At 72.2% G+C, this 56,434-nt stretch carries 51 protein-coding genes and 2 tRNA genes (1 of these 53 only partly in view); 21 read left to right on the plus strand and 32 right to left on the minus strand.

Features of this window, described 5'->3' with window-relative positions; translation table 11 throughout:
- Positions 1–2,039 carry the 3' portion of an ATP-dependent RNA helicase gene (locus tag HDA43_RS12675; RefSeq protein WP_179820100.1) on the plus strand. Its footprint begins 739 nt before the window's first position, so the window shows 2,039 of its 2,778 coding nt (coding positions 740–2,778); the start codon falls outside the window, past its left edge; the stop codon is at positions 2,037–2,039.
- Positions 2,040–2,211: 172 nt separating this feature from the next.
- On the opposite strand, the gene HDA43_RS12680 is transcribed toward HDA43_RS12675, so the two are convergent.
- Positions 2,212–2,793, minus strand: a complete 582-nt coding sequence (locus tag HDA43_RS12680) for a TetR/AcrR family transcriptional regulator (protein WP_312873214.1) — start codon at positions 2,791–2,793, stop codon at positions 2,212–2,214.
- A gap of 118 nt (positions 2,794–2,911) precedes the next feature.
- On the opposite strand from HDA43_RS12680, the gene HDA43_RS34970 reads away from it, so the two are divergent.
- The 5 genes from HDA43_RS34970 to HDA43_RS12705 all read left to right on the plus strand — a co-directional run bounded on the left by HDA43_RS34970 (position 2,912) and on the right by HDA43_RS12705 (position 7,450).
- Complete coding sequence (locus tag HDA43_RS34970) at positions 2,912–3,838, plus strand: NmrA/HSCARG family protein (RefSeq protein WP_179820102.1); 927 nt, start codon at positions 2,912–2,914, stop codon at positions 3,836–3,838.
- Complete coding sequence (locus HDA43_RS12690) at positions 3,835–4,716, plus strand: TIGR03620 family F420-dependent LLM class oxidoreductase (RefSeq protein WP_179817692.1); 882 nt, start codon at positions 3,835–3,837, stop codon at positions 4,714–4,716. The genes HDA43_RS34970 and HDA43_RS12690 overlap by 4 nt, the downstream gene beginning before the upstream one ends.
- A 175-nt stretch (positions 4,717–4,891) precedes the next feature.
- Positions 4,892–5,743 (plus strand): SPFH domain-containing protein, encoded by an 852-nt coding sequence (locus tag HDA43_RS12695; protein WP_179820104.1) that lies wholly within the window; start codon positions 4,892–4,894, stop codon positions 5,741–5,743.
- Positions 5,736–5,954 (plus strand): type II toxin-antitoxin system antitoxin, encoded by a 219-nt coding sequence (locus HDA43_RS12700; RefSeq protein WP_179820106.1) that lies wholly within the window; start codon positions 5,736–5,738, stop codon positions 5,952–5,954. Before HDA43_RS12695 ends, HDA43_RS12700 begins: the two co-directional genes overlap by 8 nt.
- Before the next feature lie 89 nt (positions 5,955–6,043).
- Complete coding sequence (locus HDA43_RS12705) at positions 6,044–7,450, plus strand: amidase (protein WP_179820108.1); 1,407 nt, start codon at positions 6,044–6,046, stop codon at positions 7,448–7,450.
- A gap of 48 nt (positions 7,451–7,498) precedes the next feature.
- Here HDA43_RS12705 and HDA43_RS12710 read toward each other — a convergent pair whose 3' ends face one another.
- The 3 genes from HDA43_RS12710 to deoC all read right to left on the minus strand — a co-directional run bounded on the left by HDA43_RS12710 (position 7,499) and on the right by deoC (position 10,939).
- On the minus strand, positions 7,499–8,389 hold the full coding sequence (locus tag HDA43_RS12710; RefSeq protein ID WP_179820110.1) for an aldehyde dehydrogenase family protein: 891 nt from the start codon (positions 8,387–8,389) through the stop codon (positions 7,499–7,501).
- A 182-nt stretch (positions 8,390–8,571) separates the two neighbouring features.
- Positions 8,572–9,999, minus strand: a complete 1,428-nt coding sequence (locus HDA43_RS12715) for an aldehyde dehydrogenase family protein (protein ID WP_312873217.1) — start codon at positions 9,997–9,999, stop codon at positions 8,572–8,574.
- 1 nt (position 10,000) lies between these two features.
- Entirely contained in the window at positions 10,001–10,939 is a 939-nt protein-coding gene (gene deoC, locus HDA43_RS12720) for a deoxyribose-phosphate aldolase (protein ID WP_179823162.1), read from the minus strand.
- A gap of 360 nt (positions 10,940–11,299) precedes the next feature.
- On the opposite strand from deoC, the gene HDA43_RS12725 reads away from it, so the two are divergent.
- The gene (locus HDA43_RS12725) at positions 11,300–11,461 is read left to right on the plus strand and encodes a hypothetical protein (protein WP_179820114.1); all 162 of its coding nucleotides are present in this window, start codon (positions 11,300–11,302) and stop codon (positions 11,459–11,461) included.
- A 121-nt stretch (positions 11,462–11,582) separates the two neighbouring features.
- On the plus strand, positions 11,583–14,477 hold the full coding sequence (locus HDA43_RS35925; RefSeq protein ID WP_179820116.1) for a helix-turn-helix transcriptional regulator: 2,895 nt from the start codon (positions 11,583–11,585) through the stop codon (positions 14,475–14,477).
- Between the two features lie 30 nt (positions 14,478–14,507).
- On the opposite strand, the gene HDA43_RS12735 is transcribed toward HDA43_RS35925, so the two are convergent.
- On the minus strand, positions 14,508–15,734 hold the full coding sequence (locus HDA43_RS12735; protein WP_179820118.1) for a cytochrome P450: 1,227 nt from the start codon (positions 15,732–15,734) through the stop codon (positions 14,508–14,510).
- Between the two features lie 310 nt (positions 15,735–16,044).
- Between HDA43_RS12735 and HDA43_RS12740 the strand changes: the two genes are divergently transcribed.
- Positions 16,045–19,620, plus strand: a complete 3,576-nt coding sequence (locus HDA43_RS12740) for a WD40 repeat domain-containing serine/threonine protein kinase (RefSeq protein ID WP_179820121.1) — start codon at positions 16,045–16,047, stop codon at positions 19,618–19,620.
- Positions 19,621–20,112: 492 nt separating this feature from the next.
- Here the strand turns inward: HDA43_RS12740 and HDA43_RS34985 are convergent, their stop codons facing one another.
- The 10 genes from HDA43_RS34985 to HDA43_RS12785 form a co-directional block, all read right to left on the minus strand.
- Complete coding sequence (locus tag HDA43_RS34985) at positions 20,113–20,277, minus strand: hypothetical protein (RefSeq protein ID WP_246423970.1); 165 nt, start codon at positions 20,275–20,277, stop codon at positions 20,113–20,115.
- Positions 20,274–20,750 (minus strand): helix-turn-helix domain-containing protein, encoded by a 477-nt coding sequence (locus HDA43_RS12745; protein WP_246423971.1) that lies wholly within the window; start codon positions 20,748–20,750, stop codon positions 20,274–20,276. Before HDA43_RS12745 ends, HDA43_RS34985 begins: the two co-directional genes overlap by 4 nt.
- 122 nt (positions 20,751–20,872) lie before the next feature.
- The gene (locus tag HDA43_RS12750) at positions 20,873–21,301 is read right to left on the minus strand and encodes a protein-tyrosine phosphatase family protein (protein ID WP_179820124.1); all 429 of its coding nucleotides are present in this window, start codon (positions 21,299–21,301) and stop codon (positions 20,873–20,875) included.
- 814 nt (positions 21,302–22,115) lie between these two features.
- Positions 22,116–22,685 carry a TMEM165/GDT1 family protein gene (locus tag HDA43_RS12755; RefSeq protein WP_179820126.1) on the minus strand — a complete coding sequence of 190 codons (570 nt, stop codon included), beginning with the start codon at positions 22,683–22,685 and terminating at the stop codon, positions 22,116–22,118.
- 363 nt (positions 22,686–23,048) lie between these two features.
- Positions 23,049–24,089, minus strand: coding sequence for a UDP-N-acetylmuramate dehydrogenase (locus tag HDA43_RS12760; RefSeq protein WP_179820129.1), 1,041 nt, complete (start codon positions 24,087–24,089; stop codon positions 23,049–23,051).
- A 41-nt stretch (positions 24,090–24,130) separates the two neighbouring features.
- Complete coding sequence (locus tag HDA43_RS12765; protein WP_179820131.1) at positions 24,131–25,432, minus strand: glycosyltransferase family A protein; 1,302 nt, start codon at positions 25,430–25,432, stop codon at positions 24,131–24,133.
- A gap of 207 nt (positions 25,433–25,639) precedes the next feature.
- Positions 25,640–26,068, minus strand: coding sequence for a MaoC family dehydratase (locus HDA43_RS12770; protein ID WP_179820134.1), 429 nt, complete (start codon positions 26,066–26,068; stop codon positions 25,640–25,642).
- Between the two features lies 1 nt (position 26,069).
- The gene (locus tag HDA43_RS12775; protein ID WP_179820136.1) at positions 26,070–26,516 is read right to left on the minus strand and encodes a MaoC family dehydratase N-terminal domain-containing protein; all 447 of its coding nucleotides are present in this window, start codon (positions 26,514–26,516) and stop codon (positions 26,070–26,072) included.
- A gap of 411 nt (positions 26,517–26,927) precedes the next feature.
- Positions 26,928–27,092 (minus strand): 50S ribosomal protein L33, encoded by a 165-nt coding sequence (gene rpmG, locus HDA43_RS12780; RefSeq protein ID WP_030921771.1) that lies wholly within the window; start codon positions 27,090–27,092, stop codon positions 26,928–26,930.
- A 73-nt stretch (positions 27,093–27,165) separates the two neighbouring features.
- Positions 27,166–27,239 (minus strand) — tRNA-Met (locus tag HDA43_RS12785).
- Between the two features lie 423 nt (positions 27,240–27,662).
- Here HDA43_RS12785 and HDA43_RS12790 point away from each other — a divergent pair.
- On the plus strand, positions 27,663–28,142 hold the full coding sequence (locus tag HDA43_RS12790; protein ID WP_179820139.1) for a nucleoside deaminase: 480 nt from the start codon (positions 27,663–27,665) through the stop codon (positions 28,140–28,142).
- 254 nt (positions 28,143–28,396) lie between these two features.
- On the opposite strand, the gene HDA43_RS12795 is transcribed toward HDA43_RS12790, so the two are convergent.
- Positions 28,397–28,472 (minus strand) — tRNA-Thr (locus HDA43_RS12795).
- Between the two features lie 212 nt (positions 28,473–28,684).
- Here HDA43_RS12795 and HDA43_RS12800 point away from each other — a divergent pair.
- Complete coding sequence (locus tag HDA43_RS12800; protein WP_179820141.1) at positions 28,685–29,323, plus strand: hemerythrin domain-containing protein; 639 nt, start codon at positions 28,685–28,687, stop codon at positions 29,321–29,323.
- Between the two features lie 55 nt (positions 29,324–29,378).
- Here HDA43_RS12800 and HDA43_RS12805 read toward each other — a convergent pair whose 3' ends face one another.
- Positions 29,379–32,750 (minus strand): ATP-binding protein, encoded by a 3,372-nt coding sequence (locus tag HDA43_RS12805; RefSeq protein WP_179820144.1) that lies wholly within the window; start codon positions 32,748–32,750, stop codon positions 29,379–29,381.
- A gap of 109 nt (positions 32,751–32,859) precedes the next feature.
- On the opposite strand from HDA43_RS12805, the gene HDA43_RS12810 reads away from it, so the two are divergent.
- Positions 32,860–33,171 (plus strand): hypothetical protein, encoded by a 312-nt coding sequence (locus HDA43_RS12810; RefSeq protein ID WP_179820146.1) that lies wholly within the window; start codon positions 32,860–32,862, stop codon positions 33,169–33,171.
- Between the two features lie 129 nt (positions 33,172–33,300).
- Here the strand turns inward: HDA43_RS12810 and HDA43_RS12815 are convergent, their stop codons facing one another.
- Entirely contained in the window at positions 33,301–33,888 is a 588-nt protein-coding gene (locus HDA43_RS12815) for a TetR/AcrR family transcriptional regulator (protein WP_179820148.1), read from the minus strand.
- A gap of 77 nt (positions 33,889–33,965) precedes the next feature.
- On the opposite strand from HDA43_RS12815, the gene HDA43_RS12820 reads away from it, so the two are divergent.
- From HDA43_RS12820 to HDA43_RS12835, 4 genes are all read left to right on the plus strand, one after another.
- Positions 33,966–34,949, plus strand: a complete 984-nt coding sequence (locus tag HDA43_RS12820; protein WP_179820150.1) for an efflux ABC transporter ATPase subunit, DrrA-related — start codon at positions 33,966–33,968, stop codon at positions 34,947–34,949.
- Positions 34,946–35,776: an ABC transporter permease gene (locus tag HDA43_RS12825; RefSeq protein ID WP_179820152.1), complete on the plus strand. Its 831-nt coding sequence runs from the start codon at positions 34,946–34,948 to the stop codon at positions 35,774–35,776. The genes HDA43_RS12820 and HDA43_RS12825 overlap by 4 nt, the downstream gene beginning before the upstream one ends.
- Before the next feature lie 78 nt (positions 35,777–35,854).
- Positions 35,855–36,391, plus strand: coding sequence for a tetratricopeptide repeat protein (locus tag HDA43_RS12830; protein ID WP_179820154.1), 537 nt, complete (start codon positions 35,855–35,857; stop codon positions 36,389–36,391).
- 261 nt (positions 36,392–36,652) lie between these two features.
- Positions 36,653–37,666 (plus strand): nuclear transport factor 2 family protein, encoded by a 1,014-nt coding sequence (locus HDA43_RS12835; RefSeq protein ID WP_179820157.1) that lies wholly within the window; start codon positions 36,653–36,655, stop codon positions 37,664–37,666.
- On the opposite strand, the gene HDA43_RS12840 is transcribed toward HDA43_RS12835, so the two are convergent.
- The gene (locus HDA43_RS12840) at positions 37,659–40,337 is read right to left on the minus strand and encodes an AAA family ATPase (RefSeq protein ID WP_179820159.1); all 2,679 of its coding nucleotides are present in this window, start codon (positions 40,335–40,337) and stop codon (positions 37,659–37,661) included. The genes HDA43_RS12835 and HDA43_RS12840 overlap by 8 nt on opposite strands.
- Positions 40,338–40,531: 194 nt before the next feature.
- Here HDA43_RS12840 and HDA43_RS12845 point away from each other — a divergent pair, with 194 nt between their 5' ends.
- On the plus strand, positions 40,532–40,951 hold the full coding sequence (locus HDA43_RS12845; protein ID WP_179820162.1) for a hypothetical protein: 420 nt from the start codon (positions 40,532–40,534) through the stop codon (positions 40,949–40,951).
- A gap of 215 nt (positions 40,952–41,166) precedes the next feature.
- Complete coding sequence (locus tag HDA43_RS12850) at positions 41,167–41,715, plus strand: DinB family protein (protein WP_179820164.1); 549 nt, start codon at positions 41,167–41,169, stop codon at positions 41,713–41,715.
- A gap of 26 nt (positions 41,716–41,741) precedes the next feature.
- Here the strand turns inward: HDA43_RS12850 and HDA43_RS12855 are convergent, their stop codons facing one another.
- The gene (locus tag HDA43_RS12855) at positions 41,742–42,215 is read right to left on the minus strand and encodes a MarR family winged helix-turn-helix transcriptional regulator (protein ID WP_312873220.1); all 474 of its coding nucleotides are present in this window, start codon (positions 42,213–42,215) and stop codon (positions 41,742–41,744) included.
- A 51-nt stretch (positions 42,216–42,266) separates the two neighbouring features.
- On the opposite strand from HDA43_RS12855, the gene HDA43_RS12860 reads away from it, so the two are divergent.
- A complete protein-coding gene (locus tag HDA43_RS12860; protein ID WP_179820167.1) occupies positions 42,267–43,091 on the plus strand; it encodes an alpha/beta fold hydrolase in 825 nt (274 codons plus the stop codon).
- Positions 43,092–43,139: 48 nt separating this feature from the next.
- On the opposite strand, the gene HDA43_RS12865 is transcribed toward HDA43_RS12860, so the two are convergent.
- The 8 genes from HDA43_RS12865 to HDA43_RS12900 form a co-directional block, all read right to left on the minus strand.
- Positions 43,140–43,895 carry an MBL fold metallo-hydrolase gene (locus HDA43_RS12865; protein ID WP_179820170.1) on the minus strand — a complete coding sequence of 252 codons (756 nt, stop codon included), beginning with the start codon at positions 43,893–43,895 and terminating at the stop codon, positions 43,140–43,142.
- A gap of 280 nt (positions 43,896–44,175) precedes the next feature.
- Positions 44,176–44,724, minus strand: coding sequence for a DUF8788 domain-containing protein (locus HDA43_RS12870; protein ID WP_179820172.1), 549 nt, complete (start codon positions 44,722–44,724; stop codon positions 44,176–44,178).
- Positions 44,721–45,134: a DUF8788 domain-containing protein gene (locus HDA43_RS12875; RefSeq protein WP_179820174.1), complete on the minus strand. Its 414-nt coding sequence runs from the start codon at positions 45,132–45,134 to the stop codon at positions 44,721–44,723. Before HDA43_RS12875 ends, HDA43_RS12870 begins: the two co-directional genes overlap by 4 nt.
- A gap of 84 nt (positions 45,135–45,218) precedes the next feature.
- Positions 45,219–46,001, minus strand: a complete 783-nt coding sequence (locus HDA43_RS12880) for a hypothetical protein (protein ID WP_179820176.1) — start codon at positions 45,999–46,001, stop codon at positions 45,219–45,221.
- Between the two features lie 25 nt (positions 46,002–46,026).
- Positions 46,027–46,527, minus strand: coding sequence for a DUF8788 domain-containing protein (locus HDA43_RS12885; protein WP_179820178.1), 501 nt, complete (start codon positions 46,525–46,527; stop codon positions 46,027–46,029).
- A 48-nt stretch (positions 46,528–46,575) separates the two neighbouring features.
- Entirely contained in the window at positions 46,576–48,117 is a 1,542-nt protein-coding gene (locus tag HDA43_RS12890; protein WP_179820181.1) for a phenylacetate--CoA ligase family protein, read from the minus strand.
- Positions 48,114–49,688 (minus strand): pyridoxal phosphate-dependent decarboxylase family protein, encoded by a 1,575-nt coding sequence (locus HDA43_RS12895; RefSeq protein WP_179820184.1) that lies wholly within the window; start codon positions 49,686–49,688, stop codon positions 48,114–48,116. The genes HDA43_RS12890 and HDA43_RS12895 overlap by 4 nt, the downstream gene beginning before the upstream one ends.
- A gap of 1,096 nt (positions 49,689–50,784) precedes the next feature.
- Complete coding sequence (locus HDA43_RS12900; protein WP_179820188.1) at positions 50,785–51,417, minus strand: TetR/AcrR family transcriptional regulator; 633 nt, start codon at positions 51,415–51,417, stop codon at positions 50,785–50,787.
- A gap of 70 nt (positions 51,418–51,487) precedes the next feature.
- Between HDA43_RS12900 and HDA43_RS12905 the strand changes: the two genes are divergently transcribed.
- Entirely contained in the window at positions 51,488–52,147 is a 660-nt protein-coding gene (locus tag HDA43_RS12905; protein WP_179820190.1) for a peroxiredoxin-like family protein, read from the plus strand.
- Here the strand turns inward: HDA43_RS12905 and HDA43_RS12910 are convergent.
- Complete coding sequence (locus tag HDA43_RS12910) at positions 52,099–53,085, minus strand: NAD(P)-dependent alcohol dehydrogenase (protein ID WP_179820192.1); 987 nt, start codon at positions 53,083–53,085, stop codon at positions 52,099–52,101. The two genes, HDA43_RS12905 and HDA43_RS12910, sit on opposite strands and share 49 nt — an antisense overlap.
- Positions 53,086–53,251: 166 nt before the next feature.
- Between HDA43_RS12910 and HDA43_RS12915 the strand changes: the two genes are divergently transcribed.
- Positions 53,252–53,923, plus strand: a complete 672-nt coding sequence (locus HDA43_RS12915) for a DUF2306 domain-containing protein (protein WP_179820195.1) — start codon at positions 53,252–53,254, stop codon at positions 53,921–53,923.
- Here the strand turns inward: HDA43_RS12915 and HDA43_RS12920 are convergent.
- The 3 genes from HDA43_RS12920 to HDA43_RS12930 form a co-directional block, all read right to left on the minus strand.
- Positions 53,920–54,576, minus strand: coding sequence for a response regulator (locus HDA43_RS12920; protein WP_179820197.1), 657 nt, complete (start codon positions 54,574–54,576; stop codon positions 53,920–53,922). The two genes, HDA43_RS12915 and HDA43_RS12920, sit on opposite strands and share 4 nt — an antisense overlap.
- On the minus strand, positions 54,573–55,619 hold the full coding sequence (locus HDA43_RS12925; protein WP_312873221.1) for a sensor histidine kinase: 1,047 nt from the start codon (positions 55,617–55,619) through the stop codon (positions 54,573–54,575). Before HDA43_RS12925 ends, HDA43_RS12920 begins: the two co-directional genes overlap by 4 nt.
- Positions 55,620–55,847: 228 nt before the next feature.
- Positions 55,848–56,168, minus strand: coding sequence for a GYD domain-containing protein (locus HDA43_RS12930; protein ID WP_179820201.1), 321 nt, complete (start codon positions 56,166–56,168; stop codon positions 55,848–55,850).
- Between the last annotated feature and the right edge of the window lie 266 nt (positions 56,169–56,434).

A 56,434-nucleotide genomic window follows, 5' to 3' on the forward strand; every position in this document is an offset into this window, starting at 1 on the left:
CGCCTCCCTCCGGCCCGGTGACGCCGCCGCGCGGCCTGCGGGTGGACCCGGCGTTCCTGTCCCACGTCGCCGCCGTCGTACGGCGCGCCCTGGCCGAACGGGAGGGGGACGTGCTGTGCTTCCTGCCGGGGGTCGGCGAGATCGGCAGGATCGCCGCGCTGCTCGGCGGTGGCACCGGGGGCGCGGAGATCCTCCAGGTCCACGGGCAGGCCCCGGCCCGCGTCCAGGATGCCGTGCTCTCCCCCGGCCGGGGGCGGCGGGTCGTGCTCGCCACCTCGGTCGCCGAGTCGAGCCTGACCGTGCCGGGTGTCCGGGTCGTGGTCGACTCGGGCCTGGCCCGCGAGCCCCGCACCGACCACGCCCGCGGCCTGGGCTCGCTCACCACGGTCCGCGCGTCCCGGGCCTCGGCGGTCCAGCGCGCCGGGCGGGCGGGCCGCGAGGCGCCGGGGACGGTGTACCGGTGCTGGTCGCAGGCCGAGCACGACCGCCTGCCCGAGTACGCGCGGCCCGAGATAGCCCTGGCCGACCTGACCGGCTTCGCCCTCCAGGCCGCCTGCTGGGGTGATCCCGAGGCCGCCGGGCTCGCCCTGCTCGACCCGCCCCCGCCGGCCGCGATGGACGCCGCCCGGCGGACCCTGCTCGCCCTGGGCGCCCTTGACGCCTCCGGCGGCCGGGTCACCGGTCGGGGCCGTCTGATGGCCGCCGCCGGGGTCCACCCCCGCCTGGCCCGTGCCCTGGTCGACGCGGGTCCCGGGGCCGCGGAGGTGGTGGCGCTGCTGTCGGAGCCGCTGCCCCGGGACGCCGGCGACGACCTGGCGGCGATCTGGCGGTCCGTCCGGCGGGGCGGCAACGGGCCCGGGGACGGCTTCCCGGCCCGCTGGCGCGGGGAGGCCGCCCGCCTGGCCCGCGCCGTCCCCAGGGAGGACGCCGGGCGCGACGGGCCCGCTCAGGGACCGGCGGGCCGCCCCGGGACCCGGCGCCCCGGACACGACGGCTCCCGGACCGGCGGCCCCGCGGCCGGCCGCTCCCGGACCGATGGAGCCGCGAGCGGCCGGTCCGGAACCGGCGGGCTCGGGTCCGACGACGCCGTGGCCGGACTGACGGTGGCGCTGGCCTACCCGGAGCGGGTGGCCCGGCGGCGCGGCGGGGCGTACCTGATGGCGTCGGGGACGGCCGCGGAGCCGTCCGCCGGGTCGCGGCTGGGCGACGCGGAGTGGCTGGCGATCGCGGTGGCCGACCGGCCGGTGGGGTCGGCGGCGGCGCGGATCAGGCAGGCCGTCGTGATCGACGAGGAGACCGCCCGGCTGGCCGCCGCATCCCTGTACGACGCCGCCGAGGAGGTCGCCTGGCGGGTCCCGCCGGGTGAGCGGCGCGGCGACGTCTCGGCGCGCCGGGTGGAGCGTCTGGGCGCCGTCGAGCTGTCGTCGGTCCCGTTGCGCGACGCCGACGTCCGGCCCGCCGTACTCGCGGGCCTGCGCGCCGAGGGGCTCTCGCTCCTGCGCTGGACGTCCGAGGCCGTCGCGCTGCGCGAACGCCTGGCCTTCTGCCGCCGCGCGCTCGGCGACCCCTGGCCCGCGACGGACGACGACGCCCTCGTCGAGGCGGCCGAGCGCTGGCTGGAGCCGGAACTGTCACGCGCCCGCCGTCGCGCCGACCTGGAGCGCCTCGACGTGGTCGCCGCGCTGCACCGCCTCGTCCCGTGGCACGCCCGGCTGGCGGAGGTCGCCCCCGAGCGGATCGAGGTGCCCAGCGGCTCGCGGATCAGGATCGACTACTCCGGCGACCGGCCGGTCCTGGCGGCCAAGCTGCAGGAGCTGTTCGGCTGGGACGAGGCCCCGCGGATCGCCGGGGTGCCGCTGGTGGTGCACCTGCTGTCCCCGGCGGGCCGGCCCGCGGCCGTCACCGCCGACCTGTCCACGTTCTGGCGCGAGGGCTACCGCGCGGTCCGGGCGGAGCTGCGGGGCCGCTATCCCCGGCACCCCTGGCCGGAGGACCCCCTGTCGGCGGTCGCCACCCGCCGCGCCAACCCGCGGCGCTGAGGAGTCGCGGGGCCGGTTCAAGAGTCCGGGGAAACGGTTCGGGGCCGTCCCGGAATCGTCTTTCGGAACACCGGGGCCGTGAGGGATTCCACGGACGGCGACCCGGTGGGACGCCTCGCCGGACGCGCGGTGCGCCGTTCTCGGCGCGATCACTCGTTCGCGGAGGCGGGATTCAGCGCGGGCGGACTCCGTCGATGGCGAGTGCCAGCAGGCGGTCGGCTTCGGCCGGGCCGTCGGGCTCCTGCTCGGTGGCCAGGGAGATGGCGCCGACGAGCTTCAGGAGATGGATGACGGCGATCCCGGGGCGCACCGCGTCCGCCGCTCGGGCGCGGACGAGGAGTCTCTCACCCGCATTGATGATCATGTCGTGACAGGTACGGCCGAGCGCCGGGTCGCCGCCGCCCCGCATCAGCGAAGCGCCCAGGCCCCGGTTGGCCGCGGCGTGGGTGCCGACGGCGCGAAGCCAGGTGAACAGCGCCTCTCCCGGGTCGGGGGCGGTGAGCAGGTCATCGGCCTTGGTGCAGAGCGTCTTCACCCGGTCTTCGAAGACCGCTTCCAGGAGTGCCCGCCGGGTGGGGAAGTGCCGGTGCAGGGTGGCCGAGCCGACTTCTGCGCGGCGGGCGATCTCCTCCAGGGACGCCTCGGCGCCGTGCTCGGCGATGAGGGTCCCGGCGGCGGCCACGATCCGGTCGAAGTTGCGGCGGGCGTCGGCACGCATCCGCTGCCGGGATGACACGACGGCGTCCTTGGACACGGCGGCTCCTGACGGCTTGCCAAGTGGGGTGGTCCCCCATATCGTAGCGAACGCTAACCGGAGGACCACCCCACTTATGCGAGTGGCTCCTCCTCCCCCGAGCTCAGAAGGAGAGACGGTGACTCCGAAGAACAGGACCGTCGTGGTGGTGGGAGCGACCGGCCTGCAGGGCGGGGCCGTGACGCACCACCTGCTCCGCGGCGGCTGGCAGGTGCGTGCGCTCACCCGTGACCCGAACGGGACACGGGCGCGAGCACTGGCGCGGGCCGGTGCGCAGGTGGTGCGGGCGCAGATGGAGGACGTCGCCTCCCTGACCGCGGCGGCCAAGGACGCCTGGGGTCTGTTCAGCGTCCAGCCCACGGTCGGCTCGCCCGGCACCCCACCGGACTTCACCACCGAGGACGAGGTCCGCTGGGGCGTGAACGTCGCCGAGGCCGCGCACGCCGCCGGCGTCGGACACCTGGTGTTCACCTCGGTCGCCGGCGCGGACCGCCATCTCAGCGAGAAGGTGCCGGTGAACCTGGTCGGCAAGTGGCGGATCGAGCAACACATCGCCCGCCTCGGCCTGCCCGCGACGATCCTGCGGCCGGTCTCGTTCATGGAGAACTTCACCGGCGGATACGCACTGCAGAACGGGAGCCTGTCCACCGGGATCGCACCGGACACGGCCCAGCAGCTCATGGCCGTCGACGACGTCGGCTTCATCACCGAGTCGGCGTTCCGCCACCCCGAGGAGTGGATCGGCCGGGCGGTCTCCCTGGCCGCCGACGAGCTCACGCCGGTCCAGGTCGCCGCGGCCATCGGCAAGGCGCTCGGGACGGCGCTGCCCTACGTCCAGATCCCGATCGGGGCGATCCGAGACCTGAGCGAGGACTTCGCCTACGCCAACGAATGGCTCAACGAACGCGGCTACCGCGCGGACATCGCGGCCACCCGGCGGATCCACCCCGCCGCGATGGACTTCTCCACCTGGCTGGAGCGCACCGGGGCCGCCCAGATCTCGGCGTTCCTGCACTCCGCGCCCACCACGGGCCAGGGCGCGTGAGCACCCGCACGCCCGGCCTCGGACGCATCGGGATCTGGGCGGGAGGGTTCGACTCGCTCCCCGCGACCGACGTCCGTCAGGCCGCGGCCGCGATCGAGGACCTCGGTTATGGCGCCCTGTGGATTCCCGAGACCACGGGACGTGAAGCCATCGCGCAGACTGCGATCCTGCTGGCGAGCACCCGGCGGATCACCGTGGCCTCCGGTATGACCGACATCTACGCACGAGACGCGGTCACGGCCGCCGCCGCACAGCGCACCCTGGAGGAGGCCTTTCCCGAACGGTTCCTACTCGGCCTGTGGGACAGCCATCCGAGCCTGGCCGAGGACGTCCGCGGCCACCGCTTCGGCCCTCCCCTGGCAACCATGCGCTCCTACCTCGACGCGCTCGACACCGCCCCGTTCGGGCCGCCCGCCACGACGGCCTCACCCCACCGCGTCCTGGCCGCACTGGATCCCGGCATGCTCGCCCTGGCCGCCGAACGCGCCTGGGGCGCGACCGTACTGGGCATGCCCGTCGAATACACCCGCGCAGCCCGCGAGATCCTCGGAGACGACCGCCTTCTGGCCGTCACCCAGCTCTGCGTGCTCGGCCACGACCGCGCGCACACCGCCGGACCGGCCCGCGCCACGGCCGCGGCCGCCCTGCCCAACCGCCGCGAGTTGCTGCGCGGACTCGGACACCCGTCCCCGGAGGCACTGAGCGACCGGCTCGTCGAGGCGATCGTGGCCCACGGCCGCGCCGAGGACGTCGCCCACCGCGTCCGGCAGCACCTCGACGCCGGAGCCGACCACGTCAGCCTCCACGTTCTGGCCGCCGAATCCCACGCTCCTCCCGCTCAGTGGTGGGAGGAGATCGCTGCGCACCTCCTCGCTTGATCCGGCACCGCCGACCCGCGGTGAACGAACCCCCCGTGGAACCGGCCTGCCGCCCGCCCTCGGCGGGACTCGGCCGGGGCGGCGGGGTACGGCCTGCGCTCCGGGAAGCGGGTTGCGTGCCGTCCCCCTTTTGACGCTATCGTGGTGATATCACTCCGATAGCAAAGGGGAGCACATGGAGCGACGCGCCTTCCACCTCAACGGGTTCGCCGTCCTGGCCGGGCTCGTGCTGCTCGGCGCCGTCCTGGCCGCGGTGGGCCTGGCGGCCGGGCCGGACGTCCTGGTCGCCGCCGCGATCGCCTGGGGCGTCATCGCGCTCGTCGTGGCCAGCGGTTTCACCGTGGTCAACCCGAACGACGGGATGGTGGTCCAGTTCCTCGGCCGCTACATCGGATCCCTGCGCGACGCCGGTTTCCAGTGGACCGCGCCGTTCACCAGCAGGCGGCGGATCACGCTGCGGGTGCGCAACTTCGAGACCACCAAGCTCAAGGTCAACGACGCCGACGGCAACCCGGTGGAGATCGCCGCCGTCGTCGTCTACCGGGTGACCGACACCGCCAAGGCCGCCTTCTCCGTGGACGACTACGAGCAGTACGTGGCGATCCAGTCGGAGGCCGCCGTCCGGCACCTGGCCACCAGCCACCCATACGACTCCCACGACGACAGCCGCACCAGCCTGCGTGACGGCACCGAGGTGGCCGCCGAGCTGACCACCGAGCTGAGTGAGCGCACCCACCTCGCCGGGGTGGAGGTGCTGGAGGCGCGCATCACCCACCTCGCCTACGCGCCGGAGATCGCCCAGGCCATGCTGGTCCGCCAGCAGGCCGCGCAGGTGGTCGCGGCGCGCACGCAGATCGTCGCCGGCGCGGTAGGAATGGTCCAGCTCGCGTTGAACCGGCTGGCCGAGGAGGATGTGGTGGAGCTCGACGAGGAGCGCAGGGCGCAGATGGTGTCCAACCTGCTGGTGGTCCTGTGCGGTGACCGCGCGACCCAGCCGGTGGTGAACACCGGCAGCCTGTATGGCTGAGCGCAAACGGATCCTGCTCAGGCTCGACCCGGCCGTCTACGAGGCGATCGCCAAGTGGGCGGCCGACGACCTGCGCAGCGTCAACGCCCAGCTGGAGTACGCCCTGCGCCTGGCCCTGCGCGGGGTGGGCCGCGACGTCAGGCGGGCGGGCCGTGAGGGCCCCGGCCGAAGCGAACAGAACGAGCGGGACGATTCGGACGAACGCCAGTAACCCCGGATGACACGGACGGTACCCAACAAGTCACCTGATTGAGACGTGGAACACTTCCGTCGGCGTGCCGTCCGTACCAGACTCGGGGCATGCCGTGGGTGGGGAAGTCCGCAGGTGAGATCGCGGAGGCCGTTCGACGTGGCAAGACCGGCGCTCCGGAGGTGGTCGAGGAGCACCTCCGGCTGATCGCCGAGCGCGACGGGCGCATCGGCGCGTTCCGCAAGGTGCGGGCCGAGCGGGCCATGGCCGAGGCGCGCGCCGTACAGGAGCGGCCCGACCTGGCCGAGCTGCCGCTGGCCGGGGTGCCGGTGGCGGTCAAGGACAACATCCCGGTCCGCGGCGAGGCGACGCGCAACGGGTCGGCGGCCTCCTCCAGCGAGGCCGCCGCCGCCGACCACCCGGTGGTCGCCCGGCTCAGGGCGGCGGGCGCGGTGGTCGTCGGCATCACCAACGTCCCGGAGCTGTGCCTGGTCGGGTTCTCCGACAGCACGTACGGCGTGGCACGCAACCCCTGGGACCCGCGGCGCACGCCGGGCGGCTCGTCGGGCGGCGCCGCCGCCGCGGTGGCCGCCGGGATGGTCCCGCTGGCCCACGGCAACGACGGCCTCGGCTCGTTGCGCATCCCCGCCGCCTGCTGCGGGCTCGTGACGATCAAACCCGGCACGGGCGTGGTCCCGCCGCCCGGACGCGACTGGCACGGGATGTCGGAGAACGGCCCGCTGGCCACGACCGTGGGCGACCTCGCGCTGGGCCTGGCGGTGATGGCCGGTGACATGTCCCTCGCGACTCCCGGCGACGGCGAGTACCTGGAGGCCGGCAGCGCCATCGACGACTACCCGGGCGGGCTGACCCCCTCGGAGCCGGTGCGGCTGCGGATCGCCACGGCGCCGGTGCCGCTGCCGCCGGGGTTCTCGGTGGACCCGGAGCTGCAGCGGGCCGTGGTCGAGGCGGGCCACACGCTCGCCGCCGTCGGGCACACCGTGGTGGAGCACGAGCCGAAGGTGCCGAGCTGGGTGGGGGCGGCCGCGATCATCGGCTGGTTCGCGTGCGCCCGTGAGGACGCCGAGGGGCTGGACCCGCGCCGGCTGGAGCGCCGCACCCGGGCGCTGGCCAAGGCCGGCCGGCTGCTCGCCCGGTTCGGGCTGGACGGCTCGGCGGGCCGGGACCGCTGGCGCGCCCACGGCGCCGACCAGTGGTTCGGCAACGCCGACGTGCTGATCACCCCGACGCTCGCCGCCGTCCCGCCGCCCGCCGACCGCTGGGGCGACCGCGGGCTGCTGGCCAACGTGCGGGCCAACGTCACGTACGCCCCGGTCACCGCGGCCTGGAACATGGCCGGCTGGCCCGCCATGAACGTCCCGTACGGCTGGCACTCCACGGGCATGCCCATCGGGGTTCAGCTCGTCGCGCCCCCGGGAGGCGAACCGCAGCTGCTGGCCCTGGCCGCCCAGCTGGAGACCGCCCACCCCTGGCTGCGCCACGCGCCGATGGACTGACCCGCCCGCCCGGCCCCGGGGCGGACCCCGGGGCCGGTGTGCGGCCCGTCAGATACCGGTGGGGTGCCAGACGGTCTTGGTCTCCAGGAAAGCCGTCAGGCGCCGGGTGCCCGGGTCGGCCGCCCAGTCGGCCGCCCAGTCGGCCGCCCGATCGGCGGGCGCGGGACGCAGGACCCGCTTGAGGTTCTCGGCCGCCGCCTCCTCGCACGCGACCGCGAGACCGGGGTCGGAGACGCCGGCGAGGTCGAGGGCGTTGACGTCCATGTGCCCGGCCAGCCAGGGCGCGATCTCCTTCACCGAGCCGGTGAGGATGTTGACCACGCCGCCCGGCAGGTCGGAGGTGGCGAGCACCTCGGCCAGGGTGACGGCCGGCAGCGGGGCCCGCTCACTGGCCACGACCACGCAGGTGTTGCCGGTGACGATCACCGGGGCGACCACCGAGACGAGGCCCAGCAGCGGGTCGTCGGGGGCGACGACCGCCACCACGCCGGTCGGCTCCGGCGAGGAGATGTTGAGGTACGGCCCGGCGACCGGGTTGGCCGCCCCCGCGACCGCGGCGATCTTGTCGGACCAGCCGGCGTACCAGACGAGCCGGTCCACGGCCGCGTCCACGACGTCCCCCGGGCTCTTGGTCCCGGCGTCGGCCAGCTCGGCGGCGAACTGCGCCCGGCGGCCCTCCAGCATCTCGGCGATCCGGTAGAGGATCTGCCCGCGGTTGTACGGCGTCGCCCCGGACCAGCCGCCGAACGCCTTGCGCGCGGCGGCCACCGCGTCGCGGGCGTCCTTGCGGGAAGCCCTGGAGGCGTTGGCCAGGAACTCGCCCTTGGAGGAGGTCACCGCGTAGGACCTTCCGCTCTCCGAACGCGGGAACGCCCCGCCGATGTACAGCTTGTACGTCTTGCGCACGGCCAGCCGTGCGGGCGACTCGGTCCTACTCATCTCCGCGCCCTCTCCGCGAGCTCTCCTGCTGTGCCAGCCTGGCCGGCACGAAGATCTGGCCGCACCGGCTCACCCCGCACCGGTGGGCGAACCAGCCGCGCAGCCCCGGACGGCCGACGCGGGCGAATCCGTGACCCCGCGTCGCCTGGTCGCGACGGACCCGGCGCCGTGTTCGATCGTTGTCACACATCGAGGTACGCCTCCAGTCCGTGCCTGCCGCCCTCCCGGCCGTAGCCGGACTCCTTGTAGCCGCCGAACGGGGAGGTCGGGTCGAACCGGTTGAAGGTGTTGGCCCACACGACGCCCGCGCGGAGCCGGTCGGCCATCCACAGGATGCGCGAGCCCTTCTCCGTCCACACGCCCGCCGACAGGCCGTAGGGGGTGTTGTTGGCCTTCTCCACCGCCTCGGCCGGGGTACGGAAGGTCAGCACGGACAGCACCGGGCCGAACACCTCCTCCCGGGCGATGCGGTGCGACTGCGCGACACCGGTGAAGATCGTCGGCGGGAACCAGAAGCCCCGCTCGGGCAGCGCGCACGCCGGGGACCAGCGCTCGGCGCCCTCCAGCTCCCCGTGGTCGGACAGCTCCCGGATCTTCGCGAGCTGGGCGGCGGAGTTGATCGCGCCGATGTCGGTGTTCTTGTCCAGCGGGTCGCCCAGGCGCAGCGTGGACAGGCGCCGCTTGAGCGCCTCCAGCAGTTCCTCGGCGATCGACTCCTGGACCAGCAGCCGGGAGCCCGCACAGCAGACGTGCCCCTGGTTGAAGAAGATGCCGTTGACGATGCCCTCGACCGCCTGGTCGAGCGCGGCGTCGTCGAAGACGATGTTCGCGGCCTTGCCGCCGAGCTCCAGGGTGACCTTCTTGTGCGTCCCGGCGACGGACCGGGCGATCAGCCGGCCGACCTCGGTGGAGCCGGTGAAGGCGACCTTGTCGACGTCCGGGTGGTTGACCAGCGCCGCGCCGGTCTCGCCCGCGCCGGTCACGATGTTGACCACGCCCGGCGGCAGGTCGGCCTGCCGGCAGATCTCGGCGAACAGCAGCGCGGTCAGCGGGGTGGTCTCGGCCGGCTTCAGCACGACCGTGTTGCCGCAGGCCAGCGCCGGGGCGATCTTCCACGCCAGCATCAGCAGCGGGAAGTTCCACGGGATGACCTGGCCGGCCACGCCCAGCGGCCGGGGGCTGGGACCGTACCCGGCGTAGGGGAGCTTGTCGGCCCAGCCGGCGTAGTAGAAGAAGTGCGCCGCGACCAGGGGGAGGTCCACGTCGCGCGACTCGCGGATCGGCTTGCCGTTGTCCAGCGACTCCAGCACGGCCAGCTCGCGGGAGCGCTCCTGGATGATGCGGGCGATCCGGAAGAGGTACTTGGCCCGCTCGGAGCCGGGCATCGCCGACCAGGTGCCGAACGCCTCGCGCGCGGCCCGGACGGCCCGGTCCACGTCGTCGGCGGACGCGGACGCCACCTCGGACAGGACCTCCTCGGAGGCGGGGTTGACCGTCTTGAACGACGTGCCGGTGCCGTCGGTGAACTCGCCGCCGATGAACAGCCCGTAGGACGGCTTGATGTCGACGACGTCGCGGGACTCGGGGGCCGGTGCGTATTCGAACATCACGTCAGTCCAGGGTGAAGTAGTCGGGGCCCGCGTACCGGCCGGTGGCCATCTTCTGGCGCTGCATCAGCAGGTCGTTGAGCACGGAGGAGGCGCCGAGGCGGAACAGGTCGGGGGCGAGCCAGCGGTCGCCCGCGACCTCGTTGACCAGGACGAGCATCTTGATCGCGTCCTTGGTGGTCCGGATGCCGCCCGCGGGCTTGACGCCGACGGCGCGGCCGGTGGCGGCCAGGAAGTCGCGGACCGCCTCCAGCATGACCATCGTCACCGGGAAGGTCGCGGCCGGCTGCACCTTGCCGGTGGAGGTCTTGATGAAGTCGCCGCCGGCCAGCATGGCCAGCCAGGACGCCCGCCGTACGTTGTCGTAGGTCGCGAGCTCGCCGGTCTCCAGGATCACCTTCAGGTGCGCCTCGCCACAGGCCTCCTTGATCGCGGTGATCTCCTCGAAGACCTTGACGTAGTCGCCGGAGAGGAACGCGCCGCGGTCGATCACCATGTCGATCTCGTCGGCGCCCGCCTCGACGGCCAGCCGGGTGTCGGCCACCTTGACGTCGAGGGAGGAACGCCCGCTGGGGAACGCCGTGGCGACGCTGGCCACCTTCACGCCCGACCCGGCGAGCGCGCCGACGGCCTGCGCCACCAGGTCGGGGTAGACGCACACCGCGGCCACCTTGGGGACGGCGGGGTCGGCCGGGTCGGGGTGGACCGCCTTGGCGCACATCGCGCGGACCTTGCCCGGCGTGTCGGCGCCTTCGAGGGTGGTCAGGTCCACCATGCGGATGGCCAGGTCGATGGCCTCCGCCTTGGCCGTCGTCTTGATGGAGCGGGTGCCGAGCATCGCGGCCCGCTGGTCGGCGCCGACACGGTCGACGCCGGGCAGGCCGTGGAGGAAGGTTCGCAACGCGACGTTGGACGAGGCCACGTCGGCGAACGAGGTAGTCACAGTTGACACCTCTACAGCATGCCGACTGGCGTGATTAGTTCCAAACCGGACACCGCCCAGGTCCGGGTCCGGGTTTCGGCAATGTTCGCCGAGGACGGCGGGGGCGCCTCCGCGCCCGGGACGGGAACGGGCCGAAACGGGCCGGAACGAGGGTGCGACGAGGGCGGAACGGGGTCGCCCGGCCACGGACCCCGGACGACCTAGGTACCCCCTAGGCATGCCCGGACCGGCCTAGGCATGCCCACGGCGCGGAAAGCCCCCGGAGATAAGGCATCCGCCCGATGTGGGGGTGGGGGCCTTAGGCCGAATCTTGAGAGTGCAAGGAAAAAGCACCTCTCGAAACGCCAGGAGGCGTCAGTCATGAACTCCGACCTTCACTACCAGCTCATGAACGACCGCACCGCGGAGCTCCAGCGGAAGGCCGGCGAGCACCGCCTCGCCCGCGAGGCGAAGGCCGCCTCGGAGAACCGGTCCGGCGGCGAGCGCCGCCGGAGCCTCTTCAGCCGGCTCCTCCCCGCATGACCACGCCCCGAGAGCCCGGCCGTCCTCCTCAGCCCGGCCGGGCTCCGCAGCCTCCCTGAGCCGTACGGCAGGCCCGCCCGCCGTACGGCAAATGGGGAGATAACTACCCATAAGGCGTGACATGCTAGAGCCCATGATGGGTCGGACGGTGAGCCCCGTGTTCGTGGGGCGGCAGGCCGAACTCGCGGCGCTGAACGAGGCCTTCGCGCAGGCGTGCGACGGCACGGCCGCGACGGTCCTCCTCGGCGGCGAGGCGGGCGTCGGCAAGACCCGGCTGACCGCCTCCTTCGCCGAACACGTCACCCGTGACGGCGCCCACGTCCTCCTCGGCGGCTGCGTGGAGCTGTCCACCGAGGGCCTCGCCTACGCGCCGTTCACCGCCGCGATCCGCCAGCTCGTCCGCGAGTGCGGCGCCGGGAAGGTCGCCGCCCTGCTGCCCGAGGGCGGCGCGCGCGACCTGGCCAGGCTGCTGCCCGAGTTCGGCGAGCCGAGCGGCGACCACGACGGTGAGACCGCCCGTGCCCGGCTCTTCGAACAGATCCTCAACCTGCTGGAACGACTGGCCGAGCACCGCCCGGTCGTCCTGGTCATCGAGGACATCCACTGGGCCGACCGCTCCAGCCGCGACCTGATCGCCTTCCTCAGCCGCAACCTGCGCGCCGCGCCGGTCCTGATGGTCCTCACCTACCGCTCCGACGAGCTGCACCGCCAGCACCCGCTGCGCCCCGTGCTCGCCGAACTCGGCCGGGTCGAGGGCGTGCTCCGCCTGGACCTGCCCCGGCTCACCCAGGACGAGGTGGCCGCCCAGATGACCGGCATCCTCGGCACGACACCCGAGTTCGCGCAGGTCGGCAAGGTCTTCGAACGCAGCGAGGGCATCCCCCTGTTCGTCGAGGCGCTCCTCGAGTGCGGCGGCGAGTGCTCCTTCCCCGACTCCCTGCACGACCTGATCATCGGCTCCGTCGAGCAGCTCCCCGACGAGACCCAGCGGGTGCTGCGCATCGCCGCCGCCGGCGGCAACCGGGTGGGCCACGCGCTGCTCGCCGCGGTCAGCGGCCTGTCCGACACCGACCTGGAGGACGCGCTGCGGCCCGCCGTCGCCGCCAACGTGCTCCAGGTCGCCGACGGCCGCGCCTACGCCTTCCGGCACGCCCTGATCCGCGAGGCCGTACACGACGAGCTCCTGCCCGGCGAGCACATGCGGCTGCACGCCCGTTTCGCCGAGGAGATCAGCCGGGACCGCACGATGGTCCCGCCCGGCCGGGCCGCCGTCGAGATCGCCCACCACTGGTACTCCGCCCGCGACGACAAGTGGGCGCTCATCTCCGCCTGGGAGGCGGCGGGCAAGGCCGCCAAGAGCTTCGCCTACAACGAGGAGATGCAGCTCCTGGAGCGGGTCCTCATGCTGTGGGGCAAGGTGCCCGACGCCGCCGAGCTGATCGACGCCGACCACACCACGGTCCTGGAGCAGGCGTCGGCGGCGGCCAACGCCTGCGGCGAGCTGGATCGCGGGACGAAGTTCGTCAAGGCCGCGCTGGCCGAGCTGGACGAGAAGACCGAACCCGCGCGGGTGGCCGAGCTGGTCGTGCGGCTCTCCCAGTTCAAGATCTCCAAGCGCAGACCCGGTGCGCTCGACGACCTCCGCTACGCCGAACGGCTGGTCCCCGGACCCGACCTGCACCGCGCCGCCGTCCTGGTCAGGCTGGGCTCCTACCTGATGTTCAGCGGCGAGGTCGCCGAGGGGACCGCGCTCACCGAGGAGGCGCTCGGCATCGCCCGCGAGCACGGGGACGAGCGTCTGGAGGCCGACCTGCTGCTCAACCTCGCCCTCGGCCACTCGATCGCCGGACGCATCAACGAGACGATCGCCATCAACATGACCGCCAAGGCGATCGGTGAGCGCGTCGGCTCCGCCCGCGTCATCCTGCGGTCGATCGCCAACACCGTGGACACGCTCAACGACATAGGCCGCTCCGCCGAGGCGGTCGAGCTGGCGCTGGAGGGCGAACGGCTGGCCAGGAAGTACGGCCGCTACCGCACCCAGGGCACCTTCATCGCCAACAACCGGGCCGAGGCGCTGGAGGCGCTGGGCCGCTTCGACGAGGCCGCCCGGGTCGCCGAGCAGGGGCTCGCCATGGACCCGAGCCTGCGCACCCGCCACCACCTGCGCAGGATCCGCGCCGACGTGGCGCTCGCCCACGGCGAGACCGACCTGGTCACGTCCGTGCTGAACGAGGTCGGTGCCTTCTCCACGCAGGAGGAGTTCACCCAGGAGCTGACGGTGAACATCCGGCTCCGGGCCGGGCTGCACCTGCTGCACGGCGAACCGCTCGCCGCCCTGGAGGTCGCCGAGGAGGCCGTCCGCGCGGCCCTGATCACGAGCAAGCCCATGCTGGGCTGGCGGACGCTCGCCCTGCTGGCCGGGATCTGCGAGATCGCCGAGACCGTCGCGCCCGAGCGGGCGGCGGCGCTGCGGCCCCAGGTCGAGGGGGCCGCGGCGGCGCTGACCGTGGACAGCCCGGTCGCCGAGGCCTACCGCTTCTCCGTCAACCGCGACCACGACGCCGCGGCCGCCGTCTGGAAGCGGCTGGACCGCCCCTACCTGCGGGCCAAGTCGCTGCTGCAGGCGGCGCGGGCCGCGGCCGGCGCCGGTGACCGCGAGGACGCCGCCGTACGGCTGCGCGCGGCGCACCCGGTCGCGGCCGCGCTGGGCACCCCGCCCCTGACCACCGAGATCGAGTCCCTGGCGCGCCGGCTGGGGGTGACGCTGGACCGCGAACCCGTCACCGGTACGGCCCTCCCCGCGGCGGACGCGCCCACGGCCCCGCTGACCCCGCGCGAGCAGGAGGTGCTCCGGCTGGTCGCCCAGGGCCGGTCCAACCGCGAGATCGCCGCCGAGCTGTTCATCTCCGCCAAGACGGTCAGCGTCCACGTCTCCAACATCCTCGCCAAACTGGGCGTCGCCACCCGCGGCGAGGCCGCCGCGGCCGCGCACCGCCTGGCCCTGATCGGCTGATCCGCCGGACCCGGCGGCGGGATCAGCCCGTCACGTCCACGTCACCGGCAGCGTGGCCACCCCCTTGATGGCGTGCCCGGTCCTGCGGGGGATGTCCTCGGAGGGGACGGCCAGCCGCAGCCGGGGCAGCTCCCGGGTGAGCAGGCCCAGCGCGACGATGATCTCCAGATGGCCGAGGTGACGGCCGAGGCAGTGGTGCGGGCCGTGCCCGAACGACAGGTGGTGGTTGTAGGGACGGTCGAAGATCATCCGATGCGGGTCGGGGAAGACCCGCGGGTCGTAGCTGCCCGCGTCGACCGAGGGGATCACTATCTCGCCGGGCTGCAGCTCGGCGCCACTGGGCAGCGTCACCCGCCGCGTCACCCGGCGGGGCATGGCGTCGGCCCCCGTGGTGGAGAACATCCGCGTGAGCTCGGTGACCGCCGCCGGGATCATCTCCGGATGGTCGATGAGGTAGGCGTAGGCGGTCTCGTATCCCTCGTAGGGGTGGGTGAGCAGGACCTGGACGAAGGTCCCGATGGAGCTCGCCGTGGTCTCCCAGCCGCCCAGCACCAGGGCGATCGGCAGCATGATCTGCTGTGCGGCGGGCAGATCCGCGCCGACGACGGCGATCCGGCCCAGCAGGTCCGGTTCCGGCCGCTGCCGCCGCTGCTCGATGAGGCCGGCCAGATAGCCCGCCATCGCCGCCGACGACGCCTGGGCCTCCTCGCCGGCCACGACGGTGTGGGCCAGGAACGCCTCGCCCCACTGGCGGAACCGTGCCCGGTCCCGCTGGGGCAGCCCCAGCAGGTCGCAGATGGTGTCCAGCGCCAGCGGCAGGGCGAAGTCCTCGATCAGGTCCGCCGGCTCCCCCTTCCCCGTCATCTCCTTCAGCCGCGTCGCCGCGCGCATCTCGACGTCGCTCCGGTGCCGCTCCACGGCCCGCGGGGTGAACAGCGCCTTGACGACGTTGCGCACGGCCGCGTGACGCTCCCCGTCCAGTCCCAGAATGGTGTCCTCCAGGCCGACGTCGTCGGCGTCGAGGGCGGCCTCGCGGGAGAACACCGCCTGGTTCCGCAACACCTCCTTGACGTCGTCGTAACGGGTGACGAGCTTGCCCGTGCCGGTGGGACGGATGACCTCGGCGACGCCCGTCCCCGTCTCGCGGATCCGGTGGTACATCTCGTTCGGATACAGGCCGGGCCGGTTGACTCCGGTGGCGTCCTGGTCGAGCGGATGCCTCGGGCAGGCGGCGTTCTTTGAGGCGGTGGCGGTCATCGAGATCCCTTCGTACACATATGAGTGTGTGCAGCGGATCAAAAAAAGATCGTCAAGGCAACCATGGATTACGGGACCCGTCCCCTGTCTTCCCAGAATCGACTTATCACGAGTTATAAGTCTAAAAGCCGATAAATAGCGATATATGGCAATATGCGAAAGATGGTGGCTCGCCGGCCGTACCCCGCCCGGACCCGGCCCCCCGGCCGTGACGCCCCTCCGCGACCGCGGGCACATCCGCGGACCGTCCGCGAGAACTTCCCCGCGCCGCCGCGCATCAAAGATCGTGGAAATCACGAAGGAGCGACGAATGGCGACGGCACTCATCGACGGGGACCCCCGGCGCATCGGGGACTACTGGCTGGCCGGGCGGCTGGGTGCGGGCGGTCAGGGGGTCGTCTACGAGGCGTACGCCGAGGACGGCCGCCGGGTGGCGATCAAGGTGCTGCACGGCGACCCCGCCGACGATCCCGACCTGCGCGACCGGTTCGGCCGGGAGGCCACGGCCGCCCGGCGGGTGGCGTCGTTCTGCACCGCGGCCGTCCTCGCCGCCGAACTCGACGGGCCGCGGCCGTACATCGTCAGCGAGTACATCGAGGGCCTCAGCCTGCGCCAGGCCGTCACCGGCGGCCACCGGTTCGCCGGCGGCGAGCTGCACCGGCTCGCCACCGCGATCGCCACGGCGCTGACCGCGATCCACGACGCCGGCGTGATCCACCGCGACCTCAAACCGGACAACGTGCTGATCGGCACGGACGGCCCCCGCGTCATCGACTTCGGCATCGCCAGGACCCTCGACATGTCGCTGACCGCGACGGGCATGGTGACCGGCACGCCCACCTACATGGCCCCCGAGGTCTTCACCGGCCGGCGCGCCGGCGCCCCGGCCGACGTCTTCGCCTGGGGCGGCGTCGTGCTGTTCGCCGCGACCGGCGAGGACCCCTTCCACGCCGAGAGCCTGGGCGGCGTCATGCACCGCGTACTGTCGGTCGACCCGGACCTGAGCGTGCTGCCGCCGCCGCTGCGCCCGCTGCTGTCCGCCGCGCTCAGCAAGGACCCGCTGCAGCGGCCCACCGCGCGGGCCCTCCTGCTCACCCTGATCAGCGGCGACGGGCAGCTCGGCACCGCGCGACTGCTCGCCGAGGGCAGCCGGGAGGCCGCCCGGATCACCGCGCCCGCCGACGACCCGGCCCTCGGCACGCTGGCCGAACAGGCGTACGCCCTGCTCTCCCCCGCCGAACGGGAGACCGTCCCGGAGGTGTTCCTGCGGCTCGTCACCGTGGACGAGCACGGCGACGTCGTGACCCGCCGGGCCGACCTGGCGGAGTTCACCGAGGGCCGGGCACTGCACGAGACCGCCGCCGTCAACCGGGTACTGGAGGTCTTCGGCCACCTGCTCATCCGGGAGGGACGGCAGATCCGGGCGGCCAGCCCGGCGCTGCCGCACGCCTGGCACCGGCTCCGGGCGTGGATCGAGGCCGACCGCGACGGCCTGGCCGTACACCGGCGGATCCTCGACGCGGCGCGGCGCTGGGACGCGGCGGGCCGCCGGGACGGCGACCTCCTCCACGGCGCCGCACTGGAGGACGCGCTGAGCTGGGCGGCCGGCCCGCACGGGCACATCACCCTCACCCCCGCCGAACGCGGCTTCCTGGAGACGGGCGCCGCGCTCAACCGGCGCAGAGCCCGGCGGAACAAACTCATCTCCACCTGCCTCGGCGTGCTGCTGGCGATCTCGCTGGGCGCCGGGGTCTTCGCCGTACGGCAGGGCACGCTCGCCGACGCGCGCAACGAGCGGATCACCCAGCAGCGCGACCAGGCGCAGGCGGCGCGGGCCGCCACCCTCGCCGGCCGGGCCCGCGACACCGACCCCCGGCTCGCGACGCTGCTCAGCGTGGCGGCCTGGCGACTCGACCCGTCCCCGCGATCACGGGCCGCGCTGACGGCCTCGCTCGTCCAGCGGGAGACCGGCGTGTTCCGGGACCCGGCGTCCGCCGCCGACACCGAGCGCAGGCTCAGCCGCGACGGGCGCACCCTCGTCAGCGTCGACGGGGACGCCGCGCGGCTGTGGGACGTGCGCACCGGCAGACAGGTCGGCGGCGTCACCCGGCTGGGCCTGGCCGGCGAGCCGATCCTGAGCGTGGCGCTCGGCCCGACCGGCCGCACCCTGCTCGTCCTCACCGGCCGGAACGCGCGCGTCTGGGACCTGCGGACCGGCGAGGCGGGCCGGACCTGGCGCTTCCCCAAGGAACTGGACCCCGAGGCCGGATACGCCATCGCCGCCGACTTCGGCACCGTCGAACGGTACGCGCTCGTCACCGTCGATCAGCGGCTGTACGTGTGGGACCTGCGGACCGGCACGCGGGCCGTGATGCGCGACCCCTGGAACCGGGCCATGTCCCCCACGGGCACCTCGATGTACGCGTGGAGCCCCGACGGGCGGTCCCTGCTGCGGTACGACCTGCCCGCGCTGCGGGTCCAGGGCGACGGCATCCCGGTTCCCGAATCCTGCCGCGACTGCCCCGCCCCCGTCGCGGTCAGCCCGGACGGCCGCCAGGTCGCCCTGCCGTACGGCAGGCGGCTCTACCTCGTCGACCTCACCGGGCGGATCTCCTCTCCCCTGGGCGGCGAACACGGCCGGTGGAACGAGGGAGCGGTGGCCTTCAGCGCGGACGGCCGGCTCGCCGCCTCGGCGGGCGACAGGACCCTCCAGATCTGGCGCGTCGAAGACGGCAGACTCATGGCGACCCTGCCGGTCAGGGGATCCAGGGAGGTCTCCCAAGGAGACATCCCCCTCGCCGGCTTCGACCCCGACGGCCGGTTCTTCCGCTACCTCGTCGGCGACCGCGTGTTCTCCCTCGACCTCACCGGCCTGCCGACGACCGTGCCGAAGGAGCAGCTCTCGGAGGGAAGGCTGAGCCCGGACGGGCGACTGGCGCTGACCTCGAAGTCAGGTGACGACGTCGTACTGCGGAACACCCGGGACGGCCGGCCGGTGGCTTCCCCACTGGCCGCTCGCGACGGCGAGGGCTCGCTCTCCGGCATGGCCTTCTCCCCCGACGGCGAGCTCGCCGCGATCGGCCGCTACCGCGGCGGGATCACGGTGATGGACACCGCCACCTGGAAGCCGCTCGGTGAGGTGCGCGCCCGGAAGGACGGTCACGATCCGGAGATCATGGCCTTCAGCCCCGACGGCACCCGGCTCGCGGTCGGCCTGTCGGGTGAGCTCGCCGGCAGGCCCAACGAGTACCGCGTCCAGGTCTGGGACTGGAAGGCCGGACGGCTCCTGTGGAGTGCGGATCTCGGCGAGGTGAGCGCCCTGACCTTCTCTCCCGACGGCGCCCGGCTCGCCATCGCCTCCGATGAGGGGCGCATCCTGGACGCGGCCACCGGCAAACCCCTGGGCGACGCCTTCGACGGCGCCGGCCGAGGCTTCAGGATCCTGCAGATGTTCTTCGCCCGCCGGGGCAAGGCGCTGGCCACCGTGGACTCCCGGGGCCATCTGACCCTGTGGGACGTCGCCACCCACCGCCCCGTCACACCCGCCGCCCGCGGGAAGCTCACCTACGCGCAGGCCGCCGCCTACTCACCGCGTGAGGACGTCGCCGCGGCCATCACGGACAGCGGCCGGGTGCAGCTCTTCGATCTGACCGCCGGAGCGAGCCTCGGCACGCTGGAGGCCACCCAGGAGGTGCTGTCCACGGCCTTCACCGCCGACGGCTCGGCCCTCCTCGCGCTGGACCGCGACGGGGCCGTCCACCGGTGGACGGTGTCGGCCGACGGTCTCGCGAAGGCGGCCTGTGCCCGGGCCGGCCGGACGCTCACCCAGGCGGAGTGGCGGACGAACCTCCCGGAGACGCCGTACCGCGACGTGTGCGCCTCCTGAGCTACCGGGCTGGGGCTTTTCCCGTTCGGGGGCGTTTCCCGCGGGACCGGGCTGGGGCTTTTCGCGTCGCGGGGCGTTTCCCGGTGTTCGGGCGGGTCGGTGGTCGCCGGGCCGGTCGTTTGTGCGCGCTGCGGTGGGTGGGTGTTCCGGCCGGCGTTGTGGCTGGGTTCTGGTGTTTCCGGCCTTCGGCCTGGCCTCGGGCGCGGTGGTTTCCGGCGTTTTGAAGCCGGCCGGAACACCCACCCACCTCCGCGCCATGGCTTGCCCGGCCGTACGGCCCGCCCGCCGTAGTCGCTCTCTTTCCGCCCGGCCCACGGCCCTCACCGACGCTGAAGCCACCCTGTTTCCCTGGCCGGGGCGGGCCGCCGTAGCCTTGCGGCCACACTGGCAGGGGAGAGCGCAGGGCCGGGCACCGTAGCTCCTTCCTTCCGGGCCGCTCACGGTCCTCGCCATTGCGGGAGGCCGTGGGCGGCGGGAGCAGGAGGCGTGAGATCACCTGTCGCCAGGAGCAGGGGAGGGCGGGGCCTGGGAGCGCAGGGCTTGGATGGACCAGTCGAGTACCGGGGCGCGGAAATCGGGGTCCTGGGACAGTTCCGCCAGCTCCACCCAGGCCCGGACCTGCTCCGTCCCGGGGTCATCGGGAAGTTCGGGGGTCATCGAGCGCCTGATCCCGTGAAGTGGGGGTCGGCGCCGAGACCACCGAAGACGGTGTCGAGGAAGTCGTCGACCAGGCGTCGGCGTTCGTTCTCGGAGAGCTTGGCCAGCTTGTGCATGAGATCCATCTCCTCGGGGGTGGCCCCGCGCTCGGCCACCGCCGTCAGCACCGCGCGCCGCAGGCGCAGGGCACTGATCTGCGTCGCCAGGGCTTCGGCGTGCGTCGCCGCGACCTCGGTGAGCGAGAGCTCCCGGTCCACGACCTTCCGGATCATGGCGAGGCCCAGTCCCAGGTCCCGCAACGTGCACACGAGGTCCAGGCGGGCGGCTGCTTCGATGTCGTAGCGGCGGTGACCGGCCGGGCTGCGGTCGGTCGGCGTCACGATCCCGCGATCGGAGTAGAACCGGATGGTCTTGACCGTCAGCCCGGTCCGCCGGGCCAGGTCACCGATCGAGTAGAGCGCACCGCCGTCCATGGCCCCTACCTTCGTGCCTCCCCTTGGGGGAGACGCAAGCCCGCGGTCGCCGGCGGGCGGACCGCCGTTGCCTCATGGATCCCCGCGGTTCCTTGACGGCGGGGTCGTGGGCGGATGGGGCCCTACCGGAACCGGGTGACGAACCGGCGCTGCCAGGGGGTCTCCACGGCGCGAGCCGCGTAGTGCCGCCTGACGTAGGCGACCGCCTCAGCGCCCGGCACCCCGTCCAGTACGGCGAGGCAGGCGAGCGCCGTACCGGTCCGTCCCTGTCCTCCCGCGCAGGCGACTTCGACGCGTTCGGTTCCGGCCCGCTCCCACGCCTCGTGCAGCGCGTCCCGTGCGGCGGCGCGGTCGGACGGCAGCCAGAAGTCCGGCCAGCGCAGCCAGCGGGTCTCCCAAGGAACCGGGGGCGGCTCCTGGCCCAGCAGGTACAGCGCGAAGGTGGGCTCCGGTCCTTCCGGAAGCGGACGCCTGAGCCCCCGGCCGCGAACGAGCCGGCCTGAGGGCAGCCGCAGCACACCCGCCGTCGTGGACTCCCAAGAGTCGACCATGAAAAGAGCGTAGCTTTCCACACCCCGCCCTTTCATCCCCATTCTCCGCAGCCTCCCCGCCCCTCTCGTCCCTGTTCTCGGCGGTCTCCTCGCCCATCGCCGCCTTTCTCCCTGTTGTTCGCGATTCCTCGCTTCTTGCGGAGAGGAAGTAAGGGTCGAATTCTCCACGCTTCCTTACTTCGGAGACCGTGCGCATACCGGAAAGGACGCGGTTGCGGCAGAGACCGTAGGCGGCCCGGAACCGGAGAAGGAGTGGTCACGGCGGCGACCGTGAGCGGCCCGGAAAGAAGGAGCTACGGTGCCCGGCCCTGCGCTCTCCCCTGCCAGTGTGGCCGCAAGGCGACGGCGGCCCGCCCTGAGGCAGGAGCAACGGGTGGCTTCAGCGTCGGTGAGGGCCGTGGGCCGGGCGGAAAGGGAGCGACTACGGCGGGCGGGCCGTACGGCCGGGCAAGTCATGGCGCGGAGGTGGGTGGGTGTTCCGGCCGGCTTCAAAACGCCGGCAACCGTCGCGCCCGGGACCAGGCCGGAGGCCGGAGACCACCAGAGCTCAGCCACAACGCCGGCCGGAACACCCACCCACCGCAGCGCGCACAAACGACCGGCCCGGCAACCACCGACCCGCCCGAACACCGGGAAACGCCCCCAAATGGGAAAGGCCCCAGTCTGAGCGGCCCGGAACACCCACGCACCGCAGCGCGCGCCACCGACCAACCCGGCAAACACCCACCCGTTCACACCGCTGGAAATGCCCCGCAGTGCGAAAAGCCCCAGCATGGATCGGCTGGAACAGCCTTACCGCAGTGCGAACGGCCGGTCAGGCGAGTACCGGTTCGAGCAGCAGCAGGATGCCGAAGATGGCGAACGCGGCGGCGGCGCCGTACTTGATGACCTTCTCCGGGAGGTGCTTGCCCAGCATCCGGCCGACGAGGATGGCCAGCGCGTCCGCGGCGACCATGCCGATCGTGGAACCGATCCAGGTGCCGAACCAGCCGTGCTGGGTGGCCAGGGTGATGGTGGCGAGCATGGTCTTGTCGCCCAGTTCGGAGAGGAAGAAGGCCACGGTCACCGCGATGAGCGCCGACTTGGTGGTCCGCTGCGCCTTCTGTGACTCCTCCTCGGTCAGTTCGTCACCCCGCAGCGTCCACACGGCGAAGCCCAGGAACGCGATGCCCGCGACGATGGTGATCGCCGTGGTGGGGATCAGGTCACCGGCGATCCTGCCCAGTCCCACACTGAACAGGTGAACGACGGCGGTGGCCAGGGTGATGCCGGCGAGGACCGGCCACGGCTTGAACCGCGTCGCGAAGGTCATCGCCATGAGCTGGCTCTTGTCGCCGAGCTCGGCGACGAAGATCACGGCGAGACTGATCCAGAACGCTTCCAACGAGAGTGCCCTTCCGCATGCGCGGCCGGGCCGGAAGGGAGCACCCGGGGAGACGGGCACGGCTTCGGCCCGGCAGCGGGTGTGTACGACTGCCAGGCCGAAGGTCTCGTCCGCCCGCATCCGCTCGGATGCCGGGCCCGCGTGACCGGGCGCCGGGGGGCGCCAGTATGTCGATCACGCGATTGGGACTACTCCCCTTCGGGTGTTTCACCTGACCCTAACAGGTGAATCCCGGTGTTTGATTCCAGAAAAGGATGGTTTTTACCCGCGACCGTGCCCAGCCGGCCACGGCGGACCTGGCCAAGCACCGCTTACCCGGCCGGTCGCACACGGACTCCACCGAGCACACGGACCCGGGGCCGGTCACAGCCGGACGCCCACCATGACGGGCTCGTTGACCAGCGTGACGCCGAACCTCTCCCGCACCCCGTCGCGGACCTCCCGAGCCAGGGCGAGCAGGTCGGCGGTCGTGGCCGACAGCTCGGGGTTGGTCAGGGCGAGGGTGTGCTTGGTGGAGATGCGCGCGGCGCCCCGCCGGTACCCCTTGGGGAACCCGGCGTTCTCGATCAGCCACGCCGCCGGCACCTTGACCGACCCGTCCGGCATGTCGAAGCGGGGGAACCCGGGCGCCCGCCGTTCCAGTCCGGCCGCCTCGGCCGCGGACAGCAGCGCGTTGGTGAAGAACGAGCCCGCGCTGCGACTGTCGGGGTCGGCGGCGTCGAGCACCATCCCCTTGCCACGGCGCAGTTCCAGCACGGCCTCGCGGGCCCGCGCCACCGGTACCCGCTCACCGAGGGCGACGCCCAGCCGTACGGCCAGCTCACGGTAGGCGACCGGGCCGGACAGTCCGCCCACCGCCGGCAGCTCGTAGGTGACGGCGAGGACGACGTATCGTCCGGGTTCCTCCTTGAAGACGCTGTGCCGGTAGGCGAACCGGCACTCGTGCGCGGACAGCTCGGTCACGTCGCCGTTCTTGCGGTCGTAGACCCGGACACCGGCGATGGTCTGCGACACGTCCTGTCCGTAGGCGCCGACGTTCTGGATCGGGGTGGAGCCGACCTGGCCGGGGATGCCGGCCAGGCACTCGATGCCGGAACGCCCCTCGGCCACCGCGCGGGCGGCCAGCGCGTCCCAGTCCTCCCCGGCCTGGACGGTGAGCCGGTCGCCGTCGGCCTCGATCCCGCGGGAGGCGACCCGGACGACCAGCCCGTCGAAGCCGTCGTCGGACACGACGAGGTTGCTGCCGCCGCCGAGCACCAGGACCGGCTCACCGGCCCGGTCCGCGGCGGCGACCAGCTCGACGATCTCCTCCGCCGACCCCGCCTCCGCGAACGCCCCGGCCGGTCCGCCCAGCCCCAACGTCGTGTACGGCGCCAGCCGTACCCCTGCCACCCGCTCAGCCATGCACTTTCCCCAAAAACGCCGGTCCTGGACCCGCGACCAGCCTACGGGGAACCCAACAGCCTCAGCACGCGCTCGTAGGTCCGGCGCGACTCGCGCTCGCGGTATTCGGGATCGACGTCGTGGTAGCCGCGGTGGCGTCCCTCGTGGACCGGGAGCTCGTCGCCGAGGGCGACGACGTTGCCGGGGATGGTGAGGGAGAACTCCAGGTCGGCGTTGCGGTAGTAGCGCGCCCCGGAGGGGAAGCCGCCCACCGACAGCGCGGCGTCCCGGCGGACCGCGAACAGGTGGCCGAGCACCGCCCGGACGTCGCCGGGCCCGGCGTCCTTCCACTCCTGGCGGTTCTCGCCCGGGTCGACGCCCTTCCAGCCCGCGGCGCTCACCTTGTCGCTCAGTGCCCCGACCAGCGGGGTGATCGCGTCGCCGTCGAGGACGGTCGAGGTCTCCATCACCACGTGCACGTCGGAGTCGTCGAGCTCCAGCAGCTTGTTGCGGCTCTCGCCCCAGCCGGCCGTGCCGCCCCGCCAGTGCGGGGTCTCGGCCACGTGCCACGCCTGGATCCGTCCGGGGTTGTCGTCGGCGAGCTCCTGCAGGACGGCGCCGGAGCCGTCCACGTCGCCCAGGTCCAGCGCGACGATCTTCGCGTCGGTGTGGGTGAGCAGGGCGCGGACGCACTCGCGCAGGTCGTCGGGCCAGCCGTCCACGACGAGTCCGATCGTGACGGTCGGCGAGGTCATCGGCTTGCGGCCCTCGACCGGGGTGACCTCCTCGTCCACCCGGGAGACGGCCAGGCTCGCGTCCCACAGCAGTTGCGAGGAGACCATGCGCTCGGGGGCGCGTTCGACGTCGTCGGACCGGCCGAGGAGCTCGGCGCCCTCGGGCCGCGGACGGGGGGCCGCCTCGGCCTCGCCGATCCGTTCGGCGTCGAGCTGCCCCACCCCCTCGGGACGGGCGCCCGGCTCGGCGGCCGCGGCGACCCGTTCGGCGTCGGGCGCGTCGCCCCGGCCGACGTCCGCGGTACCCGCGGCGGCGTCACGGCCGGTGCCGGCGTCGGTGTCGCGGTTCGTGGACGCGGGGATGCCGTGCCCCTCCGGGCGGAGCCCCGCCTCGGCGGATCGCTCGGGCGGCCTGCCGCCCGCGCCCGTCACCGGTACGGAGCTCACCGTGGGCCAGACCTTGAAGGACGGCCTGGGGGTGAGCTCGAACCCGTCGTCGGTGTCGCGGACGGCCCAGCCCTCGGCTTCGATGTCGTCGCGGAGCGCGTCCGCCCCGGCGTAGTCGCGGTCGGCGCGCGCCCTGGCCCGCCGCTCGGCGAGCTCCGTCACGTGAGGTGGTACATCGCTCATGCCGGGACGCTACCCACGGACCGGGCGAAGTATCGCCCGGCCCGTCCACCGGCGGATCTTTCCGCGCGGCGGGACCGGGACGTGCCCGCCGTACGAACCCGCAGACCTGGAAAAGCCCGCCGTACGGATCCGCCGGCCCGGGAGAAGACCCCGGGACGCCCGCCGTACGGCCCGCGCCCCGGACGACCCGGCGCGGGCCGGGAGCGGTCAGGAGAGCTGGACCACCGCGCGGGCCCGGGAGAGCACGCGGGAGTCGCCGGACCGGGCGGTCAGCCCGACCAGCACGCGCTTGTCGTCGAGCTTCTCCTCGACGACGCCGCTCACCGTGATGGTCGCCCCCTCGTCGTCGTCCGGGACGACGACCATGGAGGAGAAGCGCACGCCGTAGTCGACGACCGCGCCGGGGTCACCGGCCCAGTCGGTGAGGAACCGGCCCGCCTGCGCCATGGTGTACATCCCGTGCGCGATGACGTCGGGCAGGCCGACCGCCTTGGCGAACCGCTCGTTCCAGTGGATGGGGTTGAAGTCGCCGGAGGCCCCCGCGTACATCACCAGGTTGGCGCGGCGGACCTGGTAGTCGGCGGCCGGGATCTCCTGGCCCTGCTCGACCTCGTCGTACCTGACAGTCGCGGCCATCTCAGCTCGCCCCTCCGCGCTCGACGATGGTGTTGTAGGTCGTGCAGACGGACTCGCCGTCGACCGTGGTGACGTCGCTCCTGACCGTGATGAGCTCGTTGCGGCCCACGCTGCGGATGTCGGTCACGGTGGAGACGCTGACCAGCTCGTCACCGGCGTGGATCGGCCGGTGGTACTCGAAGCGCTGCTCGCCGTGGACCACCATGGCGAAGTTCAGGCCCAGCTCGGGATCGGCCAGGATCGACCCGCCGGAGAGGCTGAACACGATGGGGAAGGTGGGCGGCGCGATCACGTCGGGGTGGCCGGCGGCCTGGGCGGCCTCCCGGTCGCGGTAGACCGGGTTGTTGTCACCGATCGCCGCCGCGAACTCCTTGATCTTCACGCGGCTGACCTCGTAGGGCGGGGAGGGCGCGGACGCCCGACCGACGAAATCACGGTTCAGAGCCATCATGCTCCTTTACGGTTACCGAGCTGGTGAGACCGACGGTAACAAGAGTCCTGCGCTCCCGCCCCGTGACCGGTCATCCAGAAACCTAGCCCGGTCCGCGGGCGGCACCGGCTGTCGGGCGCGGTCAACGCCCGGCCGGGAAAGCTGTCCGGACACGACAACCTCCGGATACGACGGTCTCCGGACACGACACCGACCGGGCATGACAACCGGCCGGACACGATGATCCGTACGAACGCGGTGACCGCCTCGGACGGGACGACCGCCTCGGGGAGGATGACCGGCCGAACACGACGACCGTCCGGACGCGACGAACCGGCGCCCGATGTCGGGACGCCGGTTCGTCGTCGGTATGGAATGCCGCTGAAGCGGGCCTCACCCGGTGGGGACCGGTGGGCCTCGCCGGGAGACCTAGCGGGTCTCGCGGTGCGCCTGGTGCGTCTTGCAGTTGGGGCAGTACTTCTTCAGCTCAAGCCGATCCGGGTCGTTGCGCCGGTTCTTCCGCGTGATGTAGTTGCGGTGCTTGCACTCCTGGCAGGCCAGCGTGATCTTCGGCCTAACGTCGGTGGCAGCCACTTGGGAGTGCCTTTCTACGTTCGGGACTGGGACAACCCACACCGGTGCCCCTGCTGGGAGACCGGGAGGGTAGTAGCGGAGGCCGGACTTGAACCGGCGACACAACGATTATGAGCCGTTTGCTCTGCCTGACTGAGCTACTCCGCCTTGAGGCCGACTGACATCGGCCGACCCCGATAGGATACCCGACCCGCGGAGTGACTGCGCACTCGTGCAGGTCGGGGCACTCTTTTCTGGGTTTCCCCAGTATGACCGCCCGCACGCCGGGAGTCACGGGAGTTTTCCGGCCTCGCGAGCCGCGCCCGGATCGGGCCCCCGCCCATCGGCGGGTCCTCCCTGATCACAGGCCAGGCTACCAGCGGCCGGAGGCCGGCGCGAACCACCCGGCCCCACCGGACCGGCGGACGCCCACCGGGCACCGGACCGGCACCGCGCGCCCGGCACCGCGCCCCCGGAACCCGGGGCCGGCGCACGGCGGGCACCCGCCCCGTGAGCCGCCGGTCGATAGGATCCGGCCGTACACGATCAAGGAATCCGGCGTGAAGCCGAAGGTCCCACCGGGAGGTCACCGTGATCGACGAGGCCGAGCTGCGGCACCTGCGCCGCTGCGTGGAGCTGGCCGCCGAGGCCCTGGAGGAGGGGGACGAGCCGTTCGGTTCCGTGCTCGTCGCCGCCGACGGCACCGTCCTCGGCGAGGACCACAACCGGGTGGCCTCCGGCGACCACACCCGCCACCCCGAGTTCGAGCTGGCGCGCTGGGCCGCGGCGAACATGACCCCCGAGGAGCGGGCGGCCGCGACCGTCTACACCTCGGGTGAACACTGCCCGATGTGCGCCGCCGCGCACGCCTGGGTCGGCCTGGGCCGCATCGTCTACGTGAGCTCCTCCGAGCAGCTGTCGGCCTGGCTCGCCGAGCTCGGGGTCCCCGCGCCCCCGGTGCGGACCCTGCCGATCCACGAGATCGCCCCGGGCGTCGTCGTGGAGGGCCCGGTCCCCGCCCTGGCGGAACAGGTACACGACCTCCACCGCCGCTTCCACTCCCCCCGCTGACCGGCCACCGCCGCCCACCCGGCTCCAGCCGTACGGCGAGCGGCGGGATGGCGGCCTACCGGCATCGGAGGCCGGGTCGCGGGCGAACCCTGCCGGCTCCGGCTCCCGCTCCGCGCGGGCCCCGGCCGTGAGCCACGCCGCGGGGGTCGGCGCACGGCCCCCACAGAGGCCGGGCCGGATCCCACGGGATCCCGCCCGAAACGAGAAACGCCCGGCCCCGCGATCTCGCGGTCCGGGCGATCTTTCCTGCTGGGTGGAGCCCCTTTACGGAATCGAACCGTAGACCTTCTCCTTACCATGGAGACGCTCTGCCGACTGAGCTAAAGGGGCCTGTCCGCTTCGCTTTCGCGCTTGCCGACAGGTGTAACCATACACGGCTCCGGACCAGGATGCGAAATCAAACGGGAGCCGCCCGATCAGGGGGATCCCGGGGGGCTTCGCCCCTGAGTGACCTCCTTAAGTGGCCGACAAGTAGTCCATAAGTGGATCTCCGCAATCTGGACCGGCGACCCCATCCGGACCGATCGAGGAGAACCTCCGACATGGCCCCCGAACTTCTTGGCTTCCAGCTCACCCACCGCACCATGCGGGGCGACACCCGCCGTCTGGCCACGCTGGCGGCGGAGCTGGCCGAAGGCCGCCAGACCGCCGACCCGGCCCGCGCCCGGGCCGTCTCCGAGTACGTCAGGGCCCTGTGCGCGGGCATCCACCACCATCACACGATGGAGGACCGCGTCCTGTGGCCCGTCCTTGAGCGGTCCGCCGGGGCCGAGGTGGACCTGCGCGACCTGAGCGACGACCACTCCGCGCTGGACCCGCTGCTGAACGAGATCGACGGCCAGGCCGTCGCGTTCGCCACGACCCGTGACGCCTCCGCTCTGGCCTCGTCGCTGGCCCGGCTCGCCGACATGCTCGACGAGCACATCGAGGAGGAGGAGCGGCTGCTCTTCCCGGTCATCATGAAGTACGTCTCCGCGGCCGACTGGAAGAAGGTCGAGGACGCGGTCCGCAAGGGCACCAAGGCCAGCGTCGAGCTGCCCAGGATCGAGCAGTACGCCCGGCCCGAGGAGCTGGCCCGGCTGCGCAGGCTGGCCGGGCCGGTGCTGTCGGTGCTGCTCGCGCTGTTCCGCGGCGGCCACCGCCGCCGGCAGCGACTGGTCTTCGGCCCTCTGGCCGCATGAGCCGGAAGTCGAAGGCCGGGAGCCAGGAGCCGGGTGACCGTACCCGCCCGGCTCGTCACCCGCCCGGACGGATCCCGTCCGAACGGCCGAGGCGGCCCCCGCCCCGACGGGCCGCCTCGGACGCCCGGACGGCCCAGTGCGGGGAGCCGAGCCGCTCGGCGACCCGCTCCGCCGTGGCGTAGTGGGCGGACCCGTCCCGGCCCAGCGCCTCGGCGAGATCGCCCAGGATATGGGCGACCGGCCCGAGGGTGACCGACCCGCAGTGCAGCCCGGCCGCCTCGCCGTCCCAGGGCAGCAGTTCCTCGTAGCACCGCTCGGCCGTCGGCCGGTCGCCCAGCGCGACGGCGTTCTCGGCCCGCAGCGCCGTCTGGATCAGCCAGTAGTAGTCCTTCCTGATCCGCCGGTCCGGCTCCCAGAACGTCCGGGCCTCATCGAGCCGCCCTTCGGCCACCAGGGCCCGGGTCAGGATCTCCGAGGCGTCGGACGGGACGAGGCGGTACATCGCCATGATCTCCGGGATGTCCTGCGGCAGGCCGCCCGCCAGGCGGGCGACGAAGCGGCCCATGACGCCCGCGCCGGCCGCGTTGGCGCCGCCGGCCGCCGCCATCCGCTCGGCCGCCGCCGCGTAGGACCGCTCGGCCCCCGCGAAGTCGCCTCCGATCAGCAGGAGCAGGGTGTCGAGCATCGACAGCACGCTCAGCGCCAGCCCGAGCTGTCCGCCGGTGGAGTGTTCGAGCGCCCGGTCGGCGTGGTGGCGGGCGGCGGCGAGGTCGCCGCGGCCCAGGCTCACCATGTACAGCGCGTGGTGGCCCTGCATCTCGTAGCCGGGCAGCCCGGCCTCGCCGCCCAGTTCCACCAGTTCCCTGCCCACCGCCTCCAGCTCGTCGCGCCGGTGCGGCGTCAGCAGGACGAAGTAGCGGGCGTTGAGCGCCAGGCAGACCAGCTCGGCGCGGCCCAGCCGCCGGGCCAGCCGCAGCGCCTCGGCGCCGGCCCGCTCGCAGGTGTCGTCGTCGTGCCCCTCCAGTTCGAAGGTGAGGGTGGCGAGCAGCCGGCAGCGGGTCTCGTCGTCGGTCCCGGCGGGGTCCGCCAGCGCCTCCCGGACCGCCGCGACGAACGCCTCGTCGACCTGCCGGTACGGCTGGATCGACCAGGTCACCGGGGCCTCGTAGCAGGTCAGCGCCCGGGTCATGCCGGTGCCGAGCCGCCGCGCCGCCTCCATCGCCCGCTCCCGGTTGCCCCGGGCCGCCATCACGTCACCCTCGTGGGCCTGGACGCCGACCAGGCCGCAGAGCAGGTCGAGCCGCCGGTGGTCGTCGTCGCCTCCGACGAGGTCGAGCGCGCCCCGGTAGAGGAACCCCGCCTCCCGGTAGGCGTGCATGGCCGCCGCCTTCCGGGCCGCCGCCACCACGTACGGCACGGCCCGTCCGGCCGTGCCCGGCGTGGCCGCGGCGAGCGCGTGGTGTCCCAGCGCCGAGACGTCCCCCGGCCGGACCCGCTCCAGCGCGTCGAAGACCCTGCCGTGCAGCCGGGTACGGCGGATGCGGGGGGTGTCCTCGTAGAGCGTCTCGCGCACCAGCACGTGGGCGAACCGGACCCGGCCCGGGGCGGGCTCGTCCAGCAGCCCGGTGAGCACGCCGGCCTCCATCCCCTCCAGCAGCGCGTCCTCGTCGGCGCCCGCCATCGCCAGCAGCACGTCCACGTCCACGTCCCGGCCGATGATCGCCGCGTCCCGCAGCGCGGTCTGGGCCGTGGCGGGCAGCCGGGCGATCCTGCGCCGGATCAGGTCGCGCACCCCGGGCGGCAGCGCCCTGGCCGCCGCCATCCCGTCCGTGCTGATCAGCCGGGCGGTCTCGGACACGAAGAGGGGGTTGCCTCCGGTCCGCTCGGCCACCGTACGGGCGATGACCGGGTCCACGTCCAGCCCGGAGCGCTCCCGCAGCAGCCGGGCCACCTCGTCTCCGTCCAGCCCGCCCAGGTCGAGCCGGTGGGTGTCGTGCCCGGCCAGCGCCGCCCAGGTCGCGCCGAGGTGGTCGGTGGCCTCGGCCGGGCGGTAGGTGGCCAGGAACGTGATCCGCTCGGCGGCGGGCCGTACCGCCAGGTGGCGCAGCAGGCCGAGCGTCTCCTCGTCGGCGCGGTGCACGTCCTCCAGGACGACCAGCACGCGGACGTCCTCCCGTACGGCCCGCGCCAGGTAGTCCTCCACCGCCCTGGCGAGGTGGAACCGGCCCGTGGCCGGGGCGTCGTCGGTCAGCAGCGGCGCGAGCCGCGCCGCCACGTCGTCGCCGGGGGGCAGCTCCGCGGTCAGACGGCGCAGGACCTCGCTCCACGCCCACGCGGGCGGCGCCCCGCCGTCGGTCTCCGGGCACTGCCCGGTGGCGGTCAGCCATCCGCGGCCCGCCAGCCTCCGTGCGAACGCGCCGGCCAGGGCGCTCTTGCCCGCCCCCGCCTCGCCGCCCAGCCAGACCGTGCTCGGCCCGGGGGTTCCGGCGACGGCTTCCAGCCGGGCGAGCTCCGCCGTACGGCCGACCAGACCGCCCGGTTTCCCCGGCTCCGGGGCGCGCCGCGCGGCCGGGGACGGGGCGGGCGGGTCCCGGCGGGGGAAGACGGCCACCCCCCGGCCGTGCGGGGGGACGTCGGAGTCGCGGCGGCGCGGGAGCACGGCCCGTTCCCGGGGGCGCAGGGAGTCGGCGTGGCGCAGGATGTCGGCCTCCAGCGCGCGCAGCGCGGGCCCGGGATCGACCCCCAGTTCGTCGGCGAGGGTCGCGCGGGCCCGGCGCAGCGCGGCCAGCGCGTCGGCCTGCCGTCCGGCCCGGTAGTGCGCCAGCGCGAGCAGCCGGACGGCGTTCTCCCGCAGCGGATGGGCGCGGACGTGTCGTTCGAGCTCGATCCCGGCCTCGCGGCCGAGCGCCAGCAACGCCTCGGCCCGGTGCTCCACCGCGACCAGGCGCAGTTCCTCCAGCCGCGCCGCCTCCGGTTCGGCCCACCGCTCGTCGGCGAACTCGGCGTAGGCCGGCCCCTGCCACAGGGCCAGTGCCCGGTCCGCGAGGTCGAGCGCCCGGTCCCCGTCGTCCTCGGTGAGGGCGGCCGCGGCCGACTCGATCAGTCCCGGCAGCAGCCAGGCGTCCACCCGCTCCGGCTCCAGGCGGAGGCGGTAGCCCGGCGCGGCGCTGACCAGGAGGGTGGCGGGTGCCCGGGGCGGGCGGTCGGGTTCGAGGGCCCTGCGCAGGTTGGACACGTACACCTGGAGGGCGGCCAGGGCTCTGGGAGGGGGCTGCCCGCGCCAGAGGTCGTCGATGAAACGATCGGTGGAGACCACGTGCCCGCCCGCGGCGACGAGCCGGGCCACCACGGCTCGCTGCCGGAAGGGGCCGAGGTCCGCCCGACGACCGTTGATCTCCGCCTGGAGCGGACCGAGAACACGCAACATAGCAGGGGCAGCGTAAGCGGTCCGGATTGCCGATGGATTGACGTCGTCCGGCAGCATGATTCCGTACGGCGCCGGGATTCGGCCCGGGGATTCGACAGCGAGGAGCGAGATGCCGCACGACCGGCGCGTGGAGACGATCCGGGCGCTCGACGAGAGCGACCGGCGGCACTGGTACTGGCACGGCGTGGACGGCGACGGCCACGTGTGGCTGTTCGAGGCCGTCATCGACGACGGCGGGGAGTACTGGCCGGTCAGGCATGCCGAGCTGGGGTCCGACGGGGTGGCCCGGAGGTACTCGTGGCGGCACATCGAGGACGAGCACGGCTTCCTGGCCGAGGGCCCGATCTATCCCGACGACTTCGGCCTGAACCAGGTGACCGCCGAGGAGTTCGCCACGCTGTGGGCCGCGTTCGACCGTTGACGCGCCGGACGGCGACGGCGGGAGGCGGAACCCGGCGGGGGCCCGGAAACCGGTGACGAGACGCGATGACCGGTGACGGAGCACGGACGGAGAGGGGAGACAGGTCGCGGAGGAGGAGACGGGGAGATCTCACCTCTTTCCGGTGACGACTCCGTTCTCGAAGGTCCGGATCACGGTCGAGGTGACGCCGTGGCGGGGCAGCTGCCCCTTCTCGGCCGCCTCCCAGCCGGTGTAGACGAGCGCCCAGAGCACCTGCTGGATCCACTCCGCGCCGAGTTCAGGGTCGAAGACCCCCTCGGCCTGGCCGCGTTCGATGAGGCCGATCGTGGTCGGCACCGACGGGTCGGGCTCGAACGGGTCGGGTTCGGAGCAGCCCGCCTCCTCCAGCACGCGCGGGTCGCCGAACAGGAACGCCAGCCGGTCGCCGACGTCCACCATGGCCGCGATCAGTCGGCGCATGGCCTCCAGCGGCGGCCCCTGGTCGATCGCCGCCTCCGCCGTCGACCGCTCGACCACCCGGAAGGAGTCGGCGACGGCCGCGTCGACGAGCACCTTGCGGTCGGGGAAGTAGCGGTGCAGCGTGCTGCGGCCGACCTGGGCGGCCTCGGCGATGTCGGCCAGGGTGGCGCCGCGGTCGCGGGCGAGGACCGAAGCCGCGGCGCCGAGGATGGCGCGGCGCGTGCGGCTGCGGGTTCCGGACTCCGGGGTGTCGCTCACCTGCGAAGAGTAGCATCACGCCCCATAAAGAGATTTCGACGCTTGTTTTTGAGACATTGAAGTCTCATTATGGAGCAATGACATCCTTCGCAGTCGTCGCCGAGGGGTTGCGCAAGCGCTACGGCGACGCCGACGCCCTCGACGGATTCGACCTGACCGTGCCGGAGGGCACGGTGTACGGCCTGCTCGGGCCGAACGGCGCCGGGAAGACCACGGCCGTCCGGATCCTGACCACGCTGCTGCGCCCCGACGCGGGCCGCGCCGTCGTCGCCGGGTTCGACGTGGTCGCGCAGCCCGACCGGGTACGGCACGCCATCGGCCTGGCCGGGCAGCAGCCGACCGTGGACGAGATCCTCACCGGCCGGGAGAACCTGGAGATGTGGGGGCGGCTCCGCCACCTCGGCGCGACCGCCGCCCACCGCCGGGCCGGGGAACTGCTGGAGCGGTTCGGGCTGGCCGAGGCGGCCGGGAAGCGGGTCAGGCACTACTCCGGCGGCATGCGCCGCCGCCTCGACCTGGCCGCCGCCTTCGTCCTGGCCCCGCGCGTGCTGTTCCTCGACGAGCCCACCACCGGCCTGGACCCGCGCAACCGCAACGAGGTGTGGCAGGCCATACGCGGCCTGGCCGAGGCGGGCAGCACGGTGCTGATGACCACGCAGTACCTGTTCGAGGCCGACCGGCTCGCCCATCGGATCGCGGTGGTCGACACGGGCCGGGTGATCGCCGAGGACACCCCCGAGCGGCTCAAGTCCACGGTCGGCGGCGACCACGTCGACCTGGTCCTGCGTTACGCCGCCGACCTGGCCGAGGCCGCGCGCGTCCTGGCCGGGGCCGCCGGCGCCGAACCGGTGGCCGACCACGACACCCGGCGCCTGACCGTCCCCGTCCGCGACCGGATCGGCGCCCTGACACGGATCATGCGGGAGCTGCAGGAGCGCGGCGTCGAGGTGGAGGACGTCACCCTGCGCCGCCCGACGCTGGACGAGGTGTTCCTCAGCATCACCGGCACCGCCGGCGTCCCCGGCGTCACCGGTGTCGCCGGGGAGAGGACCGTGGCATGACCGCCCTCCCCCTCACCCCCGCGCTCCCCCGCACGCACCGCGAGCGGCTGCGCTGGACGCTGACCGACGGGTGGACGATCGCCCGCAGCAACCTCGTCCACTGGACGCGCAACCCCGCCGCCGTCCTCAACGCGCTGCTGTACCCGATCGTGATGGTGCTGCTGTTCGGCTACGTCTTCGGCAGCGCGATGAACGTCGCCGGGGGCGGCGACTACCGCGAGTTCCTGATGCCCGGGATGTACGCCCAGTCGATGACCATGGGCGTGATGACCACCATGATCATCATCGCCACGAGCTCCGCCCGCGGCGTCACCGACCGGTTCCGGTCGATGCCGATATCCCAGGCCGCGGTGGTGCTGGGCCGCTCCTTCGCCGACATGGTCAACTCCGTGCTGGAGCTGGCCGTCCTGCTCGCCTGCGGCCTGGTGGTCGGCTGGGGCTGGCACCGGGGCGCGGGCGCCGCCCTGGCCGCCGTCGGACTGCTGCTCCTGTTGCGCTTCGCGCTCATCTGGGTCGGCATCTACGTCGGGCTGGCGCTCACCCCCGAGTCGGCGAGCGCGGCCTGGATGCCGCTGCTGCCGATCACCATGCTCGCCAACACCTTCGTCTCCCCCGCCCTGATGCCCGGCTGGATGAGGGTGATCGCCGAATGGAACCCGCTGTCGGCCACGGTGGCCGCCTGCCGGGAGCTGTTCGGCAACCCGGGCTGGGGCGGCGACTCCTGGGCCGCCCAGCACGCGCTGTGGCTGGCGATCGGCTGGCCCGTGCTGATCACGCTGGTCTTCCTGCCGCTGTCGGCACGCCGCTACCGGCGGCTGAACCGCTGACCCACCGCTCCGGCGGCCCGAGGACATCGCGAGGCCGCGGCCATGGTCCCGTGCGGGGAGCGGCATAGCCTGTCCTCCGTGAGCATCGAGGTGACCTATGACGAGCGCCTCCGCGCCGTCCCGGCCGATCGGGAGGCCTACGCCGCCATGGTCGGCGGGCTGAAGGCGGACCTGGCGCGGCTGGACGCGGAGGGGGCGGCCGATCCGTCCGAGGTGTTCCGGCTGCTGCGGCGCGTCGGTTTCGGCCTGGTCGTCCTCGGCGAGCACGGCGAGGCCGTCTCCCACCTGGAGCGCGCGCTGCTCCTGGCGGGAGAGAGTCCCGCCGCGCGGACGGCCGTACGGATCAACCTCGCCGACGCCCACCGCCACGCGGGCGACCTCGGCCGCGCCGAGCCGCTCTACCTGGAGGCGCTCGCGATCGCCCCGTCGGACATGCGCGACTTCGCCCTCCAGCACCTGGCCAAGCACCGCATCGACCAGAACCGCCTGGACGAGGCGGAGTCCCTGCTCCGCGAGACGCTCGAACTGCGCGAGGCCAAAGGGGACCCGGAGCTGATCGCGTCGACGGAACGGGCCCTCGCCCACTGCCGCCGCCACACCGAGAACCCGGACTGAGACCTCCGGACGGCGTTCACGTCCGCCCGGAGGTCTCGTTCAACCACCGGCCACCGGCGCGGCAGGCGACGCTTCGGCTCCGTTCCCCGGCTCTCCTTCGCGCGGGAGGCTTCGGCGCGGGCGAACACGGCCGGACCCGGTGGCGCTTCCCGTGACCTACCTGGTGCGGTGTGTCTGCCTACCGTCACGTTGACGGATTTGCCGCGACGAGGATCGGCCTAATTTCGGTGGCACCTGAAAGAACACCGAAAGGGGCAGGTCATGACGGCGATGCGGATGGCGGGGATGGGGCTCGCGGTCGGGGCGGTGCTGACGCTGTGCACCGTCACAGGGCCGGCGCAGGCGGCCGAGCAAGGCTGGGACAGAACGGCGGGCTGCGCGGAGGCGCGGCCGGAGGTCACATCCATCAGCGGCTGGGTGTCGCCCAGCGCCTGCGCCTTCATCAAGCGGCAGATCAGGTTCGGCAAGGTCACCACCCCCGACCGGGTGGACGCCTACGTCGAAATGTGGTCCAAGGACGCGACGCTGTGGGAGCCGGCGAAGGCGAGCAAGCCGCTTCTCCAGGGTGAGGAGGCCATCAGGCAGGCGATCAGCGGATCGCTCGGCCTGGTCCCCGACTTCCGCTTCCGCGGCACGCGCATCGCTGTGAACGGTCCCGCCGTGATGTTCGAAGCGCACAACGAGGCCACGATCAAGGGACACGAGGTCGACTACGCCGCGGTCTACCGGGTCCTGCTGACCGACGACGGCAAGGTCGTCCAGGGCCGCCGCTACTACGACCGGCACACCTGGTTCAAGCCGCTCGACCCCGAGCTGCCCGACCTGTTCGCCGGCGTCGCCGACGGCGGCGCCCCCGACCGGAGCCGCAGGCCCGTCCTCGCCCCCGACGAGCTCGTCGCCCGCGCCGAGGCATGGAACGACGAGGACGCGGAGGCCCTGGTGGAACGGCTCACCGGCGCGCCGCTGTCCGCCCCCGGCCTGAACGGCACGCTGCGCACCACGCAGGGCAAGCTCGCCTACCTGAAGAGGTTCTTCGAACAGGTCAGCGATGTCCGGCTGCAGCCGGGCCAGACCGTCAAGGTCGACGGCGCGACGTACCTCGAATGGCACGGCACGCTCCTGCCCAAGGGCCAGGCCGACCCGGTCAGCTTCGGCGTCATCGAGCGCGTCGGCGACACCGGCGGCGTCTCGAACGACTGGACCCTGACCTTCGACCAGCTGCCGCTCGTCGCCGACGAAGCCAAGATCACCGAGCTGTACGGCAGGCTCAGGTAGCGATCGCGGCCAGCTCCGCCCGCGAGGAGACCCCCAGCTTGGGGAAGGCCTTGTAGAGGTGGTAGCCGACGGTGCGCGGGCTGAGGTACAGCTGGGCCGCGATGTCGCGGTTGGACGCGCCCGCGGCGGCCAGCCGTACCACCTGCCTCTCCTGCGTGGTGAGGACGCTGAGTGGATCGTCCGCCTGGCGCGGGGCCGCGGGGACGTCGCCGGTGGCGCGCAGCTCCGTGCGGGCACGCTCGGCCCACAGCGCCATGCCGAGCCGGTCGAAGGTCTCCAGGGCGGCGCGCAGCTGGGCGCGGGCTGCGGCGCGCTTGCGCGCCCGCCGCAGCCACTCGCCGTAGAGCAGCCGCGTACGGGCCTGCTCGTGCGGCTGCCCGCCCTGCTCGTGCGCCCGCATGGCCTCCTCGTACAGGCCCTCGTCGTTCTCGACGAGGGCGCGGCAGCGCAGTGCGACCGCGTCGGCGGACGGCACGCCGACGCCGGCCGCCCAGTTCAGGTAGTACGCCAGGGGCTCGCGCGCCCGCTCGGGCTCCCTGGCCCTGACGGCGGCCTCGATCCTGTCGGGGGCGAAGAAGAGCGCGTTGGCGGCCGAAATCCTCTCCAGGATCTCCAGCGACGCCTCTGGACGGCCCAGCGCGAGCTCCAGCCGGCCGAGCACGGCCATCGCGGCCGCCTCGGCCACGCGGAGCCCGCGCGTTCCCGCCTGTTCGAAGACGGCCGCGGCCGCCGTCCGGCACCCCTGCTCGTCGCCCAGCTCGCCGCGTGCCAAGGCGAGCGACGCGGTGAGCACGACCGCTCCGTTCCGCTGCCCCAGGTCGCCGACCATGGGGATGATCTCCTCCAGCTCGGTCACGGCCTCGCGATACCTGCCCATCAGCATCTGCGCCTGCAGCCGGGTCTCCACGGCGATGGCCAGCCAGCCGCCCATGTCGTGGGCCCTGCACTCGGCCTCGACGCGCGCCGCGGCGGCCTCGCCCTGACCGTAGCGTCCGATCGGCGCGCACAGCTGGGCCACGAAGAGCATGCCCGGCACCCGGAGCGCGGACAGATCCGGAGCGAGCACCAGCTCCCGCATGAGTGTGACCGCGTCCTTCAGGTCGCCGTTGACCAGTGCGGCCAGCCCGAGCGCGCCGCTCACCAGCGGAGAGCCGATTTCGGGCAGGGTCCTGAGCAGCCTCGCCGCCCGCTCCGCCAGGCCCGGGTCACTGGCGTACCACGCGCAGCGCACCGCCTCCACGAGCAGGTAGGCCGCCCGCTCGGCGTCCAGCGGGGCGACCCGCTCCGCGCCGGCGATGATGAGCTCGCCGGCCGCGGCCGGGCTGCCCTGCTCGAACTCCCGATGGGCGCGCACCTGGGTCAGGTGGGCGAGGGCCGACGGGTCCTGGATCTCCTCGCTGGCCCGGTCGGCCAGCGAGCCCGCACGGGCCGGCTGGCCCGCGTCGCTGGCCGCCACGGCCGCCGCGGCCAGCCGTACCGACCGTTTGGCGGCGTCGGGGGTGACCTCCGCGGCCCGCTCGTAGGCCGCGGCCATGGCCGCATAGCCGGAACGGGTGCGCGCCCGCTCCGCGGCCAGCTCCAGCTCGCGCGCCACGTCCTCGTCGGGCGTGGTCGTCGCCGCGGCCAGATGCCAGGCCCGGCGGTCGGCGTGCTCGTCGCCGTCGAGCACCCCGGCGAGCGCACGCCGTACGACCAGCCGCGAGGTCAACGGCATGTTCTGGTAGGCGGCGGCTCTGATGAGCGGGTGCCTGAAGGTCACCACGGCACCGTTCACCGTGACCAGCTTGGCCTGCTCCGCCGCCTCCAGGTCCGTCAGCTCGGCGGAGAAGGACTCCGCGGCGCGCAGCACGATGCCGAGGTCGCCCGTGTCGTCGGCGGCGAGCACCGCGAGCAGGGCCTGAGCCGTGTCGGGCAGCGCCCTGATCTGCTGCTGGAAGGCCTCCTGCACCCGGTTGGCGACCGGAATCGTGGTGAACGGGTTCAGCTGCCCGGCCTGCTGCTCCGCGGTGAGCGTGGACGGCAGCTCGATGAGCGCGAGGGGATTGCCGCCCGCCTCGTCCAGGACGCGGTCACGCACCTTCGGCGCCAGATCCCGGGTCGACTCGGCCAGCAGCGCGATGGCGGCGTCGCGGTCCACACCGTCCAGCCACAGCTCGGGCAACCCCTGCGGGCGGAACTCCTCCCTGCCCGCGAACACCAGCGCGATGCCTTCCGCGTCCAGCCGCCGCGCCACGAACACCAGCGCGTCGATGGACGCCTGATCGAACCACTGCGCGTCGTCGATCAGGCAGAGCAGCGCCCCGTCGCCCGCGACCTCGGCCAGCAGGCTGAGCACGGCCAGCCCGACGAGGAACCGGTTCTCCGGAGCCGCCGCCCCCAGCCCCAGCGCGCCCTGCAGCGCCGCCGCCTGTGCCTCGGGCAGCATGTCGATCCGGTCGAGTTCGGAACGCAGGAGCAGATGCAGGGCGGCATACGGCAGCTCCGCCTCGGACTCGATGCCGACCCCGTGGAGCACCCGCACCCCCGCGGCCTGCTCCGTCAGGTGGCCGAGCAACGCGGTCTTCCCGATACCCGGCTGGCCGCGTACCACCAGCACACCACTGCGCCCGGACCGCGCGTTCGCCAGCAGCCGGTCCACCTGAGCCTGCTCCGCAGCCCGCCCATACAACATGGCTGAAATCTAATCCAGCGGAACGCGGATCAGATCTCCGGCCTGGCGGCGGCGGCGAATGACGGATGCCCGCCGGGTGTGAGCGGGTGAGCGTGACCGGGCACTACCGTCACGATGACAGATTCGGCGCGGCGTCGACCTGCGTAATTTCGTTGACACAGGGACGACAGCGTTCCGCACGAAAGGATCTGATCATGGCCGCCATCGCCACCGCGCCCACCACCACCGCCAACTCCAACTCCGAGGCCAAGCTGCTGCGGTTCGCGCTCAAGCTGGACGCCATCGCGTCGGGTGCCATCGGCCTCGTCCTCCTGGCCGTCGCAGCGATCTCCGGCTCGATGTTCGGTCTGCCCGCCGCCTTCCTCGTGCCGGTCGGCGCGTTCCTGGCCGTCTTCGCCGCGGACCTCCTCTACTTTGCCACCCGTCCGGCGCTGAACAGGGCGGTGGTGATCGCGGTGATGGTGGTCAACGTGGCCTGGGTGGTGGCCAGCGTGGAGATGCTGATCGCCGGATGGTTCCCGGTGTCCGGTCTGGGCACGGCCTTCGTGATCTTCCAGGCGGCAGGGGTGGCGGGCTTCACGGGCCTGCAGTTCGCCGGGCTCCGGAAGGCCTGAGCGAGCTGCGTGGCAAGGCACGCCTGCGATGCGCCCACGGGAAGTAGCCGGACCATGAGACCTCCGGGCAGCGCCGCGCTGCCCGGAGGTCTCATACATGGGCGAACCTCGATGGCCCACGGTGAGCCGGGGCGCCTGTCGTGGGCCCGGACGGCGGGAGCGCACCCGTGAAATCCCGTGGAGCCGGAGCGTCCCGCCGAACTAGGTTTCCCGTCATGTCCGAACTTGAGCGGCTCCGCTGGCAGCTGAACGTGTCCTGGTCGCTGCTGTCCCTTCACCTGGAGCGGGTGACCGACGAGGAGGCCCTGTGGGAACCCGCGTCGAACTGCTGGAACGTCCGCCGCCGTCCGGACGGGACATGGGCGGCCGACTGGGTCGTGCCGGAGCCCGAGCCGATCCCGGTGACATCGGTCGGGTGGGTGATGTGGCACATCGGCTTCTGGTGGAGTCACGCACATGAGCGGTGCTTCGGGGAGCCCGGCGCGGTGGCCGCCGAACTCGACTGGTCGGAGGCCGCGGCGGCGACACCGTGGCCGGGGGACGCGGCGTCGGCGATCGGATGGCTGAACGAGTGCCGTGACCGGTGGGCCGGCGCACTGGAGTCCCTGAACGAGGCGGAACTGGACTCCACCGAGCGAAGCCGCTGGTTCGCCGACGGGACCCTCTCCCTGGGGCACGTGCTCGCGTGGGCGAACATCGAGCTGATGAAGAACGCCGCGGAGATCGGATCGCTGCGCCACCTGTACAACGCCGACCGGGGCTGACGGCGGCGCGGCCGTATCACGGCAGGTCACCCGGAGGAGCCGGCCGCCGGCCCGCCGGGCTCCCGGGAACGTCCCGGGGAAAGGCGGGCGGCGACGGTCTCCAGCAGGGCGACCACCTCGGCGACCCGCGCCGGGTCGTCCGTGCCCAGCGCCTTCGCGAGCGGGCCGTCGATCGGTGCGGCTCGCACCTCGGTCACCCTCTCCGGCACCTCGGGAGCGACTTTGACCAGGGTGCGGCGGCGGTCGACGGGGTCGGGGCCGGTCACGACGGCGCCGACCGTTCGCAGCCGGCCCACGGCGGCGGAGACGGCGCTCTGCGGCAGGCCGGTGCGCGCGGCGATCTCGCCGATGGAGGTCTCGGCATGGCCGCGCAGGTCGGCGACGACCACCAGGACGGTGCGGGTGCTGGTGGTCTGCGGCCCGATGCTCTCGGTGGGCATGGCCTCCTCGCCGATCTTCATCAGCGTCCGGCCGAGCAGGAATAGGTCGACTCCGTTCACGCCACCAAATTTACATCAAAAAAGATGCATCAATTCTGATACGTTCAGGACATGAACGGAATCCTCCACGTCCCGGGCGCCCGCCTCTACTACGAGATCCGCGGCACCGGCCCGGTGCTGCTCATCTCCCAGAGCGGCGAGGGAGACGCCCGCCGTACGGTCGACCTGGTGGATCGGCTCGTCGCCGACCACACCGTGGTCACCTACGACCGGCGGGGCCTGTCGCGCAGCGTCCTGGACGACCCTGACGCCGGCGCCACCATGGCCGAGCACGCCGACGACGTCCACCGGCTGCTCGCGGAGGTCACGGACGCGCCCGCCGACATGCTCGGCTGCAGCTTCGGCGCGGTCCTCGGCCTGCACGTGGCCATCGACCACCCCGGCCGGCTCGGCACGCTCATCGCCCACGAGCCCGTCGCGCCCGCCCTGCTCCCCCTCGCCGAACGCGAGCACCACCGGCGGGAGCTCGCGGACCTGCAGCGGCTCTACCGCGACCGGGGACTCGCCGAAGCCATCACCGGGATCGCCGGAGTCCTCGGCATCGAGCTCGGTGAACAGCAGACCGAGCCGGGACTCACCCCGCACCCGATGGACGACCGGCGCCGGGCCGGCTTCGACTTCTTCATCCGCAACGACTTCAGCGCGGTCATCGACGACACGCTGGACGTCACCAGGCTCAAGGACACCGCCACCCGCGTCGTCCCCGCCGCCGGGCGCACCACCCCGCGCCACGTGTTCGACCACCGATGCGCACACGAACTGGCGGCGCTCATCGGCACCGAGGTGGCGGAGTTCCCCGGCGGGCACAACGGCAACCTCACCCACCCGCGCGCCTACGCCGCACGCATCCGTGACCTGCTCCGCCCCCGCTCCTGATCCGGCCCCCGCCGGACCGACCTCGGCTTCCTCATCCGCCCTGGTCGATCACCGGACAGGCATCAGAGGAGCCGGTCGTCCCGGAGTGGGAGAGACGAGCAGGTCGTCGAGACCGGCTTCGGAGAAGGCGGCGTGCACGTCCGACTGGTTCTCGGTGAAGTGGGTCCAGCCCTCGACGTGGAGCGGCACGACGTACCGGGCTTTCAGCAGGCGCGCGGCGATCACCATGTCGGCGGCGTTCAGGGTGAGCCGCTCGTCGATCAGGGGTGTGCGGACGGCACCGCCGAACAGCAACGCGACATCGACGGCCGGGTACCGCTCGGCTATGAGTTCCACGCACTCCAGCGAGGCGTTGTCCCCGCTGATGTAGACGGTGGGCAGCCCGTCGCCGGTGAGCACGAAGCCGGTGACCTGACCGACGATGGGCTCGCATCCCGGCGGGCCGTGCAGGGCGGGAACGGCGGTGACGCGGACCCCGCCGACGTCGTGGTGCCGCCAGGGGTGCATCGGGGTGACGCCGGTACGCTCCGCGGCCTCGGGAGTGCTCAGGGTCAGCGGCGCGGCGGACATCACCTGGCGCCCCAGCCTGTCCAGGTTGTCGGGATGCTGGTCATGGCTGAGCAGCACCAGATCCACCTGGCCGACGTCGGTGTGGGAGAGGGCCGGGCCGATGGTCTTGGTGAGCGTGAGCGGCCCGACGGGGTGATCTCCCGGCGGATCGAAGGTCGGATCGGTGAGGATCCGCAGCCCGCCGAGCTCCAGCAGGGCCGTCGGGCCGCCGATCGTGGTGATGGTGGGCTGCATGGGCGGCTCCGTTCGCCACGCTGTCGGGCATCGTCCGGATCACGCTAACCGAACGGGGCGCGGAACACCCCCCGATCGGGTGCACCACCTGGTGTTTCGCCCTTCCCGACCGGAAGGTCACCGAGGTCCCGCTCATCCCGGACACGCCGAACCCGTACCGATGACGATCGGGCGGTGCCCGCGTCCACGGGATCGGGCCGCGCGCCGGTCGGTCATGGTCGCCGTCCGCCGGCGACCATGACCTCCACCTTCACCGCACCGCGCGCGGCCCCGAAGGCCGTCAGACGGGCAGTACCCGCAGGGCGGGGTGGCGGACCGAGTTCAGATACAGCTTGTCGGTGCCGTGCTCCTTCTCCAGCTCCAGGACGAGCCGGTAGCGGTAGAGCCCCGGCCGGGCCTCGCTCATCACCGCCCCGGCCCAGTAGTAGTAGACGGCGGTGTACTGGTCGCGCATCCGGTCGGGAGCGCCGTAGACCTTGAGCTCGGTCATCATCCGTCGTTCGGCGACGTCCTCCTCGTCGCCCTTCTCGACGTCGAGGAAGACCAGATTGTTGATCTTCGGCATCGGAGGCCAGGTGCCGTCCGGACGGCGGTGCATGTCGATCGGGCGGATGATCCAGTTGATCACCTGCCCCTGCTTGCAGACGGTCTCCAGATGGTCGGTGCCCTGCCCGACCCCGCCGACGCTGTTGTCCATCATGTAGAGGCAGCCGTCCAGAGACTTCGTCGCGGCGGCCCTCTCCATGTCGACGAGGGTCACCACGTTCAGCTGGACGGAGTTGAGCTGGCCGCGATCGGCGAAGTCCGTGGCCGCGTACGCCTGGGTCATCGGCCTCCCCTTTCCTCGTCGGCGGGACCGGCCAGGGCCGGCCGGGCGGTGGGGGTGAACGGCGTGCTGACGGTGCCGAGCAGGAACGAGAGCCGGTACGGGACCGGTTCGGTGATGTCCTGCTTGACCTCGGCGGTCCAGAACACGATGTCGGTGCCGGGATACACCTTCCGCGTGGGCTCGGCGATCCGCGGGTCGATCTCGATGTCGATGAGGGCCACGTAGGTCTCGCACTCCAGCGGGAGCACGTTCCACAGCAGGGTGTCGCCCTTGCGCACCCGGCTGTGCAGCTCAGGGGTGCCGAAACCGGTGGACCCCACGGTCTTGTTGGTGTCGTAGAGATAGAGGTTGTCGTCCAGGTTCTCCGACGCCAGGGCGGCCACGGGGTCGACCACCGCGGTGATCGTCACGGGCCGGGTGGGCCGGCGTTCGGACTGTCTGTTCCTCGGGGGCATGCGGCTCCTCCGCTCGAAAATGCTCCGGCTCGGACCGGGTCAGCCTGCGGCCGGGACGGGCGGAAGGGGGAGCACGCCCAGCCCGGCGCCGGTGAACCCGTTGCGCTTCGGATCGTTGGTGATCTTGAGACTGGACCCGCAGGTCAGGTCCACGGACTCCCAGACCAGCTCGTCGTTCCGCTCGACCAGCTCGTGGAGCTGGACGTGCATCGTGTACGGGTAGACCCCGGGCCGGCTCGTGTCCACGGTCGCGGCCCAGTACCAGCCGTCGTAGATCATGTCGGGTGACCCGTACTGGGCCGGATACATGATCTTCTCGGCGACGGCCGGTCCGGTGATATCGGTGATCACCGGAGCCGGATAGTTGTACGCGCCGGAGTCACTCGTGGTCCTGCCGGTGACGTCCAGCAGCTTGGACTCGGTGAGACCGCGCCCGCCGCCCGACTTGCGGGCGCGCTTGCCGACCCGCCGCTGCAACCGCTTGATGTCGGCGTCGCTCACACCGCCCTCGCCGTCGAGCGAGGCCAGTTCCCTCAGCGTGCGCCGGTCGTCGGCGCGTTCCTGCTCGGCCAGGTAGTTGCGCGGCACCGTCGGGGGGATCGCTCCCAGCACCGCGGGCAGCCAGTTCAGCACCTGCTCGGTCGCCTGCGACCCGTCGGAGAAATGGGTGCCGGGCACGATCGTCACCAGTTGCTCGGTGCCCACCCCGGCCGAGCCGAGGAACTTCATGTTGTCGAACCAGTACGTGTTGCCGTCGAGCGATCGCGTCCGGAGCGCGTTCTCGACGTCGAAGAGCACGATGATCCCGTGTTGCTGGGCCATGAGACCGCCTTTCGCAGAACGTGGCTCACACGCGCAGCAGCGCGGGCGAGTCGATGTGCAGCACGCTGTTGGATCCCTCGTGGAGCTTGAGGGAGAGCCGGTACCGGTACGGGACACCGGGCGTCATGTCGTAGGGCACGATGCCCTCCCACACCAGCAGGTCGTGGTTCTCGTAGCCGCCGGAACCCATGGCGTCGCCCTCCGTCCCGGGCACGGCGCCGGGTGCCGGGAAGGGGGCGGAGTCCACCGGATGCGGCGGCACGGTCTGGCCGGCCGGGGGCGGGGCGGTCACGCCGGACAGGAACTCGATGGACTCGATCTCGACCGGAGTCTGCACGTCCACGTGGATGGGCGTCCACTGGATGACCTGTCCCGGGACCACCGCCGTGACGAGGTCGGGGGTCCCCTGGTGCATGCTTCCCGCCGAACTGTCGTCGACCAGCGAGAGGTTGCCGTTGTGCAGCGTCCGGTCGGACAGCGCCCCGACCGCGTCGACCATCACGACGATGCTGACCCTGTGTTTCATCGTTCCTCCCTTGTCGTGTGTCATTCGGGCGTACGGGCCACCACGCGCTCAGCCCCGATCCCTGACCAGCGGTGTCTTGCCGACGGTGGTCCGCTCGATCTGTGGTGAGGAGCGCGGCACGAACACCAGCCGGAACCCGTATCCGGTCTGCTCGATGGCCGCAGCGTTGGCCTCCCGGTCGTTGAAGAGCGACAGGGAGCTCGGCAGTGCGTGGACGAACAGATTCCGCATCCCGTTCGGGCCGAGGGCGTGCTCGACGGCCGCGGCCGTGCCCTCGGCATCGTCCACCGCCGCGAGCAGGGTGAGGGTCCGGTCCTCACGGTGGTTGTGGAACTGGACCTCGTGCGCGACCAGGTCCAGGTCGACGCCGGTCGTCGAGCGCAGCCGCCCGCGCAGGGCCGCGTAGGCCAGCGTCGCCGAGTACTGGCTGTCGTTGAGGTGCAGCACGTCGGCGGTGCGCCCGGCGAACTCGAACCGCTCGGTGCGCAGCCCGGGTCCGTTCAGTGCGGGGCGGCGGATCATCCGATCGCCGAGCTTGAGCCGGAGCAGCGGCGTCTCGCCGGCGTGCAGCCGGGTGACGACCAGCTCGCCCTCCTCGCCTTCGGCGACGGCACGGCCGTGCTCGTCCACGATCTCCACCAGGTGCAGCCCCGGCACGGCGGACAGCGCCGGCGAGGTGTGGTCGAGCTGGAGCCCGACGCACTCGGCCTGGGTCGCGGCGAAGTAGCTGAGGATCGACACGTTGGGGAAGAACGCCTGCAGCTCGTCGCGCTTGCGCTGCGGCAGGGAGCCGCTGCCGTACATGGCGACCCGGAAGCTCGCCCTGGCCTGCGGGGACAGCCCCGCGCCCAGCTCGGGCAGGAGCGCGATGCCGGCGGTGATGCCCATCAGCGCCTTGTGGCCGGGGTAGGAGAACATGTGCTCCAGCACCGGCGCGCTCACCGGTCCCGCGCCGATGTAGTTGACCCCCGGGACCTGGGACAGGACGCCGCCGACCATGGTCCCGCTGCTCCACATCTGGTAGTCGGCCAAGGTGGTGAACAGCCAGCGCGGCGCGGGGCCGCGCAGGTAGCGGCCGAGCTGGTAGGCCCCCATGAACGCCCCGGCGATGCGGTAGGTGTCGCGCAGCTCCCGCAGGGAGTACACGATCTCCAGGGGCATGCCGTCACCGGTGCCGCCGCTGGCCACCACCTCGAATCCGCCGTGTTCGAGCGGCACGACCATCCCGGCCCGGGCGCCCATGAACATGTCCCGCTGCACGGTCTTGTCCGAGAGGGGGATCCGCTCCCACTCGGACATGTCGGCGGGGGCGCTGCGGATCCCGAAGTAGTGCAGCCGCTCGCGCCACAGCGGGTTGAGCAGGGCGACGCCGACGAGCTGCTGAAGCCGGCGGAACACCAGCGCGTTCTGGAGGTCGAGCGGGGACTCGCAGTACGGGGTTCCGGTGAGCCGCCCGCACTCCTCCAGTTTCTCCGCGAACGACGGCAGCCGGATGACGTCGTCCACCGAGCGGGGCCGCAGTTCCTCCTCGGGGATCAGCCGTGCCGCCAGCTCCGCCGGGGCGGCGACGTCCGAACTCGTCATGGTCATGAATGACTCCCGTTCCGTTGGCCGGGCCGGACCGCGACGCTCTCGCGCAGCACCCGTTGCCCGATGTCCCTGATCTCGGCGATGAGCATGGTCAGGTGGTCGGCGTCGATCAGGTGGTTCATCACCACCACGCGCAGCGCCGCCACCCCGTCGATGTCGACCTTGGAGATGAAGAAGCGCCCGCCGCCCCGGATCCGGTTGCGGATCTCCAGCTGCAGGCGGTGTACGGTCGCCGGCTCCAGGCCGTCCGGCCGGTACCGGAAGCACAGGATGTTGGACTCCGGCTCGTGTGCCACCGCGAAGTCCGGCTCGGCGGCGAGCATCCGGTACGCCTGCCGGGCCACCGCGCACAGCCGGTCGATCTTCTGTGAGAACAGCGCCGGGCCGTAGACCGACCAGACCGTCCAGAGCGGCATGATCATCGGGCGTTTCGTGCACTCGAGGTTCTTGTCCGCGCTGTCGTAGGCGCTGTAGACGTCCGGTTCCTCGTCGAAGACGTAACTGGCGCGCTGCCGGAACGCACCGCGCGCCGTCGCGCCGTCGCGGTAGAAGAGCAGCGTGCACGGCGCCGGCATGAACAGCATCTTGTGGGCGTCCCAGGTCAGCGAGTCAGCCTGCTCGATGCCGCGCAGCCTGCCCCGGTGCCGGTCCGACAGCAGCAGGCTCGCCCCGTGCGCCCCGTCCACATGGAGCCAGAGCCCGTACCGGCGTGCCACGGCCGCGAGCTCCTCCAGCGGGTCGAAGGCGCCCATCGACGTGGTCCCGGCCGAGGCGACCAGGCAGAACGGTCGCAGACCGCGCCGGCGCGCCTCGTCCAGCACCGGGCCGGCCGTATCGGGACGGATCCGCCCGCCCCGGTCGACCGGGAGCCGGACGAGCTGCCGTTCCCCGATGCCGAGCACCCCGGCCGCCCGGGTCACGCTGTAGTGGGCCTCCTCGCTGATCGCGATGGCCGGGGAACCCGGCACACTGCCGGCTCCACGCGTCCAGATCTGCGGGAAGGCGCGGTTGCGGGCGGCCAGCAGCGCGGTCAGGTTGGCCAGGGAGCCCCCCGAGGTCGTCACCATGGCGAACCGGTCGCGGTCCCAGCCGATGAACCGGTTGAGCTCCTCGGCCATGAGCCGCTCGGCGACGTTGGGGAGTTGCCCGGCCTCGTAGAAGGAGGAGGGCTGGTTGACCACCGAGCCGACCAGGTCGATAAGGCCGGCCAGCGGCACCACGCCGGAGAACTGCCGTCCCATGTAACCGGGTGAGTAGACCGGGATGCCGGTCCCCGTGTACAGGTCGACGATCTGGTTCACCCGGTCGGCGTCGAAGTCGGCGATGCGCTGCCGTTCCGGGGTCATCAGCGCCCGCGCGGCCTTCAGCAGCACCGCCGGATCGAGGAGGTCGAGTCCCCGGACCGACCGGTCGCCCAGATACGTCGTCAGGCGGCTGACGATGCCCGCGGCGCCGTCGTGGAAACGTCCGGGGTCGAAGGCCGCGGTGAGACCCGGCGTGGGTGACCGGGAGCCTTCGCCGGTCGCCGGCTCCGGAAGGGGGCCCTGGCCATCGGAAAGTGAACTCGTCACGGAGGGTACTCCAAACGGTCCGGAGTTGAGAACGCTCACCTGGTCGCGCCCGGGATAATTCGCACGCGGCGAACCGGACTCCCGGTCGATCAAATGAAGGTTCTCGCGAGTGAATGCGTGATCTGTGATGGTGCGTCGAGCAAAAGAGGCCCTCGACACTCGGGGGCACGGGACGGAATTCGTACCACCGGGTCGTCGCGACTCTTTGGAACGATCCAATTTCGAGAGGCAACGTCGATCAGCAACAGCGGGAGACGGCGCGAGAGGGCGCCTTCGCCCCTGCTCACATCCTGTTCAGGCGGCTCGGGTCGGTCCGGCGACGACATCGCCGACGATCATGATCTGGGGGGGACCCGTCGTGGACGAATCACGATCGATTCAGCCTGAATTTCGCCCGACGCATACGTTGGAACACCCGTCATGCAGTTGACCTAATCATTGATGACAGGAGGGGCGCAAGACCCGGGGCACAGGTGGAGTGGCAGATTCCGGCCACAGTTACACATGGCCCTTGAGACGGATAGATGTTCGCCTGATATCAGTTGCCGAATGCCTCGTGAATTTTTCTCGTGAACCCGGATCAAGCTCGGCGTTCGAGGCCGCCGCCCCGACAGGAGATCCCACTGACAGCACATTCTAATTATATATATCTATATTCGATTAAATGCGATAGAAGCGCAGATGGACTGATCTTTGCAGGCGTAAGCACTAAAGCAGGATTTATGCTATTTACAGCCGATGCCGGATCCGCTGAGGCTCCGGACGGCGGCGCCCCCGAACCGGCCGTCCCGGACCGGCGGATGATCACCGATGACGCCGGGCGTCACCGGACCGGCAGAGGGCGGCCCTTCGCATCCGGTACGGCCGGGCCCGTGCCTGCGCGCCCTGCTGGAGCACCGCCGGATCCGCCATGCGCCGGCCATCGCGGGCAACCGGCGGGTGAACTTGGACGGGGCGCCGGAGTACCGGCCCCGCGAAGCGCCATCGGGATGGCCGCCGTCGCCTCCGGCCACATCCTGCGTGGGGAGAGGATCCCGTTTCCCCACAGCGGCGTCAGGCGGGTGCGCGCCGACCGGAAAACGATCGGCCTGGCCGTTCAGGGCCTGTGGCCGCACTCCATTCCGCGCAATATGGCGGCCAGGCCGTCATCGAACTCGGCCTCGGCCTCGGCGCCGACGCCGACGCCGCGAGCCTCCCGGGCGGTCTCGGCCATGAGGGGGAACTCCGGCAGGTCGGCGATGACGCTCGTACCAGGACCGGCCAGCGGGCCGAGGTGGTCGAGCTGAAGCGCTCCGATGACGTAGGCGAGCAGGCAGCGCAGCGCGACCACCCGCCGAGGCCCGTCGAGGCCCGCCTCCTTGAGGATTCCGACGAGCGTCTCCGACCATCCCAGCAGCCGCTCGGACCGGTGCCGGTGGGCGACGATCAGGGGAATCACCGATGGATGCGTCCCCACGGCGCCGCGCAGCCGTCGGACCATGGCGGCCACCCGGTCGGTCCAGGGCGCGGCGGGATCGGGTGGGGCGGTGTCCACCTGGGACAGGACCAGATCGACGACGAGTCGTTCCAGTTCTGCGCGGTCGGTGACGTACCGGTAGAGACCCATGGTGCTCATGCCGACCTCTTTGGCGACGGTGCGCATCGTGAGGCCGGCGAGACCGTCGCGGTCGATGACGGCGAGCGCGGCGGTGGCCAGCGTGGTCGGAGTGAGCGAGCGAGGACGAGGCATGACGCTTGACAGCGTACTGCGTACGCCTATCCTCGTAGGCGTACGCAGTACTCCAAAAAGCGGGAAGGCCATGAGCACGTTCATTCATCCCCGGACCATCAGCTCTCGCGTGCTGACCCCCGTCAACCAGCCGCCGCTCGCCGTCCCCGACCCCGACCGGCTGATCCACCTGCAGTTCCGGCGGTTCGCCGGTTGCCCGGTCTGCAATCTGCACCTGCGCTCGGTGGCGCGGCGACACGACGAGATCGAGGCGGCCGGCATCCGCGAGATCGTGGTGTTCCACTCGCCGGCGGACGAGCTGGCACGGCACGCCGAAGGACTGCCATTCGCCATGGTCGCCGATCCGGACCAGCGGCTCTACAGGGAGTTCGGCGTGGAGCCGTCCATCCGCGCGCTGTTCGACCCGCGCGTGTGGCCGGCGATCGTCCGCGGCGTCGCGGTGAGCCTGTGGCGGATGCCCCGGGGACTGGACCGCGCGCCGTCGGCCGTCCCGCATGGCGGACGATTCGGCCTTCCCGGAGACTTCCTGATCGCCGGTGACGGCCGGGTGCTGGCCGCCAGGCTCGGCCGCCACGCCTATGACCAGTGGTCGGTCGACGAGCTGCTCGCGCTCGCCGCCCGCGCTCCCCGGTCCACGCCGGAGGCCGGCGTCACGTGGGACGCCTCCGGTGAGGACGCCGCTCAGAAGGAGATGACGACCTTGCCGGGGACGTGGCCCCCCTCCAGGTAGCCGATCGCCCTGGGGATCTCCTCGAAGGGGTAGTGACGGTCGATGACCGGGATCACTCGTTTGTCGTTCAGGAACCCGCTCAACGTCTGCAGGTTCTGTCTGGGGCTGGGGCACTTGAGGGCGTCGGCCACCGATATCCGCCGGCCGACGAAGGGGGACAACGCCAGGGCGGAGAGCACCTGGCCCATGGGTTGTATCCAGCGGCCGGGCGGACCGCCGACCACCACGTAGGTCCCCTTGGGGTGCAGGGTGCGGCGGGAGACGGAGACCGGCCGGCTCCCGGCGATGTCCAGGAACAGGTCGTAGCGCCGGGTCTCGCGGGTGAAGTCCTGGGTGGTGTAGTCGATGACCCTGGTCGCGCCGAGGGAGTGGACCAGGTCCACGTTCCGGGCGCTGCAGACGCCGGTGACCTCGGCGCCGAGGGCACGGGCGAGTTGCACGGCGAACGTGCCGACCCCACCGGACGCGCCGTTGATGAGAACACGCTGGCCGGGCAGGATATGACCCTCGTCGCGCAGGGCGAGGAGGGCGGTGTTGGCGGCCATGGGAACCGCGGCGGCCTCCTCGTACGAGAGGTTCTCCGGCTTCGGGGCGAGGTCGGATTCGCGGACGCAGACATATTCGGCGAAGCCGCCACCGCTGATGACGGCGAAGACGTCGTCGCCGGGGCGGAATTCCGTGACGTTTCCGCCGACGGATTCGACCTGGCCGGAGATGTCGGCGCCCAGGATGGTGATCTTGGGGGTGCGGAGCGCGAGACCGCCGGGCATCAGGCGGGCCAGGTACGGCTCGCCGCGCATGTTGTGCCAGTCGTACGGATTCACGGAGCCGGCACGTACCCGGACCAGGACCTCGTCGTCGCGAGGAACGGGGACGGGGATTTCAGTGAGCGTCAGGACATCGGGTGGCCCGTACGAGCGTGAGACGAACGCCTTCATCGCCATCTCCCTATGCGAGTTCAATGCGGAGGCGGTTGAAAGACTAAGAAATGCGACCGGACCAGCGAATCAGCCGAAAGTACGCCTGATCGCTGGATGATCGGCTGAGCTGAATCGGGCCTTTCGCGCGATGAACAGACATGGGGGAGAAAGCCACGATCCCCTCATGACCGAAAGCGGTGTGAGGGGCGCCAAGCCCCAGAGGGTACGGCCCGGCGGACGGGGCGCCAGAGTCCCCGGATGGATGGTGCCCACCGGCCTGATCATGCTCAGCGCGATTCCGGTGGTCGCCGGTGCGCTGCGTCTGGGGGAACTGGCAGGTGGCGCGGCGGTCACCCCCGCCAACGCGCGATTCTTCGCGACACCGCTACCCGTGGTGTCACACGTCATCGGAGCGTCGCTCTACGGCATCGTGGGCGCCTTCCAGTTCGCGAAGAGGTTCCGTCGCCGGAGGCCGGCCTGGCATCGCATGACAGGACGGATTCTCGTCGTATGCGGACTCGTCGCCGCACTCTCCGGCCTGTGGATGACCGTGTTCCATCCTCGCCCGGAAGGCGACGGCGATCTCCTCGCGGCGTTCCGGCTCGTGTTCGGCACGGCGATGGCGGTCTCCCTCGTGCTCGGCTTCGCCGCCGTCCGGCGGAGAGATTTCCGCCGTCACCACGACTGGATGATCCGCGCCTACGCGATCGGCGTGGCCGCCGGCACCCAGGCGTTCACCCAGCTCCCCTGGATGCTCCTCGTCGGCCCCCTCGGCGAGACCCCCAGAGCCCTGCTCGTGACCGCCGGATGGGTCATCAACCTCGCCGTGGCCGAGTGGATCATCCGCAGACCCTAGTTCCTGACCCGATGGGTCTCGTACGCCCACATGGCGATCTCCACCCGGTTCCGGGCGCCGAGCTTGGCCATCAGGCTGGCGATATGGGTCTTGACGGTGCTGAGTGAGATGTGAAGTTCGTCAGCGATCTCACTGTTGGTGCGCCCCCGGGCCACCGTGACGAGGATCTGCTCCTCACGCTCGGTGAGCGCCTCGATGGGACGGACCGGCGGCGCGGCGGGCCCGGCGTGCGCGAAGGCGGTGAGCAGGCGGGCGGTGACGCTCGGAGCGATGAGGGCGTCACCGGCCGCCGCGGCGTGAACGGCCTGGGAGAGCAGCTCGGCGCCGGCGTTCTTCAGCAGGAACCCCCGGGCCCCCGCGCGCAGCGCCGCGTAGACGTACTCGTCGAGGTCGAAGGTGGTGATGACCACGACGGCGAGTGGGTCGTCGACGGTGGGCCCGGCGAGCATCCGGGTGGCCTCGATGCCGTTGAGCACGGGCATCCGGATGTCGAAAAGACACACGTCCGGTCGGAGCCGCCGGGCGAGTTCGACCGCTCGCCGCCCGTCGGCGGCCTCGCCGACCACCTCGATCCCCGGCTGCGCATCGAGGATCATCACCAGTCCGGTACGGACGATCTCCTGGTCGTCGGCGACCAGCACCCGGACGCTCATCCGGCCACCCCGGTACGCGGCAGCACGGCGGTGACGCTCCATCCCCGGTCGGGATCGGGGCCCGCCGCACAGGTGCCCCCGAGAAGATCAGCCCGTTCGATCATGCCGATGATCCCGTAACCGGGTGTCCCCGCGGGGCGAACGGGATCACCGTCATCGCTCACGCGCAGACGGACCGACGTGTCGTCGGCGCTGACCCGGACCAGGACGCGGGTGGCGTGCCGCGCGTGGCGCCGGGCGTTGGTGACCGACTCCTGGGCGAGGCGGTAGATCGCGGCCTCGACGGAAGGGGAGAGGCCGGCGGTGTCGCCCTCGATCTCCACCTGGACGGACGGGCCGGATCGTCCCGGGCTTTCGAGCTGGGAGAGATCGGCGATGCTCCGCCCAGGCGCCAGGTCCGCGGGCGCGTTCCGGCGGAGGACGTGAACCATGGCGCGCATCTCGGCGAGCGCCTGGGCCGCCTCAGCCTCGATCACCCGCAACGCCTCGGTGGCGGCGTCCGGCCGCGACGCCGCCGTCGCCAACCCCGCCTGTGCCCGGATCGCCATCGCCGAGACGTGATGGGCGACGGTGTCATGCAGGTCTCGGGCCAGTTGCTCACGTTCGAGCAGTTTGACCTGGTCAAGCTCCCGCGTCCGCGCCCTCGTCCGATAGCGGAACGCCGTTCCCACGGCGATCGCCGCGAGCACGACGGCGAAGGCGGCGGCGGTGTCGGCTGGACCGGAATAGTCCACGACCACGGAGAACGTGGCTTTGACGAGAATGATCGCCAACCCGATGATCGCCTCTCGCCCGGACCCCCACCGGAACAGCGCATAAGGCAGGAGAAGCAGATAAATCATGGTGTTGGACTCGGGCGAGACGCCACCCGTCAGCACCTGGGCCACACCCGACACGCCGAACGCGATCGCGACCATCAGCAGCGGCCGGGTGCGGCGCCACAACAAGGTGGGCACCAACCCGACCGCGAGGCTCACCGAGATGACCCGTGAGGGCATGTCCGGCCGCACCACTCCTTCGAGCAGCGCGACCGGCAGCAACACCCCTACGAGCACCCAGTCTCGCCACACCCGCCGTGGCGCGTCGGGGGAACGGGGCTCATGCCACACGGAGCGAATAAGGCCGTGCACGAAGTCATGGTACGAGAGCCCCCACCACAAACAATCAGCCCAAAGTACGAGACATTCGGCTCGCCGGCTCAGATCCTTCCGCTTCTCGCCCGTAATCGAAGTACCGGATTCACCTGTCCGCTCCCCGCGACCCCCCGGCTGTCACGCGCCAGGAGCCCGGTATGCCACCTCCATCCGCGCGGCGTCGTCGATCTCCTCCGGCGTCAGCAGGACAGCCGTCTTCGTCCGTACCGCCCCGGACGCCGATATCGTGAAACCCACGGCGGCCGAAGCCACATTGTTCGGCAGGTCGACGATCACATACGTGTCCGCCTCGCCGAACGCGAAGTACATCTGCTCGACCCGGCCGCCGACGCTTTCCGCCATGCGCTCCACCGCCTGCCGTCGCCCGGTGCCGCCATCCTGCAACACTCCCTTGAGGCCGTCCGCGGTGTAGGTCGCCTGAATCAGGTACTTGGGCATGATCGGCCCCTCTTCTCATGCCGCACCCTGCGCTGGGGCGGCCATTGCGGTCACGGGGTCGAAATTCTCGACTTAGAGTGACGGTAACCCCACCCGCTGTACTGGTTTTCCCTGTCGCGGTCTTACGCCGCGAAGCCCGCAGTGGTCTCACAGCGCATGCCCGCAGGCTCGGGAACCGCTGATCATGGTCACGCCGGGGCCGACGGCTCATGGTGTTGTTCGGCTGCATGTACCACGTGAAGATGGGCGCCTTTTCCGCAGCGAGC

The organism is Streptosporangium sandarakinum (assembly GCF_013409935.1).
Classification (GTDB): Bacteria; Actinomycetota; Actinomycetes; order Streptosporangiales; family Streptosporangiaceae; genus Streptosporangium; species Streptosporangium nondiastaticum.

Coding starts and splice junctions, on each gene's coding strand:
- HDA43_RS12920 (WP_179820197.1), bottom strand. CDS start 54,576: ATGAGCGTCCGGGTGCTGGTCGCCGACGACCAGGAGATCGTCCGTACC.
- HDA43_RS12740 (WP_179820121.1), top strand. CDS start 16,045: ATGGCGACGGCACTCATCGACGGGGACCCCCGGCGCATCGGGGACTAC.
- HDA43_RS12840 (WP_179820159.1), bottom strand. CDS start 40,337: ATGTTGTATGGGCGGGCTGCGGAGCAGGCTCAGGTGGACCGGCTGCTG.
- HDA43_RS12745 (WP_246423971.1), bottom strand. CDS start 20,750: ATGGACGGCGGTGCGCTCTACTCGATCGGTGACCTGGCCCGGCGGACC.
- HDA43_RS12860 (WP_179820167.1), top strand. CDS start 42,267: ATGAACGGAATCCTCCACGTCCCGGGCGCCCGCCTCTACTACGAGATC.
- HDA43_RS12865 (WP_179820170.1), bottom strand. CDS start 43,895: ATGCAGCCCACCATCACCACGATCGGCGGCCCGACGGCCCTGCTGGAG.
- HDA43_RS12805 (WP_179820144.1), bottom strand. CDS start 32,750: ATGTTGCGTGTTCTCGGTCCGCTCCAGGCGGAGATCAACGGTCGTCGG.
- HDA43_RS12870 (WP_179820172.1), bottom strand. CDS start 44,724: ATGACCCAGGCGTACGCGGCCACGGACTTCGCCGATCGCGGCCAGCTC.
- HDA43_RS12910 (WP_179820192.1), bottom strand. CDS start 53,085: ATGAAGGCGTTCGTCTCACGCTCGTACGGGCCACCCGATGTCCTGACG.
- HDA43_RS12930 (WP_179820201.1), bottom strand. CDS start 56,168: ATGCCCAAGTACCTGATTCAGGCGACCTACACCGCGGACGGCCTCAAG.
- HDA43_RS12705 (WP_179820108.1), top strand. CDS start 6,044: ATGCCGTGGGTGGGGAAGTCCGCAGGTGAGATCGCGGAGGCCGTTCGA.
- HDA43_RS12845 (WP_179820162.1), top strand. CDS start 40,532: ATGGCCGCCATCGCCACCGCGCCCACCACCACCGCCAACTCCAACTCC.
- HDA43_RS12885 (WP_179820178.1), bottom strand. CDS start 46,527: ATGAAACACAGGGTCAGCATCGTCGTGATGGTCGACGCGGTCGGGGCG.
- HDA43_RS12750 (WP_179820124.1), bottom strand. CDS start 21,301: ATGGTCGACTCTTGGGAGTCCACGACGGCGGGTGTGCTGCGGCTGCCC.
- HDA43_RS12880 (WP_179820176.1), bottom strand. CDS start 46,001: ATGGCCCAGCAACACGGGATCATCGTGCTCTTCGACGTCGAGAACGCG.
- HDA43_RS12850 (WP_179820164.1), top strand. CDS start 41,167: ATGTCCGAACTTGAGCGGCTCCGCTGGCAGCTGAACGTGTCCTGGTCG.
- HDA43_RS12835 (WP_179820157.1), top strand. CDS start 36,653: ATGACGGCGATGCGGATGGCGGGGATGGGGCTCGCGGTCGGGGCGGTG.
- HDA43_RS35925 (WP_179820116.1), top strand. CDS start 11,583: ATGCTAGAGCCCATGATGGGTCGGACGGTGAGCCCCGTGTTCGTGGGG.
- HDA43_RS12820 (WP_179820150.1), top strand. CDS start 33,966: ATGACATCCTTCGCAGTCGTCGCCGAGGGGTTGCGCAAGCGCTACGGC.
- HDA43_RS12765 (WP_179820131.1), bottom strand. CDS start 25,432: ATGAGCGATGTACCACCTCACGTGACGGAGCTCGCCGAGCGGCGGGCC.
- HDA43_RS12810 (WP_179820146.1), top strand. CDS start 32,860: ATGCCGCACGACCGGCGCGTGGAGACGATCCGGGCGCTCGACGAGAGC.
- HDA43_RS12890 (WP_179820181.1), bottom strand. CDS start 48,117: ATGACCATGACGAGTTCGGACGTCGCCGCCCCGGCGGAGCTGGCGGCA.
- HDA43_RS34985 (WP_246423970.1), bottom strand. CDS start 20,277: ATGACCCCCGAACTTCCCGATGACCCCGGGACGGAGCAGGTCCGGGCC.
- HDA43_RS12775 (WP_179820136.1), bottom strand. CDS start 26,516: ATGGCTCTGAACCGTGATTTCGTCGGTCGGGCGTCCGCGCCCTCCCCG.
- HDA43_RS12725 (WP_179820114.1), top strand. CDS start 11,300: ATGAACTCCGACCTTCACTACCAGCTCATGAACGACCGCACCGCGGAG.
- HDA43_RS12825 (WP_179820152.1), top strand. CDS start 34,946: ATGACCGCCCTCCCCCTCACCCCCGCGCTCCCCCGCACGCACCGCGAG.
- HDA43_RS12915 (WP_179820195.1), top strand. CDS start 53,252: ATGACCGAAAGCGGTGTGAGGGGCGCCAAGCCCCAGAGGGTACGGCCC.
- HDA43_RS12760 (WP_179820129.1), bottom strand. CDS start 24,089: ATGGCTGAGCGGGTGGCAGGGGTACGGCTGGCGCCGTACACGACGTTG.
- HDA43_RS12900 (WP_179820188.1), bottom strand. CDS start 51,417: ATGCCTCGTCCTCGCTCGCTCACTCCGACCACGCTGGCCACCGCCGCG.
- HDA43_RS12735 (WP_179820118.1), bottom strand. CDS start 15,734: ATGACCGCCACCGCCTCAAAGAACGCCGCCTGCCCGAGGCATCCGCTC.
- HDA43_RS12695 (WP_179820104.1), top strand. CDS start 4,892: ATGGAGCGACGCGCCTTCCACCTCAACGGGTTCGCCGTCCTGGCCGGG.
- HDA43_RS12800 (WP_179820141.1), top strand. CDS start 28,685: ATGGCCCCCGAACTTCTTGGCTTCCAGCTCACCCACCGCACCATGCGG.
- HDA43_RS12710 (WP_179820110.1), bottom strand. CDS start 8,389: ATGAGTAGGACCGAGTCGCCCGCACGGCTGGCCGTGCGCAAGACGTAC.
- HDA43_RS12700 (WP_179820106.1), top strand. CDS start 5,736: ATGGCTGAGCGCAAACGGATCCTGCTCAGGCTCGACCCGGCCGTCTAC.
- HDA43_RS12905 (WP_179820190.1), top strand. CDS start 51,488: ATGAGCACGTTCATTCATCCCCGGACCATCAGCTCTCGCGTGCTGACC.
- HDA43_RS12770 (WP_179820134.1), bottom strand. CDS start 26,068: ATGGCCGCGACTGTCAGGTACGACGAGGTCGAGCAGGGCCAGGAGATC.